Origin of the sequence: Anaerocolumna aminovalerica (assembly GCF_900115365.1) — a bacterium.
GTDB lineage: Bacteria > Bacillota > Clostridia > Lachnospirales > Lachnospiraceae > Anaerocolumna > Anaerocolumna aminovalerica.
Genome location: NZ_FOWD01000003.1, coordinates 115,344 through 173,014 on the forward strand (window position 1 = coordinate 115,344; position 57,671 = coordinate 173,014).

The window sequence follows — 57,671 nt, forward strand, 5'->3', positions numbered from 1 at the left end:
CCTGACATTGCCTGGGATATTTATTACAGATCATTTTAAACTTCTTATTCAATAATTTTGTACCAGTAAAGCCTGCAATACTTCTATCATCCTGCCAGTTATCCAGCAGATGATAATAAGAAAGAACAATATTCATGTCGGCTGCATAATCCGTAATTTCATTACAGAGTGTATCATGCTTTTTTACCGGGTGTACAATGCATCTGTGTATCTCATGCTCCGTATTACTTTCGTAAAGGGAAGTTAGTAATATAATAAGAAAAGTCATATCGTATGTCAACGTCATTTGTCCGAAAGAACCATACTTATCTTTTAAGGTTTTGCATAGACCACAATAATAAGCTTTATATTTATAAAAATCTTTCATTTTTAATTCTGGTTTATATATATTTACGTAACCAAACATAGTTCCTCCCGGTAAACAGTCAAGGTGATTAATAACTTTTTTATAGGAAATCTTATTCTATATTATACCAATTTCCTTCTTCTAAAAACTGATTTGCCGCTTTAGTAGCACTTTCAATTATGCTTTCTGAATACCCCATGACACTGAGAAGCTTAATTGCATTTCTAGAGATTGCTCTTCCTGCCTGCAGTTTATAATCAAATAGTACATTATTGTCAACCACTTGTTCCTGGAAATGATAATTGGAATAATGTTTTTCTAAAATATGTGTTAATTCAATATCATGCGTTGCCGCACAACATAAAGCATTTGCCTGGGAAAAACTATATAGAATCCGGGAGGAAGCAGCAACACGTTCTAAAGTATTAGTACCTCTTAATACTTCATCAACAAAACATAATGTTGGAATGTTTGAGTTTAATTTATCCAGGATACGTTTTAGTGATTTTATCTCTACAATATAATAACTTTCTTTGTTTAACAAATTATCCTGTAAAGCCATTGAGGAAGCAACATAAAAATAGCTTGCCTTATAGGATTTACACATGGAGGTAAAGATTGTTTGAGAAAGAATAGCATTTATAGCAAGTGTTTTAATAAATGTTGATTTACCCGAAGCATTGGAACCAGTTATTAATATGCATCGTTCTTCAGATATGGAATTGGCAACAGGTTCATCAATCATAGGATGGAATAACTCTTCTGCCTGTAAAAATGGTTTTCCCCCGGATACAAGTTCCGGTAAAGAATAATAATCCAACATAGTTCGAAAGGATGCAACTGCGATCATACTATCCAGAGTACCAATGGTTACAAACATGTTATTTAAAGTTTTACGATTGTTTTTAAAACAAGTAAGCATGGAGTTAAATTTGATTAAGTCCGTATGGGATAACATACGTACATAATCTAATACAATGTCGAGCATATCACCGTTTGGATTCTTACCAGCTACCACCCTGGCACCTTTTTTAAACTGATCGAATTTCTGGCTGGCTTCTTCCAATTGGGTGATGTATTCTTTTATTTCCGGAACATTTAATTTTGAAAAATCTTTTACACAACCTAATAATCTTATAATATAGGAGCATACATTTAAATAAGCTTCAATCTGGGCTTTTTTGCGATAATATTGAATCATATTGTTGGTAACCATAGCAAAAGTTAAAAAGCCGCCCAAAGGAGGATTAAAGAATATCAAAGCAATGGAACCAAGCAATCCTATAATCATTAAATAATGAGGGATGTTACTTGTTACATCCAGATGGTCTAAACGATTAATATATTCAAAAACCGAGATATCCTTTAATTTTCCCATCCTGCGAAGAGCGATTTGAACTTCTAATCTTTCCTTGGAATTTTTCTGAAAGAATTCTATAAGACGGTTTCTCTCTCTTAACTCTTTTTCGTCATATTTTATTTTTCTTAATACAGAGTACAGATATTCTTCACCAATAGAACTGTTTGTATTATTAATTAACATAAAGATATCATCCATGGAAACGTCATTCCATGTAATATCATCCACATCCTGTGAATCATTTTGAACAGAACGATAATAACTTGCTATAGATACCAAGCTATCAACGGTATATTCTTGTTCAGGTATTTCCCCCCATTGTTGTTTTAATTTTTCAATTAATTTTATTTTACTGTTTTTTGAATCATAGATACTCTTAATGATAAGTCCAACAATAAGTGCACCTGTAATATAAACAAATTCCATATTAATATCCGTACCTTTCTTTGTTTTAAAGTTAAAATATAAGACGTGCTTTTGTAATACTTTCTATGAATACTTTTAATATTGAAATAACTTTGATATTCGGAATGTTTTTCAAATTAAAGATACTCTCAAAGGTCATTATAAATTTTTCCAAAATGTATGTCAATTATAGAATGACATTCTTTATAGTATTCTAATCAATTTAAGAAATTCTAAAGAATTATCAAATTAGAGAAATAGATTCCATAAAATAATAAACTGTCATTCTGAGAGCTGCCGAAGAACCTCATCATATAATGAGATCCTTCGCTTAAAACTCAGCATAGCTGAATTCTAAGCTCAGAATGACAGTTTTGTAACGGTCCCTATATTTTATTAATCATTAATAATTCTAACTGCAGTGATTGGATTTCTATAATACATATTAGAAATCTTTATTCCTGTTCTTGTAGTACTGGCATGAACAATCTGGCCATTGCCAATATACATAGCAACATGATTAATTGAACTGCCATTACCGTAGAATACCAAGTCACCAGGTTTTACACTGGATGGATTAATTCTTGTTCCATTATGAGATAAAGAAGTAGATTGACGTGCAATGGAATATCCAAAGTTCCTATAAATTAAATGTACAAAACCGGAACAGTCAGTTCCATTTGTTAAACTGTTACCGCCCCATACATAACGGTTACCTACAAATTGTTTTGCATAAGCTACAATTTGAGCTCGAATACCGGAAACTCCAGTAACTGTTTCTTCTACAGAAACACCTTTTATAAGTTCATATGTTAAATCAACATACTGTCTAGATACGTAGCCCTTATCCTGGTCTACTCCGATTTTAACCCATTCATCATCGAAATCAAGTACTTCAAATTCCTCACCAATAGGTACACTGGTAATTACTTTTGATAAGAGTCCAGCTTCTGCTCTCACATTAAGAGTTGTGGTATTAACAGTAGCTACAACACCTCCTACTTTCTTTGCTAAAGCTACTGCTTCATTACCTGTGATAAGGTAGGAACTCATTACGTAACCAGTAACTTTTCCTGATTTAATCTTTGCCCAACCGTTGTCATCTGTTTCAAGAATAGTACATCCTGCATTCTTCGGTAATTTACCGATGATTTTTTGGTCTTCTCCAGGTTTTTGTCTTATATTTAAATGATTTTCTACATTAGCAATACCTAAATTGGTATAGTTGTATTGATCGGCAAGTTCAATTTCTTTGTTTTTAACAGCTTCACTTACTTCGCTGTATCTCTCAAGTGGTACAGTAATTCCTGCAACAGCTTTTTCACCAACTACAGTCTCTGCCTTGGCAACTGAGGCATTAAGAGAACATAACACCAATCCGCCCACACAAAAGGTCGAAATTTTTAAGAACTTCGTTAAATTTTGGTTCATGGTAATCCTCCGATAATTTGGTTTAAATTACTTGTAACATAATGGTGGTATTTCAATGCAAATTAAGTTGTTACAAATATATTAAATCTATTACAGGGTTATTATAACAATGGTTCATAATTTTGTCAACTAAATGTCAAACTTTTTTTAATTCTTAGGTTAAATTTATAAAATTATTAAAAAAATAATTACTGCATCAACAAAATCCTATATTTTATTCTATATGCGTAGAATATCTTACGAAAATATTAATATTTCTTAAAAAATAAAAAAAGCGGATGTATTTATCCGCTTATTTATGGTTATATAATGATGCAAATAATGCCGCCATTGCTGTCATTGATAATCTTTTGCATAGTTTCCTGAAGTTTTAATTGGCTTTCGTCAGACATTTTATTAATCTTAGTATTGATGCCGTCATCTACTAATTGTTTAATGGACTTTCCATATATATTAGTTTCCCAGATTCCTTCCGGCTCTTCAGCAGCATTCTTATTAATGTAAGCAATTAAATCTTCTGCCTGTTCTTGAGTCCCTACGATAGGAGCAATTTCAGTTTGAATATTTGCCTTGATCATATGAATGGATGGCGCTGTGGCTTTAATCTTAACACCATATTTATTACCATGTTTCATAACCTCAGGTTCTTCTATCGTAATTTCCTCTCTGGAAGGAGTAACTACACCATATCCTCTTGTGCGGACATCCTGACAAGCATTGCTTACTTTTTCATATTCGTTCTTCATATTGGCAAGCTCTCTTAAAGTAGCAATCAGCTGATATTCATCACTGATTGGCACACCAATTAAGTCGCTTAAGATATTATAATAATAAACATCATCAAAATCCACCGTAACTCTTACGGAACCATTCTCCATTTCAATCTTATCGATTTTGAATTTTTTAACATACTCACTATTGGTTTCCATGTTTTCTGCTTTTACATCACGGATCAATGAAACGTTTCTCATTAATTCTTTAATGGAGTTGATTAAATCTTGTTTTAACCAGTGATCATCCGGTAACATTTCAGCCCATTTAGGTATGTAAAAATCAATTTCGGATACCGGAAATACAGATAATATGTTAATCATGATTCTATGAATGTCATCTTTTTTCAGCTGCTCGCAATTAACCGGCAAAACAGTAACATTATATTTTGCAGCAATTTCATTTGCCAGATCAATGGTACTCTCGGAATAAGGCCTATTGGTATTAAGTAATACAATAAAAGGTTTTCTTAATCTCTTTAATTCATTTATAGTCTTCTCTTCTGCCGGAATATAATTTTCTCTTGGTATATCGCCGAAACTTCCATCTGTTGTTACTACAATGCCGATTGTAGAGTGATCATTAATAACTTTTTGTGTACCAAGTTCCGCAGCTTGGGTAAATGGGATTTCATAATCAAACCACGGAGTTTTCACCAAACGTTCCTGTTCATTCTCAATATGGCCCGATGCGCCATTTACCATGTAGCCAACACAATCAATAAGACGTATGTTTACTTTAGTTCCTTCTCCTAAATTGATTTCAGCAGCTTCTTTCGGTATAAACTTTGGTTCTGTCGTCATTATGGTTTTACCTGCTGCGCTTTGTGGTAGTTCATCGATGGCTCTACCCCGACTATATTCGTCTTCTATATTGGGTATTACCAATAGATCCATAAATCGTTTGATAAAAGTAGATTTTCCAGTTCTAACCGGCCCTACCACGCCTATGTATATTTCACCGCCTGTCCTAGCCTTAATATCATTATATACATCGTATATTTGATTTGATAAGTCAAGTGACGATAATTGTTCTAACATATGCCGTCCTCCTTTCAGTTATATCTAAACATATGCAATAAGATTTCATTTCATGACTCGTTTTATTAGGTCAGACTAAGGGAATATATAATAAAATTATGGATAGGAAACAGAATAAACTGTACCTACCCATAATTCTATTTATACACAATATATGTTTAGTTCATTTCCATTGTTATCATATCCGCTGCTGCATCTGCTGCTTCTTGAGGCGTCAGGCTTCCCTCCAGCATAGCTTGTAACTGTGCTGTTACATTTGGCATAAATACTCTTGCTGTTGAATGAATTACACCAGGTTTAGCAAGACTTACATATTGGGCTAATTCTTTCATTGGAGCATTGGAATCATAAATATCCAATGCAGAAGCTCTTGATGGTATATACCCCGTAAGGGAGTTAAATGCCCTTTGATTCTCTGTATTTGTCATAACACTTAATAATTGTGCGGCCTTGTCGGCGTTAGGTGATTTAGAGGACACTACGAACATCCCTGTTACACCAAAGGTAACTCCTTCAAGTGGAGGTCCTATTACATAATTATTCATTCCCTGGCTTTCCATTAAGGTCAGCATGTACGCTGAACTAAAGGAGGCTAATGCTTTTCCTTCCAGAAACATAGAAGACTGATCTATTGAGGTTATGGAGTCTGCTGGGAAATAACCTGAATCATATTGTCTTTTTACCTCTTCCCAAGCTTTTACTGATTCAGCACTATTAATAAGTATTTTGTTACCTTCACCTATTATATCACCGCCAAAGGCCCAGATGTAAGGATAAAGAGTGGCATTTAGTGAATTTCCACCTTCGAAGGTACGGGCATAGTATCCTCCTGCAACTGCTGCATCTGCCAGCTTATTGAACTCCTCAATAGTATCCGGGAGATCATCCGCACTGCCGCCAATCTTAGCCAGTATATCCGTATTATAGAACATTGTCTGAACTTCTCTTAAAATTGGAAGTCCATATAAATGACCATTATATGATACGGCCTCTATGGAAGTTTTTGAAAAGTCTGAGTAATCAAAATCTGAACCCAAAAGCTCATCTACAGGTGCAAGAACCTCTTTATCAGCAAATTGAGTCATCATGTCAGGTATGAGATAAAAAATATCCGGGCCTTCGTTTGTTGCTAAAGCCGCAAGCATTTTTTCTTCCCTGCCTTTCCAAGGAATTTCTTCAAATACTATAGTTGCGTTTGGATATGTTTTCTTAAATTCTGTTGCCATATCATCAAAAACTTTGTTTTGATTATCAGCTAAATCCGTGGATACAAATGGATGTGTCCATACTGTAAGTGTGAAGCTCTCATTGGTATCAGTTGACTCTGTTTTTTCTAAATCAGCAGTATCTGTACCCTTAGTTTCTTCCCCCGTTGCCGATACGGCAGAATCTGACGTATCAACTTTTTTGGTTGAATTACAACCGGTCAAAACCACTATTGACAGGCTGACTGCAACCAACATTTTTAATACCTTCTTCAACATAAATTTTCCTCCCTAATTTTTAATTTTGCCAAAATGATAATATACATTCCCTCGTTAATCTGTATATATTTCCTATATATCATCACCCTGACAGTTGTATTTTAGTACAATATATATAATTAGTAAACTAAATGCCTTGCCAATTAATATAACTAAATTGCCATATTATACTGTACCTGATACTCATGTTAGTAAATTGCTAAAATTATTACTTTAGTTTCATTAAGCTATTACCCTTTTACAGGTATTCCTTTTTCTATAGACTCATAAGCCTTAATAGCAACTTTTAAAGCAAATAACCCATCCTCTCCAGATATTGGCGATAACCTGTCATTATCGATAGCATCTGCAAAATCTTCCAACATAAGCCGATTCATATCATCACCCCAATAGCTTTGCAGACTCTTTGTATGTTTGTTAGAATACAAATTGCCATGTTGCTTAAATGAGTCCACATTTATGCTTCCTTTTGTACCTATAATGTTAAGAGTTACATCTCCCCAGGTAGGAAATGATTTTGGCCTATTCCAGGATGTGTCCAATGTAGCATAAGGACCATCTTTAAATTGCATAAATATTAGACCTGTGTCTTCCACCGGTATATCATGTATGTACCTTCCGCCTTTAGCAAAGACTTCTTCAACCTCTTTGTCTAAGAACCAGTGCATTATATCTGCTACATGTATTGTATGGTCAATTATAGCACCGCCTCCGGATTTTTCTTTATCTACAAACCATCCTCCCGGCATAGTACCATGATTAGTTCCGGTTATGGCTACTATTTCACCAATTTCACCATTATCTATAATTTCTTTCGCCCTAACTATAGACGGAATATATCTGCATGGCAACGCCACCATAAGTTTCACACCATTCATCTTACAGGCTTCTATCATTTTATTACCATCTTCAATAGTGGTTGCTATGGGTTTTTCCACAATCACATGTTTTCCGGCCTTGGCAGCCTCTATAGTAAGTTCAGCATGTTTTATATTAGATGAGCATATACATACAGTATCCACTTCTTTGGAAAATATCAAATCAGAATATTTGTCATAATACTCTATACCATATTTGTCAGCTAAGGGTCTTCCCACTACTGTATCAGGCTCTGCAAGACCAATAAGATTAATATTTCTTATATTTAACGCCTCTTCTATATAGGAATCGGCATGAATATGTTCACACCCTATTATTGCCAGATTCATTTATACCACCTCCTTTGGATATACTTTTTTACCGGTCTTCATAGATTCCATTGCGCATAAAGATATATAAGCTGCTTTTATGGCATCGTTGCAGGATATAGGTGTATCTGTGTTATTTTCTATAGCTTTTATAAAATCGATAATTTCCTTAGCATAGGGATTGGTTCTTGCTGTCAAAGGACTTTCCGGTATGGCTACTCCATCCGATGCACCGGATTCCGTATTTTCGATTTGACAAATAATTGGAATCGAATCTTCTGAGTTGCTTTGATAAATCCCTTCTGTTCCTACAATTTCTAATTTGGTTGTAAAAGGAGAACCTGCTGGCTTTGACCAATCCCCTTCGATATGTGCAATAACACCATTTTTAAATTCCAACATCACAACATCATATTCATTATATCTTTCATGTTTATAAGCATTTCCCTTTGCATAAACCTCTTTCACATCTCCAAAACAGTGCATAAGAAAATCTATATCATGGATTGTCATATCATGAATAGCGCCACCGCTTAAATTTATATCTTCATACCATTCCCTTATCCTTCCGGGATGTACTCCCCCACGGTAGGTTCTCACCATAACAGGGCGTCCTATATCACCGTTTTCCATAATCATTTTTGCAGCTTCATATTCCGGAAAATAGCGGAGCACATGTGCTATCATAAGCTTAACCCCTGCTTTTTCTGCTGCATCACGCATCTTCTTACCTTCTTCCATTGTCAAGGCTATAGGTTTTTCACATAGTATATGAAGTCCTGCCTGGGCAGCCTTTACAGCATATTCACAATGCATGCTTGTTGGAATGCATATATCTACCATATCAATATCTTTCCTGTTAAAAATTTCATCTCCATTATATAATGCTAGTGCACCCAGATAATCTGCCATTTTATCAGCACGCTCTTTTATTACATCGGCTACAGCCACTACTTCGGCTTCATGTATATGCTTATAACATTCAGCATGTGCATGAGCAATTCCGCCACATCCTATAATACCTACTCTAATCATGATTACCTCCTATTTCCATAATATCTTTATATATTCTTTTATTTTTTATTGAAGATTCGTATATGGACAGGATTATGTCAAGAGCCCTCTTTCCTTCTCTGCCATCTATTTTTACCGGTGAATTGTTAATTACTGATGTGTAAAAATCTCTTATCTGTGTAATATGAGTATTTCCCCAATAAGCTTTTCCTGGTATTACTTCATCATTTTCTTCTATTATCTCATAGTACTCTTCCCCATCAATATCCACCCAAGCCAGATCCTGTTTCATTCCCACTTTTCCATATTCACCAACTACTTCTAATTCTATTGGTGCATCATAGCCAAAACAGTTTGTAGCATACAAATGATATAAACAGCCGTTCCGGAATTTTACCAGAGCTTCAGCAGTATCCTCGACTTTCAGATATTCATGATTTCTGTTACTTATATTACCTTCTACCCATTCTACATCACTTCCTACCAACCACTGAATTCTGTCTATAGAATGTATTGCCTGATCAATTAAAACTCCTCCCCCTTCCTTTTCCCATGTACCTTTCCAATCCGAATCGGCATAATAAGATTTATCCCTTGACCAGGATAAGTATGATCTTGCACAGTTTATTTTTCCTAATTTCCCTGAATCAATTATATTCTTGATGTGAGTACATCCCTTTGCATATCTTGTCTGAAATATCACTCCCAGTTTTATTCCCATTTCCTCAGCGGCAGAAATCATTCTGTCTGCATTAGGAATATTTATAGCTATTGGTTTTTCTGTAAGAACATGTATTTTGTTCTTCATCAACTCTATAGCAATTTCATGATGTGAATAGTGTGGTGTTGCTATATGAGCCACATCTATACTGTCACCCATACATTGTCTGTAATCATTAATTGCTTTACAGCCATTAAACTGCTCTGCAAATGTTTTCGCTTTATTTAAGTCTGTATCTACAGCATAAACTACTTCTGCAAGATCACTCAACTCTTTAAACACCTGTGCGTACATTTCTGATATTCTCCCACAGCCTATCATACACACTCTAAGTTTTTTCATATATATGACCATGCTCCTTTCACCCATTTACCGTCTGTTCTTACTTTACCCTTACTATTTCTTTCCACTTTTCTATATTATCAGCAATAAACTTATCATCATTTAGTTCCGGATATGACATATAAACTCTGTCTATCTCTTCCATTTGGCCTTCCCCTAATATTTCTTTTTCATCTAAACACCAATTGCCTTTAAGCAGCCCTTGTCTTGCTAATATTTCATTTATTCCTGGTATACATCCGAAGAAATTATTATTTACATCGAAAAAAGCAGCATTACAGTCTGTAATTTGGGTTCCCAAGCGTAAAAGGTCTTCAAAACCGGCCCCTGTTTCTTTAGCTTTTTTTATCTTTTCAAGCAGCTCCACTGCTTTACTGGTCCATACTGCCCAATGCCCCAGTAAACCACCGCAAATTTCTTTTTCTATAACATGACCATTAATGTTAAATTTGTAGGTTGTAAGTAAATCAGCAACAATATTATCATCATTTCCTGTATATATTGAGATTTCTTCACAGCGGTTGGAGCTGCACACAGCTCTAAGTACATCTAATGTGTCATAGCGGTTGAAGGGAGCTGTTTTTATTGCCAAAACGCCTTCAATGTCCGCAAATTTCTTCCAAAATTCATAGCTGAATCTTCTTCCACCGGCATTAGGTTGAAGATAAAATCCAAAAACCGGCATAATATCTGCAATTCTTTTTGTCCTTTCTAAAATTTCATACTCCGTATAAGAATTCAGTCCTCCCATACTAAGTAAAACCATATCGTATCCTATTTTTCCAGCAGTCATAGCTTCTTTTCTTGCTTGTTCTGTTTCGCCGCATACTCCTGCAATTTTTATAAAAGGCCTCTGTATATTTGAGCTTATAATTTCATCATGTACCACCCCTAGTAATCTCTCATAGAGATTGTGTTTAGCATCCCTTATATTAAATTGTGTAGTATGTACACCAACTGCAATTCCACCTGCCTTTGCCTCAAGATAATAATGAAGCAAAACTCTTTGGGTGAATTCATCAAATACCCTGTCCTTAGTAATAGCCAGTGGGCAGGCTGGTATAACTGTTCCTGTCCTGAGAAGATTTAAAATATCTCTATCCAATCCTTTTGCCATCTAATATTTGCCCTGCCTTTCTTGAAAATGTGTGGGTTTGTCTATTGTGTCTCCGCCATTTAGCAACCATTCTGATGTAATATCTATCATCTCCCTTATAGTGGTTTTAGGATATCCGAATATTGCATGAGCCTTAGAAGCGTTGCTAAGCAAAGCTATATCTGATTCACTACCTATAAATTTAGGAGTTTTATTAAATTTCTCTGCAAATCTTTCCGCCATCCATCTTATAGAAACAGTTTCAGGTCCCGTAACATTAATTATATTTGCCGGTGTACTTGCTACACGGAGAGATCTTATCGCCATCTCACAAGCATCTTTCTGCCATATAACATTTGCATGGCCCATAGTTAAATCAATGGGCCACTCATTTAGAACTGACTGAGCAATCTCCGATACGATACCGTATCTTAGATCTATGGCATAATTTAACCTAAATATAGTCGTTGGTGTCTTATTCTGTTTTGAAAAATATTGAAATATTCTTTCTCTGCCTAAGCAGGACTGTGCATATTCCCCCACTGCTTCCGGGGGAAACTCCTCGGAAGGTGCTCCTTCAGACATCTTAACCAGTGGATACACACATCCCGTAGAAAAAGCAACTATATTGGAATCTTTATATTTGCTGGCTATCCTTCCCGGAAGATATGAGTTTATGGCCCAGGCATAGTCTTCATTTCCTACGGTACCAAATTTATATCCCACCATATATATAACATTTTTTACTTTTGGAAGACCTTCCAGTTGATTTTCTGACATAAAATCGCATTTTATAGTTTCTATTCCCTCAGACTCAAGTTCTTCCCGAATACCATCACTCTCTGAAAATCTTGCCACACCATATATTTTTTTCATGCTTTCTGATTTATTTGAAGCTCTTTTAACTAACTTAGCCAGATTAAGCCCCATTTTACCACTAACTCCCAAAATCATAATATCCCCATCTATTTCTTTCATATCATCAACTAACTCTTCAGATGGTATATACATGCTTTCTTTTAAACTTTCAACATAATTCATTTCTGCCATCACCTCTATATATAAGATATTATTTTTGTCAGACCTGCATAAGTTCCTGTTTCTAACTCTGGGTATGCAGACTCTGCATCATTGATCTTTATGCTATCATTTATGTAATCCTCAACTATTATCTTATTCTCAGCAACCAGCCTTATAAACTCTTCCATATTACGGCCTTCTGTCCATCTTACATAACCGTATGGGTAATCAATTGCTTGAAATTCATAGACTTTATCGTATCTTCCCGGACCGCCTGCTTTAGAAATCATTATTTCTATTTCTTTATCAAACATAAGGCCCCTATCATAGTGAGGCTCTATATCCCCTACGATAATACTTTTGCCTCTATGCCTTAACCACTCCATACTTTTGTTAGTCTGATATCCTGCACTTCTGCCGGCACATAAAAACACAGCATCTGCTCCCCGATCACAAGATATTTTTTTAATGTAATCCTCCATATCAGCTTCATTAACGAATGTTTTTATTCCAGTAATTTTTTCAAACAATTCCGCTCTTTTTTCTGTATTATTCAGAGGAATAACTCGTAATGCTGAAGCATTGGCTATCTGGCCTATAAGCTGCCCAAATATACCAAGACCTGATACCACTGCAATTTCCCCAAACTGTAAACGAGCCTGCCGTAATGCATGGATAGCTATAGCTCCCAAACCAACTAAAGCTGCTTCTTTTAACCCAAGGCTATCAGGAACTTTAACGCATAAGGTCTTAGGTACCAATAGATATTCACTATGAGACACATACGGCGCCCCATAACAGGCAACCCTATCACCGGGTTTTATGTAATCTACTCCTTCTCCAACCTCCACCACTTCGCCAGAAGCGCTATATCCAAGATTAACAAGTTCATTCCCGCTGTTCTTAGTCATAGTTAACTCCGTTCCCGGACTTATAGCTGTATAGCTTGTTTTAACCAATATAAAATTATCTTTTATATTAGGTATTTCTCTTTCTATAATACATATTTTTCCTTTCAATGCACAAATACTTTTCATTATAACCTCGATTCCGGCCCTTTAACGCCTCTTTTTATTTTATTCCGGTGAATGCTATCCCTCTGGTAAAATACTTTTGGAAAAATAAAAACATTAGGAAAGTTGGTATAAAGGAAAATACAGCTCCGGCCATTTCAATTCCAAAGTTTCCTTCCTTAGTAAGCAGAGAAGCCAGTCCAACCGTTATAGGATACATTTCTTTGCTGGTTGTGAATATAAGCGGAGTCAAGAAATCATTCCAGCAAGTTATAAATGCAAAAGTACCAACCGTTGCTATTACAGATTTAGATAATGGGGCCATAATTCCGAACAAAATATGAAAATCATTGGCACCGTCTATATATGCAGCTTCTTCCAATTCCTTGGGAAGTTGAAGCATAAATTGTTTTACAAAAAATACCCCCATTATGTCCCATACCCGCGGAAGAATAAGTGGTATATATGAATTAATCCATCCGATTTTGTTAAACATGATATAGCGTGGTATAATAAGGATTTGTGATGGAACCATAATAACAGCCATCATAATCCAAAAGATGAGATTTCTTCCCTTAAATTGCTTTTTAGAAAATATATAACCTAAAACCAGAGCAAAAAACATTTGTAAAGCGGTAGGTATAATTGTAATAACCAGTGAGTTTTTTATCCAAGTCAAATATTCTGAATTTTTAATGATAAAATTAAAGTTAAATAATGACAGGTCTTTTTGTATCCAGGTGAAGGGATTGCCTACAGGTATTTTCATTTTTATCATACTGCCTATTATCATGATGATAAAAGGTGTCAGAAATAATATGGCTAATATTGTTAACAGTACAATTGAAATCAATGATGTCTTCTTGCTTTCCATAATATGTTTCCTCCATTAATCAAGATCTTCCCTTATAACTTTTTTCTGTATAAGGGACAGCAATAATATTATTACAAACAGTACATAGGCAAGAACACTGGCATATCCGAACCTTAAAGAAGAAAATCCTTGCTTATACATATAAAATACGATAGTGTTAGTAGAAAAATTAGGTCCTCCATTGGTAAGAAGAAATGCCGAATCAAATATTTGGAATGAACCTATGGTGGTAACTATTGCTACGTAAAAATGTATTGGTGTTAATAAAGGAAAGGTTATCCTTGAGAATATTCTCCATTTTCCTGCCCCATCTATCTTGGCAGCTTCATATACTTCTTCTGATATACCGTTAAGTCCTGCAAAATAATATATCATGGTACTTCCTACAACCTTAAATACACTTAAACTTGCCAGTACGAGTAATGCCTGCTTGGAACTGGCCAAGAAGAGCTGCGTATTCAGACCTAAGAATGTTAATACCTGGTTTATGATTCCTTGTTCTGAACCCATAAAAATCCACTTCCATATACCGGATATAACTACAAAGGAGGTTACAACCGGAAGGAAGAATATGCCTTTAAAAAAAGTACCAACTTTCTTTTTCTGTGCAAATATCATGACTGCCAAAAACAACCCTAATGCCATAGTGGGAACAATATAATAAATAGAAAACTTTACTGTGTTTTTAATAGATTTCCAAGCAATAGCATCATTAAAAAGCCGTTTCCAATTGCTCAATCCGTTAAACTTTGGTGTTCCTACTATAGACCAGTCCGTAAATGTAAGCACAAAACTAAATATTATAGGAATAAGATAAAATATTATAAATTGTACCATTACGGGAATGAGAAACAGGTATACGATACCGTATTTCGACAGATGCTTTTTAGCCTTTTCTGCCATAGGCGGTTTCTTTCCCTTATCCGGTTTACATCCTGAATTCACTTTCACTTCTGCTTACCTCCTCATGCTTTCGTCAATATTATGTATATTCTGCTTGTGTGATAAAAATTTAGAAATAAAAAGTTATAATACTAAATATCTCACTATCTATATTCTAATTAAAATGTTCTGAAAATTAAACAAATTACTTTGCCAATTAATAAAACTATATTGCTTTTTTATCGAAAAAAAGATAAAATATTGCATTTTAACAACTTTGTACAAAGGTTTTCATTAAGAAAGATTATTAATATTCACAAATTGCATTTATCTTTTCGCATTTTTGTGGTACAATTTTACTATAATCTCATTGTAAGGAAGTGTTTATATTATGAAAGATTTTGTTTATGAGTTACACTCTTTCATGGAGCTGGATTTTCCCATAATTTTTGATTTCTATAAGATGGATTCTTCTTTCAGTGAAGTCTTCTACCATTGGCACATAAATATCGAAATGTTGTATTTTATTTCAGGCAATGCGGAAATCTCTATCAATGGAGAAATCATTTTAGCTTCAGCCGGTGATGTAATTATAATAAATTCCAATTATATACATGACATAAAATTATATGGTAGTGAATGCAGTTATTATTGTTTGATTATGGATAATAATTTTTGCCGTGATATCGGCTTTGATATTACAGAAAATATATTTTGTGAAAAAACCAATGATCCAGAAATAGTCAATATATTTAATATAATAATTCGCGAATCAACAAATAAACGTCTTCACTGGAAAAGGGCAATTAGAGCATTATGTATAACCATGAATATATTATTATACCGAAACCAAATAGTAATAAATAAAGAACGAATTGCCAGTAAGAATAAATCAGAATTAATTAAGAAAGCAATTGAATACATAAATAAGAATTTGAAAAATGAATTTAGCTTAGACGATATCGCATCTGAGCTTTGTATAAGCAAGTACTATTTTTGCCGTATTTTTAAAGAAATAACAGGACAAACATTGAAAGGCTATCTCCTTACCACCCGTTGTCTTCATGCCCGGACACTATTAAAAAAGGGGAATATAAATATTGTAGAATGTGCTGAAATGTGTGGTTTTAATAACCCTTCATATTTTTCAAAATGCTATAAAAATCAATTTGGCTATCTTCCGTCTTGTGAATTAAAAACATGATACAAAACAATTTCAATTGTTCACTATTGCTAGGATCTATATTGAAAAATATGAAGGGATTTTAGCATATAAAAGTTGAATCAAAAAATTGAACAGCTTATGATAATTGATAAAAGGAGTTATATCTTCGACTCCTTTTATTAAATTGGACCATTTAATACAGTATCCATTGTAATTTTAACAACGTAACTAATTAGAAGAATAACGACTATTCCTATAGCATAATTTAACCATAACCATATAGTTAGAATCTGCAAAGTCAGTAATAAGAATATAAGTCCTAACAATCCAAAAACAATTGTTGCACGACGGTACTCCAGCTTTTTATCCATCTTCTCTTGTTTTTCTTTTGAGGCAAATAAATAGTTATTAGTTAATATCGGACCTTTCTCTTTTGAAGTAAAAAATGCGTATACAAACATTAATACGGAGATTATTCCGGAAATTAATGCAGGAACTATTTCACTTTTCATTTAAGGACCCTCCAATTAGAATATACTACATTATATGTTAATATCGTTTAACATTCCAATTATTATCTGAAGGATTATAAATCATTTTAAATTTTATTATTATATAGAATTAAGTAATTTATATCTTAATAATATTTAGAATAGCCATTTTGCTATTTTGATCTAATATAAAATCTCAGTCTAATGGGATTATAAGTTTAAATTATAGAATTCTTCTTTTGTTATAGCATAGCATACATCATCATATTCAGTACCGTCGAATATTTTTGTGGCTTTTTCTTTTGTTTCTATGTATTGAAAACCTAGCTTTTCTATTACTCTTTTTGATTGAATATTAAATGGAAAATGTACAACTGATATTATCTCTAGTTTTAGAATACGAAAGGCATATTCCATAATACATTTTGCAGCTTCATAAACTAGACCTTTCCCCCAAAAATCTTCTGATAAAACGTACCCTAGGCTTCTTTCATGCTCCCTACTTGAACAATGCAACCCTATAGAACCAATTACTTTTCCTGTTGCTTTAAGGCAGATTGCCCATGTCTCATTTTCTTCTATGAACATTTGTAAAATTTTCTTGGTTTCTTCTATGTTAGCATGGGGCTTCCAACCAGCCATAGGGCCTACTTTTTTACTTTTTGCATATTCGTATAAATCTGCTGCATCATTCATATTCCATTCTCGTAGAATAAGTCTACCGGTTTCTAATTGTTCCATAATTTTCTCCTTGTAATTCACTTTAGTTTTTAATGTTTATTTGTCAACCTGCTTCAAATGCTAATTAAGGTACTGAACTTTTTATCCATTATGACTAGTCCAAAACATGTATTTGGCAACATCGGGGTCACTCTCCCAACAATCGAAAACATTTTTCGCATCATCCAAACAAAATGGTCGTAATATTAATCTTTCTGTTTCTAAAATGGGTGTCTTCATTCTTTTAATGCCTCTTTCTATTATTTAAGTTTGTCATTCTCCGATTCTTATATATAATATATGCTCATGATGTTTTATAAACTTTATTTCTTAGAAAAAGTGTATCGTGGCCTTCACTTAACACTTACATTCTAGAATAATTAATAGTGGCTTTTCTGGCCTGTGCACATAAATTTTGCCGTGAAACTTTATAAGTGTTACCATCTTTTATAAATATGGAACCCAACTGTCTAAATTCAAAACTTACATTCTTCTTTATACACTGTTCCCTAATGTCTAAAACCCACTCATAATCTAAAGGCCTTACATTGCTTCCAGATTCTCCCCCAACAACGACGCATTCAATTGTATCATCTAAAAAATCCAGAATATTAATTTTTTCAAGCATAGGCTGTATAGTTATCATTTTATGCTTAATAGGTAGAGTTTTTAGTACGGAAAGCCTTTCATCTGCTCTATTTTGATTTTCAATAGTAGTACATATTGTTACATTGTTATATCCATCCTGAAAATCCTCAGGTAATCCAATTGGAAAACGTTCAATTCTTTTTGTTAGAAATAGAAAATGTAAATCTTCTCGGATTTTCATCATTTCCCATGCTTCTTTTCTCCAATCATCTGCTTCTTCAACGAAGAAGTCGCTGTTAAAACATAAAAATACGGTTTGTCCGCTTTTTATTTTATAATTACCCTTTTTATCTTTTTCTATGGGTTTATAAAATTCTTCTGTTTTATATATTTTATCAGTGTCAATTCCTTTTCTAGCATCCGCTCTGTGTATATAACAATTGGCACATCCTTCACTTTTTTTATGACATCCCCGCCATGGATTCCATACAGCCATAAAAGCCTCCTGTACTTTAAAATGTATGATAAATAAACTACTTATTATACTCCCAACCCATTAAACTAGTGTAAAACGGTTCTTGTATATTCAGTTAACGGTTGTTCTTCTAGGGACCCAATGATTCTAACCATGCCAAAGTTTCTTCATCATCTTTATATTCATTAGGATGTTTTCTAATTTCTAATACTCTATTCATGATTTTGACATTAGGGAATTTATATCTTTTATTCTATATATTATATATGATAAAAAAACAAATATCTACCATTATTTGTTACCTTTAAAAGGCTTTTCGTTAACAATATTTTGATATATAATCCTAAAATACTTAATTTATTTATAAACCAATTGTATAAGATGAAACACAATTAATTCTATGTTATACTATTGATATCTAAGCAAGGAGGTTTACAATATGCCACACATTTTGGTTGTAGATGATGAAGAAGCAATTAGTGACCTGATTGTTATGAATTTGAATATGGTTGGCTTTACCTGCAGCCAGGCTTTTAACGGACAAGAAGCCCTAGAAGCTATGAATCAAACAGAAATTGATTTATGCTTACTGGATGTTATGCTGCCTGGAAAGGATGGTTTCCAACTGATTGATAAATTTAAAGAAACGAATATACCGGTTATTTATTTAACAGCCAAAAGTTCCCTTACAGACAGGGTAAAGGGGTTAAACCTTGGAGCGGAAGATTATATAGTAAAACCCTTTGAGACGCTGGAACTGATTGCCCGCATAAAGGTAGTACTTAGAAGAAACGGCAAGGGTCAGAAGAATTTTCGATTAAAAAATGTAGAGGTAAGTTTAACAGAACGGACTGTTGTAAAGAATAATCTGCAGGTAGAATTGGCAGCCCAGGAATTTGCACTATTGGAGGTGTTAATACAAAATCAGAATTTGGCACTTACCAGAGAACAATTATTAGAAGCTGCATGGGGTTATGATTACTTTGGAGAAACACGAACTGTAGATATGCACATCCAAAGGCTTCGTAAAAAACTGGATTGGGAAGATGTCATAAAAACTGTCTATAAGTACGGATATAGATTGGAGGCTCCTAAAGGATGAAACTATGGCTGAAAATATTCTTAAGTATTCTCCTGCTATCTTTAACTACGTTATTCATAAGTACAAGCTTTGTAATTAACAAAAGCCATATTTCCAATATTAAAAGAGAACAGGAGCGGTCTATTAATGAATTTGATTTAATTAAGTTATCCATTCAAAACAATGTTGACTTAAACATTTCCTCCAAGAATACTATTAAGATTGTTGCAGCCAGATATGGTGAGTATTATGAAGAAAAAGGAATTCATCTTCTACTTTATCATAAGGGTGAATTTGTATACAAAGGTTCAGAATTAATTAAACAAAATGACTTAAAGAACTTTTTATCTGTAGAATCAGGTACAAAAACAATTCAGATCTTAGAAGAAGGTAATCGCCATTATATTGTATTATCCGGATTATTCTTGGATAACAACCAATCCACACTTATATATATAAGAGACATACAAAGTATCTATGATGCCAAATACCAAAGTATACAGATGTCCGTTGCCTTAGCTTTTTTATTCGTACTAATCCTTGGGATTTTTTCATATCTTTATGCCAAATGGATTACAAGACCAATTGATTCTCTTCATAAAGGGGCAATTGCCATATCTGGCGGTGATTATAGTGTTAAAATCAAACGAACCAGTGATGAATTTGGCGACGTTGTAAATGCATTTAACGATATGGCAGAAGCCATTGAAAATAGAACGGAACAATTAGAACAAAAAGCAAAGGAACGTCAGGTATTTATTGATGATTTGTCTCATGAAATGAATACTCCTCTCACTTCCATACAAGGTTATGCGGAATTTTTACTTAGTGCCAATGCATCTGACGAACAAAAACAAAAATCAGCAAAAAATATCTATACAGAAGCAAAACGGATGAAGGATATATATACAAAGCTTATGACAATTACATTTGCCAGGGAGCAATCCATTGAACTCATTAAAATACCTCTGAATACACTTATAGATGAAATTACAGATGCTGTTACACTCCAACTAGAGGAAAAAGATATAAAACTAGTTCATCAAATTCATTTACCCATAATCCTAGGAGATAAGACTCTGATTTATATGTTATTAATCAATTTAATAAAAAATAGTATTCAAGCCATTGAGAATGGTGGAATTATTGAAATTAAAGCTTATGAAGAAAATAAGAATTCTATTCTATCCATAAGTGATAATGGAATTGGTATTCCAAAGGATAAACTTGAGGAGGTTGTAAAACCATTCTTTCGTGTAGATAAATCAAGGTCTAGAAAAACTGGCGGTGCTGGTTTAGGTCTGTCTATCTGTAAAGATATTGTATCACTGCATCATGGTGAACTGATTATCGAATCAGAACTTGGAAAAGGGACTATGGTAAAAATAATTTTACCAATGAAGTAAAATACCTAAGATGTATTACTTACACTATTAATTAGCATATTCCAATATATTTATTTACAACTTTGTTACAACTTATTTATTTGCTTGATATGACTAAGGTTTATTATAAACTTATATAATAGAAAAACTATTATGCAAATAAATAGGAAAAGGATGAGGAAAATGAAACGAAAAATATTTATTGTTATGTTAGTTACTACTACTACTTTAAGTTTGTATGGATGTTCTAAGGCAGATATAGAAATGAATCCGGTTAAGATTGAAGATTCCAATACATATCTTGATACGACTTTATCGGATGAAACCAATGAAAACGAAAAGCAAAACACGGAATTAACGGATAAAACATTAAATGAGAACTCTGCTATTGATTCTACAGTAAAAACTACTTCTGAAACCGAAACAAAGAATACTTCGGCTAATTCGGAACTTGAAGGGAAAGAAGTAGATCTTAAAGTTGAAATAGAAGGCTCTACAGAAACCGTAAAAGGGAAAATACATGTCAGCGAATCAGGCTATCAAATGGCATATGATTCGGAACGTTATGTATTATCAAGGGAATTAGGTGTTGACAGTTATATGGCTAAGAATCCAGATCCCAATGTATATCCATATGTATTCTTAAATATAAGCAGATATTCTAATAAGAAAATGGATGATTATGCAGATCAATTGGAAAAAGAATTTGCTGACGAACAATTATCTCACGCCATAACTAAATATAAAGTAATTGGAGAAAAACAGTATAAAACAATTTATTTAAGAACACAGACAGGGTATAATTGGGACTCTATTATAAGGGAATATTATATCTTACAAGACGAAAGTGACATCCTGCTCATAGAAACCCAATACTTTTTAGAGGCCGAAGAAGGACATGGCGCCAGATTCATGGCTATGTTAGATACTTTAAAAATACAATAACCAGTTTACTATAATTTATAGTAATCACCCTGCAAATCCATTGAAATAGAGTTCATTTCAATGGATTTTATTATACCATATTGGTAATAGAACTATAATTAATGTCATCATTAATGTTATCCAAGTTATATATATATATTTGAAAATAAATAATGATGGGTATATGAATATGAATTAACTCATCTACTCCATCATTATTGTTTAATTGGTAGTATGTTCTAATTTGGTTATAAAATATTAATTATATTATTTTTACTTATTTCTCCCATTTTAAATCCGAATATTCTCTTGTCTTATCACGAAGCAGAAGATCGTTTACGGCTTCTTCCGGAGATTTGTTTTCAAATAATACTTGATTTATCTGTTCCACAATAGGCATTTCTACATTGCATTTTCTAGAAAGTGCAAGTGCTGCTTTTGCAGAATATACGCCTTCCACCACCTGCTTTACTTCTTCCATTGCAGCATCCATAGAATAACCTTTTCCAATCAAATAACCAGCCTTACGGTTTCTGCTGTGGTGGCTTGTACAGGTTACGATTAAATCACCCACACAGGAAAGTCCGGCAAAAGTTTCTATTTTACCGCCCATAGCAATGCCAAGACGGCTGATTTCAGCAATTCCTCTTGTCATAAGGGCTGCCTTTGTATTATCTCCATATCCTAAGCCGTCAGCTATACCGGCTGCCAGTGCAATAACGTTCTTCAAAGAACCGCCAAGCTCAATACCAATTACATCAGGGCTGGTGTACACACGAAAACGGTCACTCATAAAGATATCTTGTATAAAATGAGCAGTTGCTTTGGATTCAGCACCTACTACTACAGTTGTAGGAATTGCCCGGCTTACTTCTTCCGCATGGCTTGGACCGGATAATACGGCAATATCTGCATTATTTAATTCTTCGTGTAAAATATCAGTTAAAGTATCTAAAGTTGTTTCTTCTATACCTTTACCTACATTTACAACGATTTGCCTTTCCTTGATATAAGGTCTTGCTTTTTGGGCTGTTTGTCTTACATAAGGAGAAGCTACTGCAAATACGATAATATCTTTTTCTTTGCAGGAACTTTCCAAGTCATCGGATATCCTTACGGATTCAGGGAGTTTTGCTCCGGGAAGTTTTTCCTTTAATTCTCTGGTTTTTGATAAAATATCTACTTCATTAGCAAGTGATGACCATAGGGTTACCTCATGTCCATTATTTCCAAGCAGGATAGCCAAAGCAGTTCCCCAAGCTCCTGCCCCTAAAATACTTACTTTTGCCATTTAAAAAATACCTCCTAAGTTTACTTGTCTATTTTCACCTTTTGACCGATTTTATTCTCGGTTCCACTCATTAGTCGTTTTATGTTGGAACGATGCTTAATAAAAGCAGATAAAGTAAATATGATACCAACTATAATCATATGTAAATTACCTGGATAAAATATTATTATCCATATTGGTAATAATGTGGATATAACTAAAGATCCAAGTGATACATATCTTGTTACAACTACGATGATAAGAAATACAACCAAAGCAGCAACTGCAAGTCTCCAGTCATAAGCTAACATAACTCCGCCGGTTGCTGCAATTCCCTTACCACCTTTGAAGTGCAGCCAAAAGGGAAAATTATGTCCTAATACAGCACCAAGACCGGTATAAAGCATTAAAAGATTGAGAGCTTCATAATCCGGAAATATAACTAAACGGATGAGTAAAATAGGAAGAATTGCCTTTATGGCATCTCCTAAAAACGTGAGTAATCCGGCTTTCCATCCTAAAGTACGAAGTGCATTGGTAGTTCCTGCATTTCCACTTCCATATTTGCGAATATCAATTTTATTCGCTTTTCCAACAATGTACCCTGTTGAAATACATCCAAAGCAATAACCAAGTACTAAGCAAATTAATATTTTTATGAACATACTATTCCTTTTCCTTTCGCTCCCTGATGAAAAACTTTAATGAGGTTCCAGCAAAGCCAAAGGCCTCCCTAATTTTATTTTCTATATATCTAGTATATGAGAAATGCATCAAAGATTTGTCATTTACAAAAATAACAAATGTAGGCGGTTTTACTGCGACTTGTGTTATATAAAATAATTTTAAACGTTTTCCTTTATCAGATGGTGGCTGCTGTAAGGCAACGGCTTCAGTCATAATTTCATTTAAAACACCGGTAGCAATTCGTAAATTTTGATTTTGAATTACCTGCTCTATTAAATCAAATAACTTATTTAATCTTTGTCCGGTTAATGCAGAGACAAAAATCATTTCTGCATAAGGCATGAAGGCTAAAACTTCTTTTATCTTATTGGTATGCTTATAAATAGTCTTATCGTCTTTTTCAATAGCATCCCATTTATTTACCGCAACAATAATACCTTTTCCACGTTCATGTGCAATACCTGCTATTTTGGCATCCTGTTCCGTAACACCTTCTGAAGCGTCGATAACCAGGACAACCACATCAGCTCTTTCTACTGCAGTTACCGTACGGATAATACTGTAACGCTCAAGATCTTCCGTAATTTTATTTTTACGGCGAAGTCCGGCTGTATCAATAAAGATATATTCTTTTCCATGGTATTTTACAGTGGTATCTATAGCATCCCGGGTAGTTCCTGCAATGTCAGATACGATGACTCTATCTTCTCCAATTAATTTATTGATTATGGAGGATTTCCCAACATTTGGTTTTCCTACTATTGCAATTCTGGGACGTTCATCTTCCTCTTCTGCCATATCTTCTGGTCTAAAAAATTTAATCACTTCATCTAACATATCTCCCAGCCCAAGTTTTGAAGAAGCGGAAACTGGATGGGGATCTCCAATTCCAAGATTGTAGAATTCATATACATCAGGCATGAATTTATCAAAATTATCAACCTTATTAACAACTAAAACTATAGGTTTACCGGAACGTCTTAACATATCTGCAACTTTAAAATCAGCATCTACCAAACCTTGCCTCACATCTACGATAAACATAATAACATCTGCTGTTTCAATGGCAATTTCTGCCTGTTGCCTCATATGTGATAACATTAAATCTTTACTTTCTGGTTCAATACCTCCTGTATCAATCATTGTAAATTGATTGGTCAGCCATGTAACATCAGCATAAATTCTGTCTCTTGTTACACCTGGATGATCTTTTACAATTGAAATTTTCTCTCCTGCTAATGCATTAAACAACGTTGACTTTCCTACATTGGGACGGCCAACAATTGCAACTATCGGTTTACTCATATTTATAACCTGCTCCTTTCAAAGTCTGGAGACTTTGTGCCCAGCACAAATCTCCGGTTGAAAGAATTTCAACTTTAAAGAATGAAATTCTTTCAACCTTCCTTTATCTTAATTAATTATGGCATCAATTAAGGACTTTCCGTCTGATTGTACAATACGAAGTTCTGTTTGTAAAGCATTTCTGATATCTTCAACAGTAAAATCATCCAGTAATACTTTTTCACCATTTCGAAGCAATGCATCCGGTAATAGTAAGTATTCCCCTAAATCTTTCTCTTTTAACTGTTCTGCTATATCTTGTCCCGTTAATAATCCTGCCACGGTAATATCATTACCAAAAAAATTATTGATAATGGTAAATACCTTTACATGAATACCCGGAAACTTCGTATTTAGCTGTTTTATCAAATCTTTCATATAAGGTACAGCCAGCACCCCTGTTGCAAGGGATAAATTCTTTGCCCTATTATCACCGGTAAGGCTTTCAAAATATTCATTGAATTCATTCACTAATAGACGTACCATACCTACCCCATTCTCCAATTGCAGATATCCTTCGTAATTCTCTTCATCAGGAATTGGAAGTCCGGCAGTAATATACCATTCATCACTGGCATGAATGAATCTAGTACCGTAAGTTTCTAATAATATCTTTTGCCAGCTGTGAATGATTTTTAAAACTTCTATGGCATCTTCCTTCTGAAATTTCTCAAGCTTAGCCAATCCTTCACGATATTTTGTTAAGCCAACAGGAACTACGGATACACTTTGCATATGAGGTATAAACGCCGCTAGATCATGAATGGAACGTTCTAATTCTTCTCCATCATTGACACCTTTACATAGAACAATTTGTCCGTTCATAGTAATTCCCCCGTCACTAAGCTTTTTAATTTTATCCAAAGCTTCTCCGGCAAAACGGTTATGCAGCATCTTACACCTTAATTCTTTGTTGGTGGTGTGAACAGATATATTAATTGGTGATAATTTGTAGAAGATAATCCGATCAATATCTTCATCAGTCATATTTGTTAACGTAATATAATTACCCTGCAAAAAGGATAATCTTGCATCATCATCCTTAAAATATAAAGTTTCTCGCATATTTGGAGGCATCTGATCAATAAAGCAGAACATACACTTATTTCTGCATGAGCGGTAAGAATCCATTAAACCTTCTTCAAATTCAATGCCTATGTCCTCTTGCAAATCTTTTTCTATTTCAATTTCCCATTGTTCACCATCAGGCTTTTCAATGAGAAGAACTATATATTCATCGTTGACTGCATAGTGATAATCAAACACATCTTTTATTTCTCTATCATTAACCTGAAGCAGCTTATCACCTGGTGTAATCTCCATTTCTTCTGCAATGCTGCCTGAAGCCACGTTTTTAATAATATGGCCTTTTTCTTTCATTTTTACACCTATCTCGTATCACATCCTAAGCAGATGCGATACCGCCACAAATTGGTTGAAAGTTCACTTCGTGGCAACCTTTCTAACATCTATTTTCTTTCAACCTCTGAAAGATGCTTTTTGTGGCATTCTTTCTATGTTTTATTTTCTCTCCCACTTTTTATAATAATAGAATTATCGAATAATACTATCCTGCAACATTTAAAACACCTGATAATTTTACCTTTTTTAGCATGGATTGCATATGATTTAGTATAACAGTTGAATGATAAATTATCAAATCTATTTTGAAATATTATTATCATTAACAATAGCAATTCTGCTAAATTACCTATACGCATTTAACTGTATGTACCAGGTAAAGTTGCGGCTTATTTATTTTTGAAAATGAATATATCATGTATAAACAGTAATAATGAGGTATGGCTTTAAGTCCATACCCCATTGTTAATTAAGATTTTCTTTAACTAATGAACACCTCTATAATAATTACTGGGCTTAATAGAGGATATTTATAATGAAATATAAGATCTTAAATATAATCTAAATATTTAGTCTGTAATATTATAAGAGATTAAATTACACCTTCTTGTATAATCAATATTTTATTTTAAGAATCAAATATTTTTGAACTTTTCAATAGCTTGTTTTTCATCACCAAAGAAAAATATATCTTTACCTTGGTTACATTCATATATGAAATCAACTAAACTCTTACTTGTGTATACCGAAAAGTCCCCTACTATTGCAATTTTAAATTGATAATTAATAAATTTTTGCAATATTTCTCCTGCCAATCTGGTCTTTAAGTCAAAAAATTCTTCACAGATTAATGACTTATCCAGGATGATACGATTACAATCCACTTCATAATTAACAGTAGCTATAAGGTCCAGTGCTGATTGTACATCCGTTATCAATAAATCATCACTGTTTAAAACAGCAATATCAATTCCATTCTCACTAATTTTATTTATTAACATATTTATGAACAAGCTCCTTTCAAAAGTTGAAGGTATTTCAACCTTCACTTCTCCTTAAGTTTTTGTTAGTGGTCAAATTTTGTTATAGCTCTTCTATCATTAAGAATGCGGCTAATATACCACGTTTACCCTGAGTCGCTCTATGTGAAAATAATATATCTTTGTTACAAGAAGTGCAAACACCTGAAATATGAATATTATGCTCATCCACTCCTGCATCTGATAATATGTGCCTGTTAGCTTCCCAAAGGTCTAGCTGGTATTTATGATTGCTCTTATCCAATAATATATCCTTTAGCTGTTTACTATTAAATTCATTCTTAAATTCTTCTGCAACATCTTCACTTACTTCATAGCAGTCCATGCAGATGGAAGGCCCAATGACAGCTACAACGTCTTTGGGATCTGTTCCAAAATGTTCCCTCATAGCATCAAGAGTGACCTTAGCCATTCTTTTTACAGTTCCTCTCCACCCTGAGTGACAAAGACCTATGGCATGATTTTTAACATCTACAAAATATAGTATTACACAGTCAGCAGAAAATGTAACAAGGGGTATACCTGGAATATTAGTAATCAATCCATCAACACCTTCATAATCTCTGGTCCGGATAACACCTTTCCCTTTATCGGCTTCTGTAACCAGCTTTACTACTGTATTATGTACCTGATGTGACAAAACACAATCTTTCATAGGCAATCCGATGCTTTCACAGATTCTTCTATAATTTTCATCAACGTCTTTTGGATTATCACCATTGGAATAACCCAAATTCATACTTTCAAAATATCCTTTACTGACGCCCCCCAACCTTGTTGAAAATCCATGACGTATAAAAGATATATGGGATAACCCAGGAAATGTGAGAAAAGGCGTTTTATTTTCCGTATTTAAAATAGTATTTTTATTATTATTAAAATTCATAATATCCTCAATTCCGGTGCTGTAACACCAATTAACAATGACTATAATTTTGTGTCGGTACAAATTATCGGTTGAAAAAACTTGTTTTTTAACCGATTCTCCATGTTCTGATTATTTTTAGTCTTTGGAATCATTAACAACATCATACATCCTTCCATTTATATTCCGTACTATATATAATCAGACTATTAGCAAATATTATATAATAAACTTAGATAGATTGCTATATTATTTACTTAATAATCGAACAAAACCCTGAAAATGCTACCCTTGGAAATCATAATCTAAGGGGATGGGTATTAGAGTTTAAAGCATTAGGGTGCTTACATTTTGATTCAAAAGGATATAAATACTTAGAATATCGCTTGAAATGCATCTTGAATGAGAGAAATCTCCTGATTTAAGATTAAAACCACATCAAACCGGCATGGTGTTTCCATGGAGATATTATTTATAAACATATAATACCTGGCAGTTTTAGATATTTTCTTTATTTTACGTATATCAACAGCTTCATGGGGCATTCCTTTAGCGGAATTGGTACGGTATTTTACTTCAATAAATATAAGATAATTGTCTTGTTCTGCTATAATATCAATTTCGCCGGTTCTGCATTGAAAATTAGTTATAATAATCTTATAACCTTGAAGTATTAAGTACTCTACAGCTTTTTGTTCAAACTCTTTTCCAATAGAACGTTTATTATACATAATCTCCCCCTTAAGTTCATTTGTTTTTATCTTGGTAAAACCTTCTTCTTAATTCGGTCCATATCATCAACAAATAACAATATTTCTGCCACCACCTCATATAATTCAGGAGGTATAAAATCTCCTACTTCTAATCTGGAAAGAGTTCCTGCCAGTTGATCGTCTTTATGAAGGGGAATCTTGTGCTCTCCGGCTTTTTTAATTATTTTATCTGCTAAATAACCTTTACCGGTTGCAATGATTCTGGGTGCTGGTTCATCAGGGTGATAAGATACTGCTACTGCGGTTTTATTTCTAAACTTAGGATCCAAGATAGGATGTGCATCTGTTCCTGACACAGTATCAATTTCAGCACCTATAAAGCCAGTTTCAGTTCCATTTTTATTAATTTTATGTTCTTTTGATTTCATGTTTTCTTCCATAGGATACCTCCAAATATAAAGGAAACAGTTTATGTTAAACAGATTAAGTAATTTAATAAGCGGATATTTTTATTATATAAAATTCTTAATAAAACTAGCTCTATGTATTAAAGAAGGACCATATTCTTTCAATGCTTCTATATGCTCTTTTGAACCATATCCCTTATTACTTGCAAATCCATACCGTGGAAAGACCTTATCATAAGCAACCATTAAGCGGTCTCTGGTTACTTTTGCAATAATACTTGCTGCGGCTATGGATATACTTTTGGCATCTCCCTTAATAATAGGAACCTGTCTTATGTCAACTTTCGGTATAGTAACAGCATCATTTAACAATATATCGGGTTTAATGGACAGATTATTTATAGCTTGTCTCATAGCTTCAAAAGTTGCCTGAAGAATATTAATTTCATCAATATGGGAAGGTGGAATACTTCCAACACCAACAGCTACTGCCTGTTCCATAATCTCATCATATAACTCTTCTCTCTTTTTCTCAGATAATTGTTTGGAATCATTAATATATAAAATATTACAATCTTTTGGTAAAATTACTGCGCAGGCTACAACAGGGCCTGCTAATGGTCCTCTTCCCACCTCGTCAACACCACATATATATGAATATTCCCGAAACTTATTCTCATAAGTTTTCATTTTTTCAGTTCGTTCTATTTCTTTATTAAGTTTTTCTATTTCCTTTTCATAATTTTGAATAAGTTTAATAACACCGACTCTATTGTCATTACGATATTTATTTATAATTTGTACTAATTGATTCGCATCAGCCTCAGCGAATTCTTTCTTAACATCAGATATTCTAATTTCCAAGTTACTTTCTCCCTTTAGTATAATCTCTATTTACTTAGCAAAACCAAACTTATTCAATGGCCATATTCGCAGCCAGGCTTTACCAATAATCCTGTCCTTATTAATCACGCCAACATCCGGATCTCTGCTGTCCGAACTATGATTACGGTTATCACCAAGAACAAAATATTCATCTTCATTCAGCGTAATAGGAACACTTGCAGTTCCGGAATAGTTCATAATTTCTTTTCCATAGTTTTCTTCTAAAAGTTCAGAGTTAATATAGATATTGCCATTTTTAATCTGCAGGGTTTCACCGGGAAGTCCAATGATCCTTTTAATATAATATTTTTTACTTGTTTTGATTGGAAATACAATAATATCAAAGCGTTTTGGAGCAATAAAATGATAGGATAATTTATTTATAATTAAATTATCTCGATCAAATAATGTATTTTCCATTGACTGTCCCTGAACTACAGTACGTTGACCAACATAATTTATAATTACGAAGGTTGCCAGAAAAACTAGAATGATATAAAACAAGAGATGAAAGATTTCTTTTTTCATAATTTTAGTACCGCCTAATGGTTCTTCTTCCGCATTAAAATCAACTACTTTTTTTATGGACACTTCTTCACCTCTTTTCTTAGGCTTAAAGCATGAAGTTATATTGTATAATAATAGTATACATTGCTCAAGGAGCAATGTAAATTACTAATATTATAAAAAGCAAAAGTAAGGTAAAATTACATTTTATTTGGAAATTCCAGAGTAATATTTCCCAGTTTACCATCTTGAAATTCATCAATAACAATTCCGGCCGCTTTATTTAAATCTAAAAAGCCGCCTCTGATTCTACAAGCCCGCCTTTCTGCAATACTGGAAAGAATTTGTACCGGATCATCCGCTTCCTCAATATTGTAACGGGCAGCTAAACACCCAATATAATTTTCATGAAGAAATTTAATTAGTTCTAGGGATAGTTCTAATATATTAAGTATTTCTTCACGAATAGAACCAATAAAAGCCAAACGCAGACCTACTGCCTGATCTTCAAACTTAGGCCACAATATCCCCGGTGTGTCAAGTAATTCAATGTTCTTACTTAAACGGATCCACTGTTTCCCTTTTGTCACACCTGGTTTGTTGCCTGTTTTTGCAGAAGCCTTACCTGCAAAACTATTAATAAAGGTTGACTTTCCTACATTTGGTATACCCACCACCATGGCTCTTACCGGCCTGTTTATTATGCCCTTTTTACGGTCTCTTTCAATTTTTTCCTTACAGGCTTCTTGTACAATTTCATTTACTTTCTTAACACCCACTCCGGTTTTTGAATTAACTAAAGTAACAAAATAACCTTTCGATTCAAAATATGCTTTCCATTGCTCGTTATATTTTGGTTCTGCTAAATCATATTTATTTAATAATATGACTCTTGATTTATTTTTAGCTAATTCGTCAATATCCGGATTCTTACTGCTTAGTGGTATTCTTGCATCTACCAGCTCGATGACAACGTCAATTAGCTTTATATCATCCTGCATCATGCGTCTTGCTTTGGCCATATGACCTGGATACCATTGAAAATTCAATTATTTCTCCTCCCTTTTCAGGTTCAATTTATTAACAAAATTAAAATTATTTGTTCGAATCCATGCTTTACCTATTATTTCATTGGACAATATATTTCCAATATTTGCAAATCTACTGTCCTCACTGTTATTTCGATTATCACCTAATACGAAATATTCATTTTTATCCAGAGTTATCTCCTCTGCAGCAAGGCCACTGTTTGTAATTGGTTCAATTACCATTGGTTCTTCTAACAATTCACCATTAACATATACATTTCCGTCGGTAATATTTATTGTTTCACCGGGCAGACCTATTATTCGCTTTATATTATAATAGCTATGCTCATTTCCGCTTTGTTTAAATACGATTATATCAAAGCGTTCCGGTTTATTGAATTTATATGCAAATTTATTAATAATAATTTTATCCTGATCAACTAAAGTGGGACTCATGGAAACTCCCAGCATGGTAGTTCTTTCTATGGTAAAATTAACAACAAAATATGCAAGACCAATAACAACGGCTAATTCAATAATCCATATAATACCTTCAGTTATGATTTTCTTCACTAATGGCTTTCTGCTGGTTTTATCAAAATTAAAATCCATGACAAATCTCCCTTATGTTAAATTACATATATTCTAAAAAAGGGACATTACCTAAGTAATTGTCCCCTCTAGTCATCATAAATATTAGAACTATTTTATTGCTTCTTTAACTTTAGCTCTCTTACCTACTCTGCCACGTAAATAAGTTAACTTAGCTCTTCTGACTTTACCATGTCTAACAACTTCGATTCTGTCAACGCTTGGTGAATGTACCGGCCAAGTTCTTTCAACACCAATACCGTTAGAATTTTTTCTAACTGTAAATGTTTCTCTTGCGCCACCATTTTGTCTCTTAAGTACAGTACCTTCGAAAACCTGGATTCTCTCACGGTTACCTTCTTTTACTTTTGCGTATACTTTAACAGTATCACCTACGTTAAAACTAGCAACTTCTTCTTTAAGCTGAGCAGCTTCAATGTTTTTAATAATATTGTTCATTTTGTGACCTCCTTCATATTTAGATGTTCTTAATACCTTGCATTACTTAACTTTCTGCTGTTAATTTACTCAATTGCATGTCCATTATATAAAATGCGGTGTATCAGAGGACCATCCCATCTCACAACAACTTACTCTAACATATTCCAATTGAAAATGCAAGCATTTTCCGTTTTTTTATTTACTAAATATTTATTTAACTCTTTTTAAATAAAAGGTCTTTTAACTATACAAAGAATAGCACTATAAGGTACTTTTATTCTTTAAAATTACTTTTCAGAAACTTCTTCTCATCCTCTGATAAATGTGCCTTTTCCAGCAAATCCGGACGGTTTTGGGCTGTACGTATAATAGACTGCTGCCTTCTCCATTGTTCTACATTTCCATGATGACCGGATAGTAATACTTCCGGTACCATTTTCCCCATAAATACTTCCGGTCTGGTATATTGGGGGTATTCTAACAAGTTATCCTGCAAAGATTCAAATTCCGCTGAAACATCATTATTCAGCACCCCGGGAATAAGCCTGGATATTGCATCTATCATAACCATAGCCGGTAATTCTCCACCTGTAAGAACATAATCTCCTATGGAAATATAATCGGTAACAATCATTTCAAGTACTCTCTCATCAATGCCTTCGTAGTGACCGCATAAGAAGATTAAATCCTCTTCCTCTGCTAATTCTTCTGCAATATTTTGATGAAAAACTTTCCCCTGGGGAGTCAGATAAATAACACGAGGTTTCTTCTCCGCATTATCACTTATACAACTTTTTTTAATCTTTTCTGCTGTATGTTCATAGGCACGATAAACCGGTCCAGCAGCCATGACCATACCTGCACCGCCACCATATGGATAATCATCTACTTTATTGTGTTTATTCTCTGAAAAATCACGGATATTAATTGCTTCCAGAGATAATATGCCTTTCTCTAAAGCTCTACCTGTGATACTTGTATTTAACCCCTGAAGGATCATCTCCGGAAATAAGGTTAGTACATGGTAATTCATAGTTGGTCTCCATTATATATTTATTTTCTTTTATCTTTATAATAAGCCTGGAAGCAGGTGAACTTTTATTTCTTTCTTTTCTGTGTCAACATTCAGGATGCATTCCTCTATGGAAGGGATTAAAATCTCTTTTCCTTCCTTTGTTTTTACAACATAAACATCATTTGCAGCAGTAGTAAGAACTTCTGTTAATTCACCAAGTTCGTTGCCTTCATCACTAATTACTTTAGAGCCCAATATATCATATATAAAGTACTCATCCTCTTCTAGTTTTACAGCATTATCCCTGGTAACCAGAAGATCTTTTCCTTTATATTTTTCGATGTCATTTATATTATCAATTCCTTTAAATTTTAATATAGCATATTGTTTAAAAAACTTTACGCCTTCAATTTCAAGGTCTAAATATTCTTTTCCAGTATCTAGAATAACCTGTTTTAAGGTTTTAAATCGATTTATATCATCTGTTGTAGGGAAGACTTTAACCTCTCCGCGAATACCATGGGTGGAAGTAATAACTCCCACTCTTAAGAAATCATTCATAATGGTCTCCTATCATTCAAGTAATTTTATTTTTATGACAAAACAAGAACCCGTGCCTTAAGGCATGTCTAAAAAGACCAGGTTCTTGTAAAGTTATAATTTACTTACGGTAAGTAAAGTTTTACCATAAGTATTCACTCACGTAAAATCTTACTTATTATTATCGTTGTTAACTCAAGTTTGACAACACAAACAAACAGTCTTGATTTATTGTAATATCTCAACGACTACTTTCTTATCATCCTTAGTTGCTGCAGCTTTTACAACGGTACGGATGGATTTAGCAATACGGCCTTGTTTTCCGATTACTTTACCCATATCTTCAGGAGCAACCCTTAATTCAACTATAATAGCCTTTTCAGTTTCCTTTTCCGTTACAACAACTTTTTCAGGATAATCAACCAGTGATGTAGCAATTACTTCAACTAATTCTTTCATTACTCTTCACCTCCATAGGAATGTGAAATGATTGTACAACTATTGCACAATACTTTGTAGCAACAAAAAGTTAAAAAAGCAATTATTTTGTAATACCTGCATTTTTAAATAATTTGCCAACTGTTTCAGTAGGTTGAGCACCATTTGATAACCATTTCTTAGCTACTTCTTCGTTAATGTTGAATACACTAGGATCCTTAGTTGGATCATAAGTACCAATTTCTTCGATGAATCTACCATCTCTTGGTGATCTGGAATCTGAAACAACGATTCTATAGAAAGGAGCTTTTTTCTGTCCCATTCTCTTTAATCTAATCTTTACTGCCATGTATTTCACCTCCTTAAAAAATAAATCTTTATAATGCAAAAATATTTTCACATTAAACTTTATTGTAAAATGTTATATAAAGAATTGTTTAAAGACAATAATAACTCTATATAAACAATTTATAACCAAACAATGACTAAAATCCAAAAGGTAATTTAAACTTACGTTTACCACCTTTGCTGCCAAGCATTCCGGAGAATTGTTTCATCATCTTCTTAGATTGCTCAAACTGCTTTACGATTCTGTTAACTTCACTAATATCAACACCTGCACCCTTTGCAATTCGTTTCTTTCTGGAAGGGTTCAGTATGTCAGGATTGGTACGTTCTTCTATAGTCATGGAATAAATAATAGCTTCTATTCCGGATAAAGCACTTTCATCAATATCAACGTCTTTTAACTGTCCGCCCATACCGGGCATCATTTTTAATATGTCGGCAAAGCCGCCCATCTTTTTGATTTGATGCATCTGATCTAAGAAATCATTAAAATCAAACTCTGCTTTTTTAATTTTCTTTTCTAATTCTCTTGCTTTGGTTTCGTCAAATTCTGCCTGAGCCTTATCAATTAAAGTTAAAATATCACCCATTCCAAGAATTCTGGAAGCCATACGGTCCGGATAGAATTGTTCTAAGTCAGATAATTTTTCTCCCACACCGGTATAAAGAATAGGTTTTCCGGTAACTGCACGGATGGAAAGGGCTGCACCGCCTCTGGTGTCACCATCTAACTTCGTTAAGATAACACCATCAATACCGATTTTATCATTAAACATTTCGGAAACATTTACTGCATCCTGACCTGTCATAGCATCTACTACCAAGATGGTCTGATATACAGAGACATTCTCTTTGATTTCTATTAATTCATTCATCATATCTTCATCTATGTGAAGACGGCCAGCGGTATCCAGGATTACCACATTCATATTATTTTTAGCCGCATGTTCAATAGCCGCTTTTGCAATGTTTACGGGCTTATGTTTATCTCCCATAGTGAATACTGGAACACCCTGCTTATTACCATTAATCTGTAACTGTTCAATTGCAGCAGGTCTGTAAATATCGCAGGCAACCAACAAAGGTTTCTTACCCTTTGTTTTAAATTTTCCTGCCAGTTTAGCAGTTGTGGTTGTTTTACCGGCACCCTGAAGACCGCACATCATAATCACAGTAATTTCATTACCAGGTTTGAATGCAATCTCTGTAGTTTCAGAGCCCATTAATTTTACCATTTCTTCATTTACAATCTTTATAACCATTTGTCCCGGTGTTAAGCTGGACATTACATCCTGACCTATAGCACGTTCCTGGACAGACTTAATGAAGTTCTTAACTACTTTAAAGTTAACGTCTGCTTCCAGCAAAGCCATCTTAACTTCTTTCAAGGCAGCTGCTACATCTGCTTCTGTTAAACGGCCTTTACCTCTTAGGTTCTTAAATACATTCTGCAGTTTTTCGGATAGGCTTTCAAATGCCATGCCAAAACCTCCTAATAATTACTTTTATGTTCTATAATTCTTCCATTATTTCGTTTGCCAGTTCTATAATTTCACTTAATTGATGTATATCTTTTTCATCTTTCAGTGAAGATAATTCCATAAGCTGTTGTGCAATTTCTTTAATCCGATTTGCTTTTACTTTGGTTTCATTAAATTCTTTTATTAAATTTAATTTCTCTTCACATTCTTTTAGTTGTTTACTACAGCGTTTTACAATATCATGTACACCCTGTCTGCTGATACCTTGCCCATCTGCTATTTCACTTAGGGACAAATCGTTAAGAATATAATCTTCAAATATCTGTTTATTATGATTTTTTAATAGCTCACCATAAAAGTCAAATAATATGGATAATTCTACTTTTTCTTTTAATTTATCATCTGTACTGACTATTCCTGTATGAATGCTTGAATTGGTTACACTCATTTTGATTTCTCCTTTAACAAAGCACCACCTGTAAAGCTTTTTTCTTTACAGGTGCTAGTATAACTAAATTCAATACAATTGTCAAGATATTTTTTTATAAATTCTATGCTAAATATTATATAAAATTCTTAATTAAATACTCTGTTATATACAAACCTTTGTGTAATAAAATTATCTCAAATAGATGCTTGGGAGTTTAATATAAGAACTAATATATTAGCGATCAATTAGCTAATAATACAATATTACATATATTTATTAATGAATCCTACCTGCCGCATCCTTTGTTATTTTATCAATAACAGCTTTATCCAACTCATTCATTCTTTTTACCGGTGATGGTTCATCAAAGGTATTTTGCAGCAGTTTCTCCATTATCAGCAAATGCCTCCACTGTCCAAATTTATATGCAGTATTAGAATAATATCCTACCTCTTTAAAGCCATGTCTCTTATGTAAAGCAACACTTCCTTCATTGGGAACACAAATCAAAGAATATACATTATAATATCCCTGTAGTTTTACTATATGGAATAATGCTTCATATAAAGCGTTGCCAATTCCCCTCTTATGATATTCCGGATCCAAATAGACAGCACATTGGCAGTCCCATCCATATGCAGCCCGTACATGATGGGGTGAACAATAAGAATAACCTGCTATTTTATCATCAATTAAGCATACCAACCATGGAAATGCAGATAATACATTGGATATACGTTTTTGAAACTCTGCTGTTGATATTTCTTCATATTCGAAGGTAATAACAGAATTTAATATATATGGATTATATATCTTTAAAATATCTTCTGCATCCTCTATAGTTGCCATTCGTATGGTAATTTGACTCATAACTATCCTCCAATACTGTCTTTTGCTATTTAGTCTGATGGGTAAAAATGAAAGCACCTATACCCACTGCAATAGTTATGTTTAACGAATCTACATCCGGTGATTGTGGGATACAGATACTGGTTCCCACTTCTAAAAAGGAATCATCCAGTCCTGTTGCTTCATTACCGAATACCAGAGAGAATAGTTGTGTTTTCGGACAATTTTGAATTTCTAAGGTATTACTTCCATTTAACATAAAGGTAAATACATCATGGTTTTGGTATTGATTTCTATACTCTTCAAAGGAAGTAAAGTGCTGATGGCGAAGTTTAAAAAATGCTCCCATGGATGAACGTATAGTTTTAGGATTATAAATATCTGCACAGGGTGTAATCAATCCAATATCATAAATACCCATTCCTACTGCAGTACGTATAATAGTTCCCAAATTTCCCATGTTACTGGGATTGACTAATATAATATGGGATTTGTCCGCATCTAAAGTATTCTCATATTTTTCAAAAATACCTATAACAAAGCAGTTCTCTTTATCGCTTAATTTTGAGATTAATTTATCATTTTCCAGTACAGTTATGTTATTTAGTTTACATAATTTTATTATGTTATCCTTATCTGTGAAAGTGGAATGTATATAAACTCCTTTTACTGTTTCCGGGTGTCCTTTTATTAATTCAATTGTTGGAAATGCTCCTAATGTATAGGAATAATCAAACCCTTTTTTATATGGTTTTATTGGTTCCATAAAATCCTCCGTTAATCCATTAAGGAAAGCTTGTTTTCCTTAATTTTTAATAAGTATATTATAACCTTACAGTTTCAAATTACAATATTTATTATTAATATATAGTAAAAAATGCTTTATAAGCCTTTATATGTGTTCATAACAAGTGGTAAAATTTACAAAATCCTGTGGAAGTATATCAAGAAATGTAGTATAATTTTTTGATAACAATAATTGATGGGAAACTAATTTTTGCGTATGGGAGGTAAATGGCATGGATATTCAAATATTCAGATTAACACCTGAAAGGTTGGACGATTACTTATACTTTTTTGAAAATGTTGCACATACTGACAACAAGGAATGGGATCGTTGCTATTGTCTGAATTATTGCAGTGATGCAAATACATCTGTAGATTTTCAATCTCCTGATGTTAGACGGAAATATGCTGTTAAATATGTAAATAGCGGCAAAATACAAGGCTACTTAGCTTATCATGATAATAACATTGTAGGTTGGTGTAACGCGAATCGCAAGTCCGATTGTATGCAATGTGGAGGATGGAAATACATATCTGAAAATATCAGCAGCAATAATATTGATGAAAAAATTAAATCTATTTTTTGCTTTACTGTTGCGCCGAATATGCGTGGAAATGGTATAGCAGAAAAACTTTTGCTCCGGGTCTGTGAGGACGCGATACAAGACGGCTACAACTGTATAGAATCTTATCCAAATAAAGTTGAAAGTGATATGTATTATAACTATGCAGGCCCAATGCCATTATATCAAAAACTTGGTTTTACTATAGTCGGAGAAACTGAACAACGATATATTATGCAAAAGAATCTCTAAATAAATTGTGCATATAACTTAAGTGAAAATTTGGTGGCATTCTAATACAGAATCCGGCAGGCAAAAAGAACGAGTAAATTCATTATTGAAAAATATGAATTTACTCGTTTTATTTGAAATAATTTACAACCTATATATTTCTTAAAACATATATTTTTTATAATATATATTTCTTAAAACATATTTTTTATATTTATATTTTATAGTTATAATTTATAGTGTACTATTATTTTTCATACAAAACTATAGATTTCAGTCCATTATTATACCGGATAAGCTTTATTCACAGTATCTGCCAGGTTTAAGTCTATTTTCTCCTTCTGTGCCTTTCGATATTTGAAAAAATCTAATGCAACTTGAGGGAACAAAGCATAGGATAATATGTCTTCGTCCTGTTCTTTCCACTGCTCCATTTCTTTTTCGATAGTGGTCAATTCCGGCTTTAATAAATCGGCAGGCCTGCATGTTATAGGTTCTTTGTCACCAATGACTTTTTTCTGAACTTCCGGATTAAAAGGTTTTACTGTACGTCCGTATTCTCCTGATAAGATTGCCTTGGATTCTTTTGTTACCATCTTATAACGTTCACCGGTTAATACATTCAGTACCGCCTGTGTTCCAACAATTTGACTGGAGGGTGTGACCAAGGGCGGTTCCCCAAAGTCTTTCCGAACTCTAGGTACTTCTTCCAGAACTTCTGCATATTTATCTTCTGCTTTTTGTTCTTTTAATTGAGATATTAAGTTGGATAACATTCCACCCGGTACTTGATATAACAGTGTTTTAATATTAACACCCATTACTTTTGGATTTAAGCTTCCAGATTCCAATGCCTGGTCCCTTTGAGGCCTGAAATAATCTGCGATTTCCGCTAATAGCTTTTGATCCAAACCGGTATCGTATGGTGTGCCTTTAAAAGTTTCCACCATAACTTCTGTAGCCGGCTGGCTGGTTCCCATAGCAAATGGTGACATGGCAGTATCAATAATATCGCAGCCTGCTTCTACTGCTTTCATATAGGTCATTCCTGCAACACCACTGGTGTAATGGGAATGTAAATCAATAGGTATGTTTACTGCGGATTTTAAAGCAGTAATTAACTCAGTTGCTTTGTAAGGAACCAGCAAACCTGCCATATCCTTTACACAGATAGAATCAGCACCCATTCTTTCTATATTTTTTGCCAAATCGACAAAATATTCGGTAGTATAATCATCTCCTAATGTATAACAGATAGCTACCTGCGCATGGCCTTTTTCTTTATTTGCTGCTTTTACGGAACATTCTAAGTTTCTTAAATCATTTAAGGCATCAAAGATACGGATAATATCAATACCATTTGCAATGGACTTTTGAACAAAATATTCTACCACATCATCTGCATAATGACGATATCCTAATATATTCTGTCCTCTGAATAACATTTGTAATTTTGTATTCTTAAATCCTGCTCTTAATTTTCTAAGTCTTTCCCAAGGGTCTTCTTTTAAAAATCTTAAGGATGCATCAAAGGTTGCACCACCCCAACATTCTACAGAATGATAACCAACTTTATCCATTATATCTATGATAGGGAGCATTTGTTCCGTAGTCATTCTGGTGGCTATTAAGGACTGATGTGCATCACGAAGAATGGTTTCTGTAATCTTAACCGGCCGTTTTATTTGTTCTGACATTCCTTTACCTCCATATTTTACTATATGTATTTAACAAATTATAAGTTTTATACGCCAAATATTGATAGAAATACTCCTGCCACTACTGCCGTACCAATAACACCGGCAACATTAGGCCCCATTGCATGCATCAACAAGAAATTAGTAGGATCCGCTTCTGCACCAACTTTTTGAGACACTCTTGCTGCCATAGGAACTGCTGAAACACCAGCAGAACCAATTAATGGATTGACTTTACCACCAGTAAGCTTACACATGAGCTTGCCTAACAATACCCCTCCTGCTGTACCGAAGATAAAAGCAATTAGACCCAGTGCAATAATTTTAAGAGTGGTAGGTGTTAAGAATGCTTCCGCACTGGTCGTTGCACCAACGGAAGTTCCAAGCAGGATAACAACAATATACATTAATGCATTAGAAGCGGTTTCCGTTAACTGTTTTACAACACCGGATTCTCTGAACAAGTTTCCTAACATTAACATACCTACTAATGGAGCTGTTGTGGGAAGAATTAAAACTACGACAATTGTTACTAAAATAGGAAATAATATTTTTTCTATTTTTGAAACAGGTCTAAGCTGCTCCATTCTAATTTTACGCTCTTTTTCTGTTGTTAAAAGTTTCATAATCGGTGGCTGAATTATCGGAACCAGAGACATGTAGGAATATGCCGCTACTGCAATAGGCCCCATTAAATGAGGGGCTAGTTTAGATGCCAAAAAGATTGAGGTTGGTCCATCTGCTCCCCCTATAATTGAGATAGCTGATGCAGCTCCATCTTCAAATCCTAAATAAATTGCACCTAAATAGGCAACGAAAATACCCAATTGTGCTGCTGCTCCTAAAAGGAAGCTTTGTGGGTTTGCAATCAATGGTCCAAAATCTGTCATAGCACCAACTCCTAAGAAGATAAGAGAAGGCCATATTCCCAATGCGTCTCCCGTATAGAAATAGTGTAATAAACCACCCGGTACATGATTTCCCAGTGCATCAGACGTAGGTTCTGCCATAATGCCCGGGAATAAATTTACCAATAACATACCAAATGCAATCGGTATTAGAAGAAGTGGTTCATATCCTTTTTTTATTGCAAGAAATAAGAATATACATGCTATTCCTATCATTATAAAATTCTTATATGTTAATGAGGAGAAGGCAGATTCTTCGACTAATCCAGTAATCGTTTTTACAAAATAATCCAATGAAATACCCTCCAATCAGTGTATTAGACTATTCAAATATCAACTAATCATTATTCCGTTAAAGTTGCCAATAAAACTCCAGATTCTATCATGCTGCCTTCTGTAACGTTAATACTGGCAACTGTTCCATCTGATGGAGCTACAATTTCATTTTCCATTTTCATAGCTTCTAAAATTACGATAACATCACCTCTTTTAACAACCTGGCCTATAGAAGCTTTGATTGCTAATATTTTACCTGGCATCGGACTTTCTATTTTAATATTTCCTAAAGAACCTGTAGGTATTTCCTTCACTTTTGGAGCGGTCGCAGGCTCTGCCGGTTTGGATACAGGAACAGTATTTGATACGGTTGGTGTTTGAATTGGTGTTGGTGCTGGTGCTGCCACAGGCTGCTGGAATGTTGTTTTTTCTTCAACAGATACGTCATAAGCTATACCATTTACAGTGATTGTATATCTTTTCATGGTAATACCCTCCTGATTTTATTTTAATTTTAGTTAAGTACTTTTATCTACTTCTGTTAATCTTACGAATAGATCTTACAATCAAACCATCCTTTGGAACGTCATTTCCCATAGATGCCATAATGGCAGCGGTTATAACTGCTACCAGTTCTGTATTATCCGTTAAGGATATTTCCACAGGATTCTCTGTTTCTTCCCCAGTAATTTCGTAATCAATGGCAGATTCTTTTTGGGTTTCCAGGTTATTCGATTTGTTATTATTCGAAAATTTATCCAGTAACTTAGGTACATGTTTTAATAAAGAAATAATATAGGATATAAATATTAATACTACAAATACAATTCCCATTCCTATAACACAATTCAATAGTGCTTTACCCAATAAGCTTGTTTTTGTAGTTGTCATTGCCGCTAACATAATATTCGTTCCTTGTTGTAATATAATCATGATTAACCTCCTAATTTACTCTATATGGTACCATGTTTTTTGTTAGGTCGGCCTTCCCGCTTTGTAAATAACATTTCATAAGCATAAATCAAGTGTTTTCTTATAGATTCTGCAGGTATTATACTATCCACGTAACCTCGTTTTGCTGCTGCTTCTGCACTTGCCTGTAAAGAAGCATATTCTACAGATTTTTCTTCCACCAAGGAAGCATCTTTGGTATCAGAATACATAATATTGGCAGCTGATTTTGCATCCATCATCCCGATTTGTGCATCATCTATAGCAAAAACAATATCTGCACCTATATGTTTTGAATTCATTGTTATGTAAGCAGTTCCATAAGCTTTTCCTATTATAACATTTACTTTAGGCACTGTAGCGTTTGCAAATGCATATGTTAATTTTGCCACTGCGGTTCCTATGGTTCTTTCTTCTCCCATTGTAGCTTTATACCCTGATACATTGGTAAATGTTAAAACCGGAATATTAAAAGCGTCACATATCTTTACAAACTTATCTGCTTTACTACAGCCTGAGGTTGTTAAATTATTGTCAAAGGTTTCTACGGCTTTACCATCTCCATTAAGTATTTCTGTTCTATTTGCAATGGCACCAATAGTCATACCATTTAATCGTATAAATCCGGTAACCATATCTTTTGCGTAATCTGCTTTTACTTCAAGAAAGTAGTTGTTGTCTGAAATATCTTGTAATGCAAGTTTGGTATCCTTTATTTCTGCCTTAAAGTTTGGAACCAGTCTGTTTAAATCATCGGTACATTCATCATAAGAAGCATCATCTTCATTATTGGATGGTAAAATGGTTATTAATTCTCTGATCTTTTCCAATACAGAATTATCGTCTTCACATACAAAATCAACATTACCTGCTTCTGCTTGATATTTTGCAGCTGCTGTATCGCATTTCTCTGTAAAGTTACCTTCAACCACGTTTGGAGAGTTAGTAAATAATTTACCATTATTTTGGGAAATAAAAGAAAAATCACTTAAGGAAGTCAAAACTGATAAGCCTCCTCCGCAATTACCAAGTATGGCAGTTATTTGCGGAATGACCCCTGATGCCATGGTCTGTTTGTAATAGATTTCACCAAAACCATGTAATGCATCAGTCGCTTCATGCAGCCTGAAACCGGCACAGTCAATAATTCCAATGACCGGTGCCCCAACCTTAAGTGCTAAATCATAAATATGGGATATCTTTTTGGCATGCATTTCACCAATAGTGCCATTAAGAACGCTTTGATCCTGACAATAAACATAGACCAGATTGCCATCAATAACACCATAACCGGTAATTACGCCATCTGCAGGTAATTCCTGCTGTGAAAGATTAAAATCCGTGCTTCTTCTTGTAACTAAAGCACCGATTTCAACAAAACTGTTGCTGTCAAAAAGGGTGGATATCCGATCCCTAGCTGACAATTGTGTAGATATTTTCATATTCGGCCTCCATTTTCTCAATATTGTAAAACTAAAACCAAATTTTGTGCCAATTATATTATATCCCTTTTAAGCAAATACTTCAATAAAATTCCAACATAAATAGTTAAAATCAGCTATTTTAACAAAAATATAATTGGTGCATACTAAAAATTTTTTAGCCTGTTTATATATATAAAAACTTGCAAAGCAAGATAATATCCCACTTTGCAAGCTAATACCAAAGGATTGTGATTCAAATTGATGATCCTTAATGAAATTTTTTAATTATAAATCTTAGTATATTTTTGTATTAAATCCATTTTAAAGCCTTTTCGATATAGAGAGGAAGCTAATTTCATCTTTTCTTCTTGTGATAAGGAATCTACATCCGATGTTTTTTTCGATACCGCTTTTTGAATTGCCAGTTCTTCGTCGTCATACTCCTCCTGGAAGGCTAAATCTATGTATTCTTTTCGAATTCCTTTTTGCGAAAGCTCTGTCTGCAATTGACGTTTGCTTTTTGTGTTCTTTTTAAATCGAATGTAATTCATGGCATATCGTTCATCATCAAGGTAATGAAATTTCTTCACATATTCAATAGCTGCTTCAATAATAGTTTCTGTATAATCAGCCTGTTTTAATTTTTGTCTAAGTTCCTGCTCAGATCTGTCCATATATTTTAAAATTGCCATAGCCTTTTGTTTTGCTCTGCGCAATACAGTATTCTCAATGATTTCTTCGTAAACTTTATCTGAAATCTGTTCATTTTCCTGTAATTTATAAATCTTAATGTCTTTCCGGTATAATAAAAAATGAAATTCCCCATCAATATAAACTTTTACTTTAGCCTTTTCTAATTCTTCCAGTTTCGTTACAATCATAGTATCTCCTTTAAAAATAAGGACCGTTACATAATGCAGTTGCAATTATAGAGTATAATGCAGTTGCTATATTCAATGACAAATATGCAACAACAATTATGCACTGCAATTTATGCAACAGCAAATATGAACGGTCCCTGTTTATGATATAATACAAATGGAGTAAAGAATTGCACCTTGCACACAAATTCTAAGCATAGCACTAAAATCACGAACAGATTTTATGTTCACGAAATATTAAATAATGTGCTATTATAAACTATTCTTTTGTGTTTTTTGCTTCTTTTGCTGCCTTTGATTCTTTTACATTCATAGCTTCTTCCGTGCTATCCGTAGAAATATTATATTTTTCCCGTACCTTTTTCTCAACTTCTGTAAATATTTCCGGATTTTCTTTTAAATAAACTTTTGCATTCTCCCTGCCTTGGCCAATCTTAACATCATTATAAGCATACCAAGCACCACTTTTCACAATAATGTTCTCATTAGCAGCAAGGTCCAGTACATCCCCTTCTCTGGATACACCCTGTCCAAACATAATATCGAATTCCGCTTCTTTGAATGGAGGTGCGATCTTATTTTTTACTACTTTAACTCTTGTTCTGCTTCCTATAATTTCTCCGCCTTGTTTTAGAGATTCAATTCTCCTAACGTCCAAACGAATGGAAGAATAGAACTTAAGTGCCCTACCCCCGGTAGTCGTTTCCGGATTACCAAACATTACACCAACTTTTTCACGAAGCTGATTGATAAAAACAACAATACAATTAGACTTGCTGATTACTGCTGTTAACTTTCTAAGCGCCTGGGACATTAATCTTGCCTGTAATCCCACATGAGAGTCACCCATATCTCCGTCAATTTCTGCTTTAGGAACCAATGCGGCAACAGAGTCAACGATAACAATATCAACTGCACCGGAACGTACCATAGTTTCTGTAATCTCTAAAGCTTGTTCTCCGTTATCCGGTTGTGAAATATATAAATTATCAATATCAACACCTATATTCTTCGCATAAACAGGATCAAGAGCATGTTCTGCATCAATAAATCCCGCTATCCCTCCACGCTTTTGAACTTCAGCTACCATATGTAATGCAACGGTGGTCTTACCACTGGATTCAGGACCATAGACTTCAATAATTCTTCCTTTTGGTACACCCCCAAGTCCCAGTGCAATATCTAGACTAAGAGAACCGGTTGGGATAGTCTCAATATTCATATGAGCTGCGGTATCTCCTAATTTCATAACGGAACCTTTACCATATTGCTTCTCTATCTGTGCTAGTGCAGATTCCAATGCTTTCGCTTTATCTTCCTTTATCATATTCATTCTCCTTTTCGTTCACGAACTAATGTTCTTATTTATTATAATAGCTTATTCTAATCTTTTTGTCAATATACAAACTTTATTTCGTCATAAATATTGAATACCAAAAAATGCATTCAACATATAAAAAATATATAGCTGAAACTTACAAGGTCGACAAAATCACCTCCTTAGAATAAGAATTTTAAGATTATATTCTATTAAATAGAATAATCCTGCCAATCCCTATATATTTAAATTATAAAAAAGGAAATTAAAACTGATATAAATGTGTTAGAAAATGAATCTCAGAAATCAGAATGTAAGAATAAGGTTATTATATCAAAATAGTTTAATGATGTAAATAGCCTATACAAAATAGCATTAAAATGATCTATACAAAATAGCATTAAAATAATCATAAAAAATCCATAATATGATTTCTTATGTTTTATTTTATATATGATCTAGCATATTCCAAATCCTTTTTATGTACATAGAAAATATACTCATATGCCTGATTTATATTTTGTCCTATAATTGCAATATTTCCTCTTATTCTACTATTTTTAGTTATAGTTTTTAAACGATAATCTATTTTATTAGATTTAAGTATTTCTCTTATATTTGCTTGGTTTTCCATAGAATAAGTGGTTACTAATTCTCTTCTGTTAAATATGGTAATCATAAAAACCTCCTTAATAAAGCTTCACATCATATTCTTAAATTATTGCTGTTTATACTCCAAAAATGGTTCATACATCATTAACGCATGATTTTCAGTTACATATTCATCTGCCATCATTTTATTATGTATATTATATACTTTTCTAAAAATAACATTATGTCTGCTATATTTTCCAAATAACTCTTTATTCATAAAATGTTCTTTTTCATAAACCTTATAAAATTCACAAGGCTTGCTGTTTACTCTTATGGAACCACAAAGTTCTGAATCGGTAAGCCACACCTTTAATTGGTAAGGCTGACTTGTATCATTGCGAATCATCAAATCCCTGTAATTATAGACACAGGTTGCCCCACTGCCAAAAGGCTGCGTTCGGCTGCTGTCCGGAAATACATCATAGCTATGGCGATAACGTTCTGCAACAGTTAAAGGTGTATGAATAACCATCCAATAAATCAGATTAGAAAGCTGGCATAACCCTCCTCCAATACCGGGCTTAAAAGTTCCTGAAAATAATATCATACCATCCTTATACCCTTTTCTCCTTGTTGGTTTTCCAATGAGCTTCCAATAGGAAAAGGTTTCTCCTGGTTTAATAATAATATCATTTATTTTGGGTACCGCCAGTTTCAGATTAGTTATTTTATTATATTGAAGATACATGTCTACATCTTTTAACTGTCTAAGCAATGGAGTTCTATGTGAAAAATATTCATGCGTATAAGGCTTACTGTCTTTTTCTTTTGCAAAGTTGATTTTTCCAAACATCCAGTATAATCTACGCCTTAAGCTATAATATTTTTTACCAATAAATACTCTTATTTTACTTCTTTTTTTAGGCTCTAAATTTAACATTTCATCTTCCCCCTTAAGCTACCTTATGAGCCATCTATGTAATTTTCAAGTTTTCATTTAATCTAAGTACATCATCGTGCAGATTTCTCTGGTGCCTATAACTTATTTTTACTTTAATTATACAGGAAATGCAAAATAATTACTACCGTATTTTACTAATTAATCAGTGTCTAAACTAACTATTAACATATTTTTTTAATACAACATTTATTCGATAAAAAAGAGTGAAGAATCTGATTATATTCCAGAGATTCTTCACTCATTTTCCATTAATAAAAATGGTAAGTATTCTTTATTATAATCTAAAGGTATAAATTCTTAGGGGGTATAACCTTAGGATTATATCCTTTGTCTTTTAAGGCTTTTACAATAGTATCTTTATGTTCATGTCCGAAAGCTTCCATGGTAATGGTAAGTTCTACCGCACTGTTTCTGTTAATACTTACAAACTGATTATGATCTAATCGGATGATATTTCCTTGATTTTCTGCTACTACCTTTGTAACATTAACTAATTCACCAGGTCTGTCCGGAAGAAGTACGGATACTGTAAAGATACGTCCTCTTAGGATTAAACCATTTTGAACAACGGAGGATACGGTAATTACATCCATATTACCGCCACTTAAAATAGAGACAACTTTCTTATTCTTACACTGTAATTGTTTTAATGCACCTACTGTTAATAACCCGGAATTTTCAACAAGCATCTTATGATTTTCAATCATATCCAGAAAGCATACAATTAATTCGTGATCATCTACCGTAATGATATCATCTATATTTGTTTGAATGTAAGGGAATATTGCTGAACCGGGAGTTTTAACAGCCGTACCGTCAGCTATAGTATCTACTCCAGGTAATGTAACAATATGACCTTCTTTTAGAGATTCCTGCATACAGTTGGCACCTTTAGGTTCCACACCAATTACTTTTACATTAGGATTTAATAATTTTGCTAAAGTTGAAACACCAGCCGCCAATCCACCTCCGCCAATTGGTACAAGAATAATATCTACCGTTGGAAGTTCTTTAAATATTTCCATGGCAATGGTTCCCTGACCGGTAGCCAAGACTTCGTCATTAAAAGGATGAATGAAGGTATAACCGTTCTCTTCTGCTAATTGCATAGCATATTGATAAGCATCATCATACACATTACCATGTAAAATAACGCTGGCACCATAGCTTTTTGTTCTGTTAACCTTAATTAGTGGTGTTGTGGTAGGCATAACAACCGTAGCTTTTGCATTATACAATTGGGCCGCATATGCAACTCCTTGTGCATGATTGCCGGCAGAAGCAGTAATTAGACCTTTATCTCTCTCTTCTTGAGATAAAGTACTTATTTTGTAGTAGGCACCTCTGACTTTATATGCTCCGGTATATTGCATATTCTCAGGTTTTAAATAAACCGTATTACCTGATTGTTCTGAAAAATATTCACTGTAAACTAGTTTTGTTCTTAAGGTAACTTTTTTTACTAATTCAACAGCTTCTTCAAATTTTTCCAATGTCATCATAGTGTTTGTCTCCTTTTAGTTAAATAGCGCATTTACAAAATCTTCTGCGTTAAATTTCTGTAAGTCCTCAATATGTTCTCCTATTCCAATATATTTTACAGGGATACCTAACTCAGACTGTATGGCAATAGCAATTCCTCCCTTTGCTGTTCCATCTAGCTTTGTTAATATAATTCCGGTGATTTCAGCCACTTCATTGAACTCTTTTGCCTGGGAAAGAGCATTTTGTCCGGTTGTACCATCTAATACTACCAAAGTCTCACGGTAGGCATCAGGGTATTCACGGGTAATGACACGGTCAATTTTCTTAAGCTCTTCCATTAAGTTTTTCTTATTATGAAGTCTGCCTGCCGTATCACAAATTAATACATCTGCATTACGTGCCTTTGTAGCCATAATAGCATCATAAATAACTGCTGCAGGATCAGAACCTTCCTGCTGTGCTATAATTTCTACTCCCGCCCGGTTGGACCATTCTGTTAACTGCTCAATGGCAGCGGCACGAAAAGTGTCCGCGGCAGCAACTAAAACCTTTTTACCCTGTTCTTTTAATTGACCAGCCAATTTACCAACGGAGGTTGTTTTACCCACACCGTTTACACCAATTAACATTACAATGGATTTGCGGTTTTCGAATTCATAAGCAGTTTCTTTTATTTCCATCTGCTCTTTGATACTTTGAATTAATAGGTCTTTACATTCTTTTGGTTCTTTAATTTTTAATTCTTTTACTTTGGATTTTAAATTATCGATAATTGAGGTTGTAGTATTAATCCCCAAATCAGCCATAATTAAGATTTCTTCTAATTCCTCATAAAAATCATCATCAATATTTGAAAATCCATTAAAAATAGAATCAATACCTGCTACAATATTGTCTCTTGTTTTGGAAAGTCCAGCCACCAATCGGCTGAAAAAACCTTTCTTTTCTCCCATGAGTTCACTCCTTAATTTTACTTATCTAATTCATTTTCTATTAAATTAACAGATACCAGGGTGGATACACCTTTTTCCTGCATGGTAATACCATATAGAATATCTGCTGCGGACATAGTACCTCTTCTATGAGTAATAACAATAAATTGTGTTTGTTCTGTTAATTTATGTAAATATTCTGCAAATCGCTTTACATTGGCATCATCCAAAGCAGCTTCAATTTCATCCAACAGACAGAATGGAGAAGGCTTTAGGTTCTGTATTGCAAATAATAAAGAAATGGCTGTTAATGCCTTTTCACCACCGGATAACTGTAGCATATTCTGCAATTTCTTCCCTGGCGGCTGAGAAGTAATAATAATTCCGGCTTCCAGAATATCTTCCTCTTCTGTTAATTCCAGGGTAGCTTTACCACCGCCAAATAATTGTTTAAATACCAAATCAAATTGCATTTTAATTGCCCGGAATTTTTCATCAAACTGCTTACGCATTTCATCGTCTAATTGGCTGATAATCTCCACTAAGGTCTCTTCGGCCTTTCGTATATCATCCCTTTGTGTTCTTAAGAAGATATACCGCTCAGACAAATTCTTAAAATCTTCAATTGCATTCACATTAACGTCACCAAGATTTTTAATTTTTCCTTTTAATTCGGAGATGTTTTTCTTGGTTTGAGGCAAATTAGTAATGGAATCGTCTTTTAATAATAAAGCAGAAGTATAGGTAAGTTCGTATTCTTCCCACATATAATTAATCTTTTCATCCATTTGTTCCAATAACTTTTCTAATTGATTGGACAGACGATATGTCTCTTTGTCCAAGTTGTTCATTTCCTGTGACAACTCTTCTCTCTTCCCAATAAAAGCTTTATGATTCTTAGTTATTTCCTCTTTCGTTTCATTTAATTCTTTGATTTTCTCTTCCAAGGACAAGATCTTTTGATGTAATAATTCAATTTCCTTTTCAGTGCTTTTAATATTCTCCAGCTTCTCCCCTATCTGTACTTCTGAAGTCTCTTTGGCTTTATTTAAATCTGAAGCTTCTTCATACAATTTTTCCAGTTCCCGTTTAATACGTTTAATATGTTCCAAAGTATTCTGATTACGTTGTTCCAATGCAGAAAAATCAATACGTATAGAGGAGGCTTTCTCATTTAATTTTTGTTCTTCTTGTTTTTCCTTGTCCAGTAAGCTATTGAACTCTTCGATTTTACTTTCATTTTCTTTGCTTTTTAGTATATTATCATTTAAAGCTTCATTCAGTTTGTCGATATTAACATGTAATTCTTTAGACTGTAATTCTATCTCAAGTATTTCATTAGAGATCTCATTGAAACTTACCTTACTTTCTTCTTTTTTGGCAATTTCCTGATTTATATTCATTTTAACGGTATTTTGATTTAAATGGAGCTCTTGTAGTTTTGCTTTATTCTCTTCTATAAGCTGCCTTATTGAATTTCTTTGATTTTTCTTATCTTCCTTATCTTCTGTCAATTGAACAACCAGTTTAGAAAGCATTTCTACGGTATTCTCCAGTTCTTCTATTTCACGGCGCCTGCTCAGTAAATTACTTGAATTCTTATAAGCACCGCCGGATAAAGAACCGCCCGGATTTAATAATTCTCCCTCTAAGGTTACAATACGCAATGTCTGGTTATATTTTTTAGCCAGGCGTAATCCATTGTCTATATGATCAACTACAATATTTCTGCCAAGTAAGTATCCCATCAAGTCCCGGAATTTTGGATCTGTTTCTACTAAAGTACTGGCATATCCGATTACGCCTTCTTCCTTAAGAATCTTATCGGAATTATTTAATTCTTTATTGGCAATATTGGTTAGAGGTAAGAAGGTAGCACGGCCATACTTATTCTTTTTTAAATATTCAATAAGGCCTTTGGCAGTCTCTTCTGTTTCTGTAACAATATTTTGAATATTACCCCCTAAAGCAATTTCAATAGCTGTTTCATACTGGGGATCTACCTTAATAATATCTGCAACAACACCAATAATACCATGGGCTGTATCTTTTTTCTCCATTACCTTACGAATACTATTACCATAACCTTCATAACGCTCCGTTAGGTTTTTTAAGGACTCCAGTTTTGATTTTTCCTTGTGGTATTCCTGTTGTTTCTCACTAATTTGAGAAGATAACTGATCAATCCCGGTCTGTAGATTCTCTATGGTAGATTCCACTTGCTCATTGCGGGAATTTAAATCATGAATTTCTATATTAATTTGATTTAAATTCTCTTCCTGCTCTTTAATGGCAATATCAATGAGAGCTTCCTCACTTTTGTTTTTTAAGAGCTTTTGATTTAATTCTACTTTTTTAATATTATTTTGTTCCAGTATAGTTTCATAACGTTGCAAATTGGACTTTATAGTAGCATTTTCACTTAAGAAATCAAATATTTCACTGTTGCAGTCCTCAATCTGCTTCAAGAAACCTGCTATATTTTCACGTACTTTTTCTAATTCTGACGTAATAGCTGATTGATCATCATCTAAGGCATCGATTTTTAAATCAATTTCCTGCTTTTCTTTAATATACCCTTCTTGCTCTATTTTTCTGGAACTAATATCTTTATTAATCGTTTCAAGTCTGGACTGGTAATGAAGAGCATTCTGCCTTATGGCAAGAATTTGTTCATTTAATACCTTAATGGCACCTTCCTGCTTTTCTTTATTTAACTTACATTCGTTAAAAGCATTCTTGTTCTCTTCCAGTTCTCTGTCACAGGTTTCCATCTTCAATTCCAGCTTTTCATACTCTTCTTTGGTGTTCTCATAGCCGTTAGTAACAGAAATCAAATGCTCTTTCGCAATTTGCAGCTTTTCTTCTATTTGGGTTTTGGATTCCCCCATATTACCATGTTCCATTAGAAACAAATTAACATCTAAGGTCTTTAATTCTTCTCTTAATTTCAGATATTCTCTTGCCACCTTAGATTGTTCCTCCAATGGTCCAATCTGTTTTTCAATCTCAGATAGAATATCATTAATTCTGCACAGGTTTTGTCTTTCTTCTTCTAAATTCTTTTCAGCGGAACTTTTACGTTTCTTAAATTTAACAATGCCGGCAGCTTCATCGAATAATTCACGTCTGTCTTCCGGCTTACCGCTTAAGATTTTATCTATCTGTCCTTGACCGATGATGGAATAGCCTTCCTTACCAATACCGGTGTCTAGAAATAATTCCTGCACATCCCGTAGTCTGCAGGAACCTCCATTAATTAAATATTCACTTTCACCGGAGCGATATACTCTTCTAGCAACAGTTACTTCCTCATATTCAATAGGGAGTTTATGATCGGAATTATCCAAAGTTATGGCAACATAGGCATAACCCATTGGTTTTCTGGTTTCCGTACCGGAGAAAATAACATCCTCCATTTTTGAACCTCTAAGCTGTTTGGCACTTTGTTCGCCAAGAACCCACCGGACAGCATCACCTACATTACTTTTACCGCTTCCGTTGGGTCCAACAATTGCTGTTATGCCATCATGAAATTCAAAGTTAATTTTATTAGCAAAAGATTTAAAGCCATGCACTTCAATGCTTTTTAAATACATTCATGAATCCCCCGTTTATTTTTTTCGTCCTCGCATCTTTAGTATGGACTGATAAGCCGCTGCCTGTTCTGCGGCTTTTTTGGTTCTGCCAACTCCCACACCTAATTCTGTATTATCAATTAGCGCAACCACAGTAAAATTCTTATTATGATCAGGTCCTTCCTCTTTTATTAATTCATAAGATAATTGTCCTTTGTAGTTACTTTGCACAATTTCTTGTAAGATAGTCTTGCTATCGAAAAAGAGCTGTTTATTCTCTACATCAGACAAGATAAATTCGCTGATGAACTCTTTTGCATTAGTAAAACCACCGTCTAAATAGATTGCACCGATTACTGCTTCCAAAGCATCCGACAAAATAGAATGCCTTTCTCTACCTCCGGTTGCTGCTTCCCCCTTGCCTAAAAGGATAAAATCTCCCATCCTAATGTTAATAGCACATTGGGCAAGCATTTGCTCGCATACTAATCTGGCTCTTAATTTTGTCATATCACCTTCCGGCATCTTTGAATTATTACGGAAAATGTATTCACTAGATACTAATTCAAGAACAGCATCACCAAGAAACTCTAATCTTTCATTATTATCTAACTTATTTAACCTTTTTTCATTGGCAAAAGAACTGTGAGTCAGGGCATGCCTTAGCAACTTTCGATCATTGAAATGATAACCAATGATATCTTCAAAAGCTTTTAAACGCGTTAATCCAGATATATCTGTACCAGCCATCTTTTTCAACCTCCAATCAAAATATTCTAACAACTTTAAATGATTTATATCTCAAATAAAAAATCTTAAGAAAATGTCATTCCAATTTAAATTTCTGCTTTTAAAAGTTTATTCTCAAATAAACAGGTTTATATCATAGTATTTTAACCTATTTGAGATTAATAACAAGCAAAATTTAAATCAGAATGACACGATAGGAACTTTTTCAGTAATTCTTTTTTACGGATAACCGCTCCAAAGAGAATACGAAATAATAAAACTTAATTAATTTAAAGCTTTCTTAATTTCGTCTACTGCATCACCAACTGTAACTATATTTTCAGCATCTTCATTGGCAATTTCAATGTCAAACTCTTCTTCAATACCCATAATAATTTGGAAAATATCCAGTGAGTCTGCACCTAAATCATCAACAAAAGTTGTTTCCATTGTAATTTCATCCGCTTCTACGTTTAATACTTCACCAATAATCTTCTTTAACTTTTCAAATTCCATAATAATCACCTTTCATCTTTTACCTTTTATTCTTTTTCTTGAATATAAATGCTTATTTTTTCATTAATTTCTTGTTCTACAAATGTTAAACATTGAATAATTGAATTTTTAATCTCAATACTTTTTGAACTACCATGAGTCTTTACTACAAGTCCATTTAGTCCAAGCAGCGGTGCTCCGCCATATTCGGAGGCATCAAAAGACTTTAAGGTTTCCTTTAAAGCAGGCTTACTAAGTAATGCCCCTATCTTACTTCTTGTAGTGCTCATTAATCCGGACTTTATTTTACCGACTAAAGCACTTCCAAGTCCTTCGTAAAGCTTTAAAATTACATTTCCCACAAATGCCTCACAGACAATAACGTCTGCACCTCCATGGGGAATTTCCCTAGCCTCAATACTTCCTATAAAATTAATATCGTTACAATTCTTAAGAAGAGGAAATGTCTCTTTTACCAACATGTTTCCTTTTTCTTCTTCAGCACCTATATTCACAATTGCTACTCTTGGATTTTTAATGCCAACAACATGTTCCATATATACGGAACCCATTTTCGCAAATTGTACTAAATGTGATGCCCTTGCATCCACATTGGCACCACAGTCTACCAGTAAAGAAACTCCTTTTATGGTTGGAATGAGTGGTGCTAGCGGTGGTCTTTCTACTCCTTTTATTCTACCTATAATTAATTGTCCACCTACTAAAACAGCGCCAGTACTTCCGGCAGAAACAAATGCATCTGCTTCACCGTTTTTAACAAGATTCAGAGCAACAACAATAGAAGATTCTTTTTTACGTCTTATGGCCATTACAGGTGCTTCTTCATTGGTAATTACTTCATTAGCATTTACAATAGATAAACGCTCTTTATCATAAGTATAATTACTTAGTTCAGCATTGATTGCTTCTTCTTTACCAACCAGTATTACCTGTATATCTTCTCTTTCGTTGATTGCTTCTACTGTGCCTTTCACAATTTGACCGGGTGCGTTATCCCCACCCATTGCGTCAACGGCAACTCTTACCATTCTCTTCATAGTTGGCTCCCATCTGCACAATGCGCATATTTACATACTGTATACTCTCCTTCTAATCCCCCTGCCAGTATCTATACATCAATATACTAGATATTATTATAAAAATCAACACTAAATTGTGAAAATATATAACCGGTAATGATACATTAAATTATCCAGGAAAAATAGTAAGGAATCTTCGGAAAATTGCACTGGCTGTTGTAAACCGATAAACAAAAAATTACTGTTTATTGGTTTTCCAACAGCCACCTTAAATTGACTTTGCCTATTTGTTTGAATTATGAAACTCTTCAATAATGTTATCTGCAACTTCAGGATGTGTGCTATATACGTGATTTAAATAACGGAAATTGCTTCCTTCATAGGGTTGAATTTCCCCCATTAATCCAACTTCATAACAGTTGCGTATAATATTTATAATACAATTGTCAAAATGGTTACTGGTACAAGATTTACATTGCCTTAGAATATGTGCAATACCTCGTTCTAATTCTTCGGTATTATATAGTTTTAGATCCGATATGGGAATATTATCACTACCATTTTCCACATAGGTAATTCCGTCCTTAAAACATTTTGTTATGCATTGTTGTGCATATCCAATAATGCAGTCCTTTTTTACACAACTACCGCACTGTTCTTCTGTAAGGCAGGCATTTCCCAAATCAGAAATTACTTGATTAAAATCAAATTCTTCGTATAAAACCATACTATCTCCTTTATCTTTTGTATTATACAATTCGTATGA

The 57,671-nt window shown here is 33.8% G+C and carries 58 protein-coding genes (1 of these 58 only partly in view); 5 read left to right on the top strand and 53 right to left on the bottom strand.

The genetic code is table 11. The features are described 5' to 3' along the window. The 13 genes from BM183_RS02635 to BM183_RS02695 all read right to left on the bottom strand — a co-directional run. A protein-coding gene (locus tag BM183_RS02635) for a DUF5685 family protein (protein ID WP_091684224.1) crosses the window boundary here: on the bottom strand, positions 1 to 406 show its 5' end (the start). 431 nt of this gene lie to the left of the window's left edge; 406 of the gene's 837 nt are visible here — the first part of the coding sequence; its start codon is at positions 404 to 406; its stop codon lies off the left edge, out of view. Positions 407 to 458: 52 nt separating this feature from the next. Continuing rightward, positions 459 to 2,132, bottom strand: a complete 1,674-nt coding sequence (locus BM183_RS02640) for a MutS-related protein (protein WP_091684225.1) — start codon at positions 2,130 to 2,132, stop codon at positions 459 to 461. A gap of 375 nt (positions 2,133 to 2,507) precedes the next feature. Beyond that, on the bottom strand, positions 2,508 to 3,542 hold the full coding sequence (locus BM183_RS02645) for a C40 family peptidase (RefSeq protein WP_091684226.1): 1,035 nt from the start codon (positions 3,540 to 3,542) through the stop codon (positions 2,508 to 2,510). A 302-nt stretch (positions 3,543 to 3,844) separates the two neighbouring features. Continuing rightward, positions 3,845 to 5,353: a stage IV sporulation protein A gene (spoIVA, locus tag BM183_RS02650; protein ID WP_091684227.1), complete on the bottom strand. Its 1,509-nt coding sequence runs from the start codon at positions 5,351 to 5,353 to the stop codon at positions 3,845 to 3,847. 158 nt (positions 5,354 to 5,511) lie between these two features. Continuing rightward, positions 5,512 to 6,837: a sugar ABC transporter substrate-binding protein gene (locus BM183_RS02655; protein ID WP_091684228.1), complete on the bottom strand. Its 1,326-nt coding sequence runs from the start codon at positions 6,835 to 6,837 to the stop codon at positions 5,512 to 5,514. Between the two features lie 230 nt (positions 6,838 to 7,067). Further along, a complete protein-coding gene (locus BM183_RS02660; RefSeq protein ID WP_091684229.1) occupies positions 7,068 to 8,045 on the bottom strand; it encodes a Gfo/Idh/MocA family protein in 978 nt (325 codons plus the stop codon). Continuing rightward, positions 8,046 to 9,059 carry a Gfo/Idh/MocA family protein gene (locus BM183_RS02665; protein ID WP_091684230.1) on the bottom strand — a complete coding sequence of 338 codons (1,014 nt, stop codon included), beginning with the start codon at positions 9,057 to 9,059 and terminating at the stop codon, positions 8,046 to 8,048. Then, complete coding sequence (locus tag BM183_RS02670; RefSeq protein WP_170847870.1) at positions 9,052 to 10,101, bottom strand: Gfo/Idh/MocA family protein; 1,050 nt, start codon at positions 10,099 to 10,101, stop codon at positions 9,052 to 9,054. The genes BM183_RS02665 and BM183_RS02670 overlap by 8 nt, the downstream gene beginning before the upstream one ends. A 40-nt stretch (positions 10,102 to 10,141) precedes the next feature. After that, positions 10,142 to 11,218 carry a dihydrodipicolinate synthase family protein gene (locus BM183_RS02675; RefSeq protein ID WP_091684232.1) on the bottom strand — a complete coding sequence of 359 codons (1,077 nt, stop codon included), beginning with the start codon at positions 11,216 to 11,218 and terminating at the stop codon, positions 10,142 to 10,144. Continuing rightward, positions 11,219 to 12,238 carry an NAD-dependent epimerase/dehydratase family protein gene (locus BM183_RS02680; protein ID WP_091684233.1) on the bottom strand — a complete coding sequence of 340 codons (1,020 nt, stop codon included), beginning with the start codon at positions 12,236 to 12,238 and terminating at the stop codon, positions 11,219 to 11,221. It abuts the gene before it with no gap. A gap of 14 nt (positions 12,239 to 12,252) precedes the next feature. After that, complete coding sequence (locus BM183_RS02685) at positions 12,253 to 13,254, bottom strand: zinc-dependent alcohol dehydrogenase (protein ID WP_091684234.1); 1,002 nt, start codon at positions 13,252 to 13,254, stop codon at positions 12,253 to 12,255. A gap of 34 nt (positions 13,255 to 13,288) precedes the next feature. Further along, positions 13,289 to 14,104: a carbohydrate ABC transporter permease gene (locus BM183_RS02690; RefSeq protein WP_091684235.1), complete on the bottom strand. Its 816-nt coding sequence runs from the start codon at positions 14,102 to 14,104 to the stop codon at positions 13,289 to 13,291. A gap of 15 nt (positions 14,105 to 14,119) precedes the next feature. Continuing rightward, the gene (locus BM183_RS02695; protein WP_207650122.1) at positions 14,120 to 15,055 is read right to left on the bottom strand and encodes a carbohydrate ABC transporter permease; all 936 of its coding nucleotides are present in this window, start codon (positions 15,053 to 15,055) and stop codon (positions 14,120 to 14,122) included. 322 nt (positions 15,056 to 15,377) lie between these two features. On the opposite strand from BM183_RS02695, the gene BM183_RS02700 reads away from it, so the two are divergent. Beyond that, complete coding sequence (locus BM183_RS02700; RefSeq protein WP_091684236.1) at positions 15,378 to 16,190, top strand: AraC family transcriptional regulator; 813 nt, start codon at positions 15,378 to 15,380, stop codon at positions 16,188 to 16,190. 140 nt (positions 16,191 to 16,330) lie between these two features. Here the strand turns inward: BM183_RS02700 and BM183_RS02705 are convergent, their stop codons facing one another. From BM183_RS02705 to BM183_RS02720, 3 genes are all read right to left on the bottom strand, one after another. Further along, a complete protein-coding gene (locus BM183_RS02705; RefSeq protein WP_091684237.1) occupies positions 16,331 to 16,663 on the bottom strand; it encodes a DUF3784 domain-containing protein in 333 nt (110 codons plus the stop codon). Positions 16,664 to 16,852: 189 nt separating this feature from the next. Continuing rightward, entirely contained in the window at positions 16,853 to 17,383 is a 531-nt protein-coding gene (locus BM183_RS02710) for a GNAT family N-acetyltransferase (RefSeq protein ID WP_091684238.1), read from the bottom strand. A gap of 343 nt (positions 17,384 to 17,726) precedes the next feature. Further along, the gene (locus BM183_RS02720) at positions 17,727 to 18,446 is read right to left on the bottom strand and encodes a DUF5131 family protein (protein ID WP_091684239.1); all 720 of its coding nucleotides are present in this window, start codon (positions 18,444 to 18,446) and stop codon (positions 17,727 to 17,729) included. A 418-nt stretch (positions 18,447 to 18,864) separates the two neighbouring features. Between BM183_RS02720 and BM183_RS02725 the strand changes: the two genes are divergently transcribed. The 3 genes from BM183_RS02725 (at position 18,865) to BM183_RS02735 (ending at position 21,836) form a co-directional block, all read left to right on the top strand. Further along, positions 18,865 to 19,527, top strand: coding sequence for a response regulator transcription factor (locus tag BM183_RS02725; RefSeq protein WP_091684240.1), 663 nt, complete (start codon positions 18,865 to 18,867; stop codon positions 19,525 to 19,527). Further along, a complete protein-coding gene (locus tag BM183_RS02730) occupies positions 19,524 to 20,912 on the top strand; it encodes a sensor histidine kinase (protein WP_091684241.1) in 1,389 nt (462 codons plus the stop codon). Before BM183_RS02725 ends, BM183_RS02730 begins: the two co-directional genes overlap by 4 nt. Positions 20,913 to 21,074: 162 nt before the next feature. Continuing rightward, positions 21,075 to 21,836 carry a hypothetical protein gene (locus BM183_RS02735; RefSeq protein WP_091684242.1) on the top strand — a complete coding sequence of 254 codons (762 nt, stop codon included), beginning with the start codon at positions 21,075 to 21,077 and terminating at the stop codon, positions 21,834 to 21,836. Positions 21,837 to 22,092: 256 nt separating this feature from the next. On the opposite strand, the gene BM183_RS02740 is transcribed toward BM183_RS02735, so the two are convergent. The 21 genes from BM183_RS02740 to BM183_RS02840 all read right to left on the bottom strand — a co-directional run bounded on the left by BM183_RS02740 (position 22,093) and on the right by BM183_RS02840 (position 38,822). After that, entirely contained in the window at positions 22,093 to 23,106 is a 1,014-nt protein-coding gene (locus BM183_RS02740; RefSeq protein ID WP_091684243.1) for an NAD(P)H-dependent glycerol-3-phosphate dehydrogenase, read from the bottom strand. Positions 23,107 to 23,126: 20 nt separating this feature from the next. Further along, on the bottom strand, positions 23,127 to 23,750 hold the full coding sequence (gene plsY / locus BM183_RS02745; RefSeq protein WP_091684244.1) for a glycerol-3-phosphate 1-O-acyltransferase PlsY: 624 nt from the start codon (positions 23,748 to 23,750) through the stop codon (positions 23,127 to 23,129). Between the two features lies 1 nt (position 23,751). Next, a complete protein-coding gene (gene der, locus BM183_RS02750) occupies positions 23,752 to 25,077 on the bottom strand; it encodes a ribosome biogenesis GTPase Der (RefSeq protein ID WP_091684245.1) in 1,326 nt (441 codons plus the stop codon). A 108-nt stretch (positions 25,078 to 25,185) separates the two neighbouring features. Beyond that, entirely contained in the window at positions 25,186 to 26,496 is a 1,311-nt protein-coding gene (locus tag BM183_RS02755; protein ID WP_091684246.1) for a DUF512 domain-containing protein, read from the bottom strand. 617 nt (positions 26,497 to 27,113) lie between these two features. Then, the gene (locus tag BM183_RS02760) at positions 27,114 to 27,479 is read right to left on the bottom strand and encodes a DUF4180 domain-containing protein (protein WP_091684247.1); all 366 of its coding nucleotides are present in this window, start codon (positions 27,477 to 27,479) and stop codon (positions 27,114 to 27,116) included. 82 nt (positions 27,480 to 27,561) lie between these two features. Further along, entirely contained in the window at positions 27,562 to 28,404 is an 843-nt protein-coding gene (pgeF, locus tag BM183_RS02765; protein ID WP_091684248.1) for a peptidoglycan editing factor PgeF, read from the bottom strand. 353 nt (positions 28,405 to 28,757) lie between these two features. Next, a complete protein-coding gene (locus BM183_RS02770) occupies positions 28,758 to 29,114 on the bottom strand; it encodes a YraN family protein (protein ID WP_091684249.1) in 357 nt (118 codons plus the stop codon). A 26-nt stretch (positions 29,115 to 29,140) separates the two neighbouring features. Next, positions 29,141 to 29,428, bottom strand: coding sequence for an EscU/YscU/HrcU family type III secretion system export apparatus switch protein (locus BM183_RS02775; protein WP_242960823.1), 288 nt, complete (start codon positions 29,426 to 29,428; stop codon positions 29,141 to 29,143). Between the two features lie 180 nt (positions 29,429 to 29,608). Further along, positions 29,609 to 30,367 carry a ribonuclease HII gene (locus tag BM183_RS02780; RefSeq protein WP_091684250.1) on the bottom strand — a complete coding sequence of 253 codons (759 nt, stop codon included), beginning with the start codon at positions 30,365 to 30,367 and terminating at the stop codon, positions 29,609 to 29,611. Positions 30,368 to 30,397: 30 nt separating this feature from the next. Beyond that, entirely contained in the window at positions 30,398 to 30,916 is a 519-nt protein-coding gene (lepB, locus tag BM183_RS02785) for a signal peptidase I (protein WP_091684319.1), read from the bottom strand. A gap of 179 nt (positions 30,917 to 31,095) precedes the next feature. After that, complete coding sequence (gene ylqF, locus BM183_RS02790; protein WP_091684251.1) at positions 31,096 to 31,944, bottom strand: ribosome biogenesis GTPase YlqF; 849 nt, start codon at positions 31,942 to 31,944, stop codon at positions 31,096 to 31,098. After that, on the bottom strand, positions 31,945 to 32,535 hold the full coding sequence (lepB, locus tag BM183_RS02795; RefSeq protein ID WP_091684252.1) for a signal peptidase I: 591 nt from the start codon (positions 32,533 to 32,535) through the stop codon (positions 31,945 to 31,947). 90 nt (positions 32,536 to 32,625) lie between these two features. Continuing rightward, positions 32,626 to 32,973, bottom strand: coding sequence for a 50S ribosomal protein L19 (rplS, locus tag BM183_RS02800; RefSeq protein ID WP_091684253.1), 348 nt, complete (start codon positions 32,971 to 32,973; stop codon positions 32,626 to 32,628). A gap of 256 nt (positions 32,974 to 33,229) precedes the next feature. Continuing rightward, positions 33,230 to 33,988, bottom strand: a complete 759-nt coding sequence (gene trmD / locus BM183_RS02805) for a tRNA (guanosine(37)-N1)-methyltransferase TrmD (RefSeq protein ID WP_091684254.1) — start codon at positions 33,986 to 33,988, stop codon at positions 33,230 to 33,232. Between the two features lie 36 nt (positions 33,989 to 34,024). Beyond that, positions 34,025 to 34,531, bottom strand: a complete 507-nt coding sequence (gene rimM / locus BM183_RS02810) for a ribosome maturation factor RimM (RefSeq protein WP_091684255.1) — start codon at positions 34,529 to 34,531, stop codon at positions 34,025 to 34,027. 207 nt (positions 34,532 to 34,738) lie between these two features. Beyond that, entirely contained in the window at positions 34,739 to 34,969 is a 231-nt protein-coding gene (locus tag BM183_RS02815) for a KH domain-containing protein (RefSeq protein WP_091684256.1), read from the bottom strand. An 82-nt stretch (positions 34,970 to 35,051) separates the two neighbouring features. Next, entirely contained in the window at positions 35,052 to 35,297 is a 246-nt protein-coding gene (rpsP, locus tag BM183_RS02820) for a 30S ribosomal protein S16 (protein WP_091684257.1), read from the bottom strand. Between the two features lie 136 nt (positions 35,298 to 35,433). Then, positions 35,434 to 36,777: a signal recognition particle protein gene (ffh, locus tag BM183_RS02825; protein ID WP_091684258.1), complete on the bottom strand. Its 1,344-nt coding sequence runs from the start codon at positions 36,775 to 36,777 to the stop codon at positions 35,434 to 35,436. A gap of 31 nt (positions 36,778 to 36,808) precedes the next feature. Then, positions 36,809 to 37,225: a YlxM family DNA-binding protein gene (gene ylxM / locus BM183_RS02830; RefSeq protein WP_091684259.1), complete on the bottom strand. Its 417-nt coding sequence runs from the start codon at positions 37,223 to 37,225 to the stop codon at positions 36,809 to 36,811. Between the two features lie 258 nt (positions 37,226 to 37,483). After that, on the bottom strand, positions 37,484 to 38,077 hold the full coding sequence (locus BM183_RS02835; protein ID WP_091684260.1) for a GNAT family N-acetyltransferase: 594 nt from the start codon (positions 38,075 to 38,077) through the stop codon (positions 37,484 to 37,486). A gap of 25 nt (positions 38,078 to 38,102) precedes the next feature. Further along, entirely contained in the window at positions 38,103 to 38,822 is a 720-nt protein-coding gene (locus tag BM183_RS02840; RefSeq protein ID WP_091684261.1) for a TrmH family RNA methyltransferase, read from the bottom strand. A gap of 253 nt (positions 38,823 to 39,075) precedes the next feature. Here BM183_RS02840 and BM183_RS02845 point away from each other — a divergent pair, with 253 nt between their 5' ends. Continuing rightward, positions 39,076 to 39,657, top strand: coding sequence for a GNAT family N-acetyltransferase (locus BM183_RS02845; protein WP_091684262.1), 582 nt, complete (start codon positions 39,076 to 39,078; stop codon positions 39,655 to 39,657). A gap of 263 nt (positions 39,658 to 39,920) precedes the next feature. Here the strand turns inward: BM183_RS02845 and BM183_RS02850 are convergent, their stop codons facing one another. The 16 genes from BM183_RS02850 to BM183_RS02925 form a co-directional block, all read right to left on the bottom strand. After that, a complete protein-coding gene (locus BM183_RS02850) occupies positions 39,921 to 41,333 on the bottom strand; it encodes an oxaloacetate decarboxylase subunit alpha (RefSeq protein ID WP_091684263.1) in 1,413 nt (470 codons plus the stop codon). 47 nt (positions 41,334 to 41,380) lie between these two features. Further along, positions 41,381 to 42,535: a sodium ion-translocating decarboxylase subunit beta gene (locus tag BM183_RS02855; protein WP_091684264.1), complete on the bottom strand. Its 1,155-nt coding sequence runs from the start codon at positions 42,533 to 42,535 to the stop codon at positions 41,381 to 41,383. Positions 42,536 to 42,585: 50 nt separating this feature from the next. Beyond that, positions 42,586 to 43,002, bottom strand: a complete 417-nt coding sequence (locus tag BM183_RS02860; protein WP_091684265.1) for a biotin/lipoyl-containing protein — start codon at positions 43,000 to 43,002, stop codon at positions 42,586 to 42,588. A 43-nt stretch (positions 43,003 to 43,045) separates the two neighbouring features. Further along, complete coding sequence (locus tag BM183_RS02865) at positions 43,046 to 43,450, bottom strand: OadG family protein (RefSeq protein ID WP_091684266.1); 405 nt, start codon at positions 43,448 to 43,450, stop codon at positions 43,046 to 43,048. A gap of 20 nt (positions 43,451 to 43,470) precedes the next feature. Continuing rightward, on the bottom strand, positions 43,471 to 44,910 hold the full coding sequence (locus tag BM183_RS02870) for an acyl-CoA carboxylase subunit beta (protein ID WP_091684267.1): 1,440 nt from the start codon (positions 44,908 to 44,910) through the stop codon (positions 43,471 to 43,473). A 263-nt stretch (positions 44,911 to 45,173) separates the two neighbouring features. After that, the gene (locus tag BM183_RS02875; RefSeq protein ID WP_091684268.1) at positions 45,174 to 45,773 is read right to left on the bottom strand and encodes a regulatory protein RecX; all 600 of its coding nucleotides are present in this window, start codon (positions 45,771 to 45,773) and stop codon (positions 45,174 to 45,176) included. 259 nt (positions 45,774 to 46,032) lie between these two features. Beyond that, a complete protein-coding gene (recA, locus tag BM183_RS02880; RefSeq protein ID WP_170847871.1) occupies positions 46,033 to 47,100 on the bottom strand; it encodes a recombinase RecA in 1,068 nt (355 codons plus the stop codon). Positions 47,101 to 47,533: 433 nt separating this feature from the next. Further along, positions 47,534 to 47,770 (bottom strand): hypothetical protein, encoded by a 237-nt coding sequence (locus tag BM183_RS02885; RefSeq protein ID WP_091684270.1) that lies wholly within the window; start codon positions 47,768 to 47,770, stop codon positions 47,534 to 47,536. Positions 47,771 to 47,809: 39 nt separating this feature from the next. Continuing rightward, on the bottom strand, positions 47,810 to 48,625 hold the full coding sequence (locus BM183_RS02890; protein WP_091684271.1) for a VanW family protein: 816 nt from the start codon (positions 48,623 to 48,625) through the stop codon (positions 47,810 to 47,812). Between the two features lie 302 nt (positions 48,626 to 48,927). Then, positions 48,928 to 50,148 (bottom strand): threonine ammonia-lyase, encoded by a 1,221-nt coding sequence (ilvA, locus tag BM183_RS02895; protein ID WP_091684272.1) that lies wholly within the window; start codon positions 50,146 to 50,148, stop codon positions 48,928 to 48,930. Positions 50,149 to 50,163: 15 nt separating this feature from the next. Continuing rightward, positions 50,164 to 51,084: a signal recognition particle-docking protein FtsY gene (gene ftsY / locus BM183_RS02900; protein ID WP_091684273.1), complete on the bottom strand. Its 921-nt coding sequence runs from the start codon at positions 51,082 to 51,084 to the stop codon at positions 50,164 to 50,166. A gap of 17 nt (positions 51,085 to 51,101) precedes the next feature. Beyond that, positions 51,102 to 54,662, bottom strand: coding sequence for a chromosome segregation protein SMC (gene smc / locus BM183_RS02905; RefSeq protein ID WP_091684274.1), 3,561 nt, complete (start codon positions 54,660 to 54,662; stop codon positions 51,102 to 51,104). 15 nt (positions 54,663 to 54,677) lie between these two features. Further along, positions 54,678 to 55,391, bottom strand: a complete 714-nt coding sequence (rnc, locus tag BM183_RS02910) for a ribonuclease III (RefSeq protein WP_091684275.1) — start codon at positions 55,389 to 55,391, stop codon at positions 54,678 to 54,680. A gap of 264 nt (positions 55,392 to 55,655) precedes the next feature. Next, complete coding sequence (gene acpP / locus BM183_RS02915; protein ID WP_091684276.1) at positions 55,656 to 55,886, bottom strand: acyl carrier protein; 231 nt, start codon at positions 55,884 to 55,886, stop codon at positions 55,656 to 55,658. 26 nt (positions 55,887 to 55,912) lie between these two features. Then, on the bottom strand, positions 55,913 to 56,914 hold the full coding sequence (gene plsX / locus BM183_RS02920; protein WP_091684320.1) for a phosphate acyltransferase PlsX: 1,002 nt from the start codon (positions 56,912 to 56,914) through the stop codon (positions 55,913 to 55,915). A gap of 274 nt (positions 56,915 to 57,188) precedes the next feature. Beyond that, positions 57,189 to 57,632, bottom strand: coding sequence for a hypothetical protein (locus BM183_RS02925; protein ID WP_091684277.1), 444 nt, complete (start codon positions 57,630 to 57,632; stop codon positions 57,189 to 57,191). Positions 57,633 to 57,671: the final 39 nt, after the last annotated feature.

Bases quoted from the DNA above. Each gene is read 5' to 3' on its own strand.
- BM183_RS02640 (WP_091684225.1), bottom strand. From the start codon at position 2,132: ATGGAATTTGTTTATATTACAGGTGCACTTATTGTTGGACTTATCATT.
- BM183_RS02645 (WP_091684226.1), bottom strand. From the start codon at position 3,542: ATGAACCAAAATTTAACGAAGTTCTTAAAAATTTCGACCTTTTGTGTG.
- spoIVA (WP_091684227.1), bottom strand. From the start codon at position 5,353: ATGTTAGAACAATTATCGTCACTTGACTTATCAAATCAAATATACGAT.
- BM183_RS02655 (WP_091684228.1), bottom strand. From the start codon at position 6,837: ATGTTGAAGAAGGTATTAAAAATGTTGGTTGCAGTCAGCCTGTCAATA.
- BM183_RS02660 (WP_091684229.1), bottom strand. From the start codon at position 8,045: ATGAATCTGGCAATAATAGGGTGTGAACATATTCATGCCGATTCCTAT.
- BM183_RS02665 (WP_091684230.1), bottom strand. From the start codon at position 9,059: ATGATTAGAGTAGGTATTATAGGATGTGGCGGAATTGCTCATGCACAT.
- BM183_RS02670 (WP_170847870.1), bottom strand. From the start codon at position 10,101: ATGAAAAAACTTAGAGTGTGTATGATAGGCTGTGGGAGAATATCAGAA.
- BM183_RS02675 (WP_091684232.1), bottom strand. From the start codon at position 11,218: ATGGCAAAAGGATTGGATAGAGATATTTTAAATCTTCTCAGGACAGGA.
- BM183_RS02680 (WP_091684233.1), bottom strand. From the start codon at position 12,238: ATGAATTATGTTGAAAGTTTAAAAGAAAGCATGTATATACCATCTGAA.
- BM183_RS02685 (WP_091684234.1), bottom strand. From the start codon at position 13,254: ATGAAAAGTATTTGTGCATTGAAAGGAAAAATATGTATTATAGAAAGA.
- BM183_RS02690 (WP_091684235.1), bottom strand. From the start codon at position 14,104: ATGGAAAGCAAGAAGACATCATTGATTTCAATTGTACTGTTAACAATA.
- BM183_RS02700 (WP_091684236.1), top strand. From the start codon at position 15,378: ATGAAAGATTTTGTTTATGAGTTACACTCTTTCATGGAGCTGGATTTT.
- BM183_RS02705 (WP_091684237.1), bottom strand. From the start codon at position 16,663: ATGAAAAGTGAAATAGTTCCTGCATTAATTTCCGGAATAATCTCCGTA.
- BM183_RS02710 (WP_091684238.1), bottom strand. From the start codon at position 17,383: ATGGAACAATTAGAAACCGGTAGACTTATTCTACGAGAATGGAATATG.
- BM183_RS02720 (WP_091684239.1), bottom strand. From the start codon at position 18,446: ATGGCTGTATGGAATCCATGGCGGGGATGTCATAAAAAAAGTGAAGGA.
- BM183_RS02725 (WP_091684240.1), top strand. From the start codon at position 18,865: ATGCCACACATTTTGGTTGTAGATGATGAAGAAGCAATTAGTGACCTG.
- BM183_RS02730 (WP_091684241.1), top strand. From the start codon at position 19,524: ATGAAACTATGGCTGAAAATATTCTTAAGTATTCTCCTGCTATCTTTA.
- BM183_RS02735 (WP_091684242.1), top strand. From the start codon at position 21,075: ATGAAACGAAAAATATTTATTGTTATGTTAGTTACTACTACTACTTTA.
- BM183_RS02740 (WP_091684243.1), bottom strand. From the start codon at position 23,106: ATGGCAAAAGTAAGTATTTTAGGGGCAGGAGCTTGGGGAACTGCTTTG.
- plsY (WP_091684244.1), bottom strand. From the start codon at position 23,750: ATGTTCATAAAAATATTAATTTGCTTAGTACTTGGTTATTGCTTTGGA.
- der (WP_091684245.1), bottom strand. From the start codon at position 25,077: ATGAGTAAACCGATAGTTGCAATTGTTGGCCGTCCCAATGTAGGAAAG.
- BM183_RS02755 (WP_091684246.1), bottom strand. From the start codon at position 26,496: ATGAAAGAAAAAGGCCATATTATTAAAAACGTGGCTTCAGGCAGCATT.
- BM183_RS02760 (WP_091684247.1), bottom strand. From the start codon at position 27,479: ATGTTAATAAATAAAATTAGTGAGAATGGAATTGATATTGCTGTTTTA.
- pgeF (WP_091684248.1), bottom strand. From the start codon at position 28,404: ATGAATTTTAATAATAATAAAAATACTATTTTAAATACGGAAAATAAA.
- BM183_RS02770 (WP_091684249.1), bottom strand. From the start codon at position 29,114: ATGTATAATAAACGTTCTATTGGAAAAGAGTTTGAACAAAAAGCTGTA.
- lepB (WP_091684319.1), bottom strand. From the start codon at position 30,916: ATGAAAAAAGAAATCTTTCATCTCTTGTTTTATATCATTCTAGTTTTT.
- lepB (WP_091684252.1), bottom strand. From the start codon at position 32,535: ATGGATTTTAATTTTGATAAAACCAGCAGAAAGCCATTAGTGAAGAAA.
- rplS (WP_091684253.1), bottom strand. From the start codon at position 32,973: ATGAACAATATTATTAAAAACATTGAAGCTGCTCAGCTTAAAGAAGAA.
- trmD (WP_091684254.1), bottom strand. From the start codon at position 33,988: ATGAATTACCATGTACTAACCTTATTTCCGGAGATGATCCTTCAGGGG.
- rimM (WP_091684255.1), bottom strand. From the start codon at position 34,531: ATGAATGATTTCTTAAGAGTGGGAGTTATTACTTCCACCCATGGTATT.
- BM183_RS02815 (WP_091684256.1), bottom strand. From the start codon at position 34,969: ATGAAAGAATTAGTTGAAGTAATTGCTACATCACTGGTTGATTATCCT.
- rpsP (WP_091684257.1), bottom strand. From the start codon at position 35,297: ATGGCAGTAAAGATTAGATTAAAGAGAATGGGACAGAAAAAAGCTCCT.
- ffh (WP_091684258.1), bottom strand. From the start codon at position 36,777: ATGGCATTTGAAAGCCTATCCGAAAAACTGCAGAATGTATTTAAGAAC.
- ylxM (WP_091684259.1), bottom strand. From the start codon at position 37,225: ATGAGTGTAACCAATTCAAGCATTCATACAGGAATAGTCAGTACAGAT.
- BM183_RS02835 (WP_091684260.1), bottom strand. From the start codon at position 38,077: ATGAGTCAAATTACCATACGAATGGCAACTATAGAGGATGCAGAAGAT.
- BM183_RS02840 (WP_091684261.1), bottom strand. From the start codon at position 38,822: ATGGAACCAATAAAACCATATAAAAAAGGGTTTGATTATTCCTATACA.
- BM183_RS02845 (WP_091684262.1), top strand. From the start codon at position 39,076: ATGGATATTCAAATATTCAGATTAACACCTGAAAGGTTGGACGATTAC.
- BM183_RS02850 (WP_091684263.1), bottom strand. From the start codon at position 41,333: ATGTCAGAACAAATAAAACGGCCGGTTAAGATTACAGAAACCATTCTT.
- BM183_RS02860 (WP_091684265.1), bottom strand. From the start codon at position 43,002: ATGAAAAGATATACAATCACTGTAAATGGTATAGCTTATGACGTATCT.
- BM183_RS02865 (WP_091684266.1), bottom strand. From the start codon at position 43,450: ATGATTATATTACAACAAGGAACGAATATTATGTTAGCGGCAATGACA.
- BM183_RS02870 (WP_091684267.1), bottom strand. From the start codon at position 44,910: ATGAAAATATCTACACAATTGTCAGCTAGGGATCGGATATCCACCCTT.
- BM183_RS02875 (WP_091684268.1), bottom strand. From the start codon at position 45,773: ATGATTGTAACGAAACTGGAAGAATTAGAAAAGGCTAAAGTAAAAGTT.
- recA (WP_170847871.1), bottom strand. From the start codon at position 47,100: ATGATAAAGGAAGATAAAGCGAAAGCATTGGAATCTGCACTAGCACAG.
- BM183_RS02885 (WP_091684270.1), bottom strand. From the start codon at position 47,770: ATGATTACCATATTTAACAGAAGAGAATTAGTAACCACTTATTCTATG.
- BM183_RS02890 (WP_091684271.1), bottom strand. From the start codon at position 48,625: ATGTTAAATTTAGAGCCTAAAAAAAGAAGTAAAATAAGAGTATTTATT.
- ilvA (WP_091684272.1), bottom strand. From the start codon at position 50,148: ATGATGACATTGGAAAAATTTGAAGAAGCTGTTGAATTAGTAAAAAAA.
- ftsY (WP_091684273.1), bottom strand. From the start codon at position 51,084: ATGGGAGAAAAGAAAGGTTTTTTCAGCCGATTGGTGGCTGGACTTTCC.
- smc (WP_091684274.1), bottom strand. From the start codon at position 54,662: ATGTATTTAAAAAGCATTGAAGTGCATGGCTTTAAATCTTTTGCTAAT.
- rnc (WP_091684275.1), bottom strand. From the start codon at position 55,391: ATGGCTGGTACAGATATATCTGGATTAACGCGTTTAAAAGCTTTTGAA.
- acpP (WP_091684276.1), bottom strand. From the start codon at position 55,886: ATGGAATTTGAAAAGTTAAAGAAGATTATTGGTGAAGTATTAAACGTA.
- plsX (WP_091684320.1), bottom strand. From the start codon at position 56,914: ATGGTAAGAGTTGCCGTTGACGCAATGGGTGGGGATAACGCACCCGGT.
- BM183_RS02925 (WP_091684277.1), bottom strand. From the start codon at position 57,632: ATGGTTTTATACGAAGAATTTGATTTTAATCAAGTAATTTCTGATTTG.